Source organism: Enterococcus sp. AZ188, from assembly GCF_050544075.1.
Taxonomy (GTDB): domain Bacteria; phylum Bacillota; class Bacilli; order Lactobacillales; family Enterococcaceae; genus Enterococcus_D; species Enterococcus_D entomosocium.
This window is the reverse complement of the sequence record NZ_CP172943.1, coordinates 3,472,672-3,530,342: the sequence shown is the minus strand read 5'-3', so window position 1 is coordinate 3,530,342 and position 57,671 is coordinate 3,472,672. Positions and strand designations below refer to the sequence as shown.

Here is a 57,671-nt window from a genome sequence, read left to right as displayed (position 1 = left end):
CAATCATCATTGCTTCAGTAAGAAATGGGTATTTTGGTGCTCGGAAACTTTTCCATGTTTTGTATTCATAATGGTTGATGTTTGCACGATTTTTTAGCAAAAAGCGCCAGTTCTTTTTCAGTTTTTCTGCCTGGCTTTTCTGTCCGGCTTTACGAAGTTCATTCATTTCACGGATACGCAACTCATTGAACGCTTGATTCATGTGTTTGACAATATGAAACCGATCAATCACTACTTTCGCATTTGGCAGAACACGTTTGGTGAGCTGGAAGTAGGCGGCGTTCATGTCTGTCACCAAGAATTCTACTTCTTCTGGATTGGTACAACCTAAGAAATAGCTTGTTAATCGAGGTAATTTACGCGTAGGCAAAACATCTATTAATTTTCCTGTTTCGCCATCTGCGCAAATAAAGCTCATTTTATCTTCTATGGAAGCATGCGAACGAAATTCATCAACCATCAATACTCTGGGGAGAATCTTCTTAGATTGCTTTGGTAAATAGCTTTTAAACTCTTTCAATGTACGAATAACGGTGGTCAAAGATACCTGACAGCTTTTCGCAATAAAAGATAAAGATACTTTTTCAGTCAGTAAAGAAGCAATTTTATATCTAACATGATTTGCGATTGAATGTCTGGGTTGGACAAAATAACTTTGAGCAGTCCAATGGGTTCGGCAGTTTTTACAGGTATAGCGCTGCTTTTTTAGGCGCATAACCAAAGGCATATGATTGTATTGTTCAAAACGGACAATCGTTTCCTTCTTCCCATTTTTCACTATAATTGTTTTCCCGTTTCCATCTACCACAGTAGAACCACAACTTCTACAAGCACGAGGAGTAGGCGAGAGAACAGCATCGACGACCAACGTCTTTTTCTTCTGAAGGGTCTCGTAAGAGATCTCTGTAATCATCAAATCTTTCTCTGTTATTCTCAACATTTTTTTGATAGAATCATTCATATAGCATATCGTCCTCTCAGTTGTTTATTTTGTGGTGATTTAATCATACTAGAGAACGATATGTTTTTTAATACCTAAAATGAAAATGGGGCTGAAGAATCAATTCTGATTCATCAGTCCCATAAATTATAGAGCCAGAATTTTTTCTCTGTATTCTCCTGCTTTTTTGAGACAAGCTTATGCCATGCACTCATTTTCTAAGAGTGAGCAAAAAAGTAAACCAAGCCCATTATTGTTGTATATGCAACAATAATGGGCTATTCTAGTGCTAGATAGGGAGGGGATAGTTCGTGGAGGATATACTTCGTGAGATAGGTTCGATCAGTAGAATGTTGGAATCCATTGCTAATATTGAATTTAAAGAGGTTCAACTCAGTAAAGGACAATACATTTACTTAGTTCGTATATTTGAAAATGAAGGAATTATTCCTGAACGATTAGCCGAACGGATCAAAGTTGATCGCACGACTTTGTCCCGGGCGGTAAAAAAGTTAGAGGAAAATGGGTTTATTCTAAAAGAGTCAGACAAAGAAAATAAAAAAATCAAACACTTATACACAACCGCCAAAGGGAAACAAGCGGTTCAATTAATCATAAGAGAAAATAACTATTCAAATAAAGTAGCGATTCAACAGTTATCTGCTTTAGAAAGAAAAAATCTTGCGGAAATGCTGAAAAAAATAAAATCTTCGGTAGAAGTTGATTGGGTCAACGTCAAGAATGGGATCAAAAGAGACTATTAAACGAATAACGCCGCTGGGGAGATTGGATCTGATTGAATGTACATTCATGCTACCTAGGGTAGGAAGCACAGGTAGCTGATATTTTGTTAAAAAGGATATAGCTCGGCTGGCTGCTGAATAAACAGAGAGCCTGAAAAATAAAGGACATGAATTTGTTCAAATAAACTAAATAGGAGTGTAGAGAAAGTGAAGAAAATAATGATCGATCAAGAATTTTGGGCACTATTTCCAGAAGCACAAGTCAACTGCCTTGTTGTAAAAAATATAAACAATGTTGCCGATGCTGCACACGAAACGTTTTTTACTGACTTGCTAAAAAGTAGTAAAGAACAAGCGAAGCGCTACTTAACGACCGACACCTTCAGTGAAAACCAAGTGATCCAAGAATGGCGAAGTGCTTTTCAGCAATTTAAAACGAAAAAAGGGGTACGCGCTTCCATCGAAGCACTGTTGAAACGGGTGAATCAAGACAGAGAATTTTCTCCCATCAATCCTTTAGTAGATATTTATAATAGTATCTCCTTGAAATATGGTGTCCCTTTAGGCGGAGAAGACCTCGATACAATCGTTGGCGACCTTCATTTAGGCGTTGCAAAAGGTGGCGAATCTTTCTTTCCCTTAGGTGCAGATACTGATTCCCCAGCCTTGGAAAAGGAAGTCATTTACTATGATGAGAAAGGTGCAATCTGTCGATGCTTAAATTGGCGGGAAGCCCAACGTACGATGCTAACAGAAGCGACCACCAATGCTGTTTTATTCATTGAATCGATCAATGAAACGCAACGGGCTCGGGCGAATGAAGCAATCAAAGAGTTAAGTCAGTTGGTTCAAGAGTATTTTAAAGTAGCAGGTAATGATTATGTGCTAAGTAAAGAAAGTCCTGAAATCATTTTGTAAGGGCGAGCTTCTTGTCTATAGGATCAGAATGTACACGTACTTTTTCTCGATTTTGCATACCATTCTCTCATTTTGATTGATCGGTCATCGTGAAAATCTTGACCCAAATATTCGGATGTGCAATAATTAGGTGGAATTTAAATAATGACATTAGATTTGTTCGCCGGAATAAATCTTATTGAAGTCAGAAAAACTAACCTTAGGCTTTTATGGTTAGTTTGTCTGACTTCTTTTTTGTTTTAGGAGGTATAGGCAGATGTTAAAAGAACAATTGAAAGAAAAAGGAAAGAGCCCTAACCAGTCGGGACTTTCCAGTAAAGAAGCAGAAATGAAGCTAGAAAAATATGGGTTTAATTCCATAGAAAGCACAGACGAGAAGCATTTTTATGACTATTTGAAAGAGTCGATGAAGGATATTACCATCTTGATTTTAATCGTTGCAACGCTCTTATCTAGTTACGTTGCATTTCAAAACCATCCTGATGATTTTACGGAACCAATAGTCATCTTTTCAATTGTCATTCTTAATCTATATTTGTCGATTCGACAGCAAAAACATGCGGAAAAATCAATGAGTGAATTAAATAAAATGAGTGTTCCCGTGAGTAAAGTATTCAGAGATGGGGTGTTAAAAGAGATTGAAAGTTTGAACATTGTTCCTGGTGATATTGTTCAGTTGGCATTAGGGGACCGTATTCCAGCAGATGCTAAGCTTTTAACGAGTAGTAATTTCTTTGTTGATGAGTCGTTTCTAACTGGTGAAAGTGAACCAAGTGAAAAAGATCCCACCTATATTTCTTCTAAAGAAGATTCTTTAGGGGACAGAAAAGACTTGGTTTTTTCTGGCTCATTAGTAGTCACAGGAAAAGCAAACGTTCGAGTTGAAAAGACAGGAATGAATACGGAAATTGGTAAAATATCGAGCTTATTAAGCAAGGAAGAAACAACCATAGCACCTCTACAAATAAAAATGCAAAAACTGGGGAAAGTTCTAGGCCTAATCGCTATTCTCTCTGGCTTTCTAGCGATTGCTATAGGAATCAGCAAAGGATTGTCTTTAGAGACCAGTATCATGACTGCAATATCAATGGCTGTTGCTGCTATTCCAGAGGTTTTGCCAGTCGTAGTAACAATCTCTCTAGCTGTTGGGATGAGGAATATGGCACTGAAGAAAACCATCGTTAGGACTCCTTCAACAGTAGAAACCGTTGGGGGTGTTTCAATCATCTGCTCAGATAAAACTGGAACAATTACCGAAAATAAGATGATCGTGAAAGAAGTTATTATGATGAAGGATAGACTGACTTCCTGCTTAGAAATAACAGAAGAGAAGGAAAAAAATCTCTTGTTTCTCTTCTATCTTGCTAGTTCGATGGAAGAAAATGCAACAGTAACCAGTAATCCAACAGAGTTGGCGATCAGAAAAAAACTGGCATCGCTCTTCACTAAAGAGGAACTAGGTAAAGTCGCTTCAACCTTTGAACAGATTCATGAAGTTCCCTTTGATTCAAAACGAAAAAGGATGACTGTCTTATATAAAGTAAACGACCAATATGTTTCTGTCACAAAAGGGGCTTTTGATCGCTTGGATCTCATTGATGCGAACAACCCTGCCTACTTGAACAAGCATGATGAGTTGGCCAATCAAGCATACCGTGTTTTGGGCGTTGCTTATAAAAGATACGATGAAAAACCTACACGTCTTACTGAAGAAATTCTTGAAAGTCAGTTAGAGTTTGCAGGATTTGTTGGGATTATCGACCCAGCTCGGCCCGAAAGCTATATGGCTGTTTCTATTGCAAAACAAGCAGGGATTCAAACCGTAATGATCACAGGGGACCACTTACTAACAGCAAAAAAAATCGCAGAAGATGTAGGAATTCTCACCGATGGGAAAAAAGCAATGACCGGCGCGGATTTACATGAAATGAGCGATGAAAAATTAGCCCATGTGATTGATGACTATCGAGTCTTTGCCCGTACTTCCCCAGAAGATAAAATTCGAATCGTAAAAGCATTTCAAAAAAATGATGAGATTGTCGCTATGACTGGCGATGGTGTCAATGATGCACCTGCATTAAAAGCAGCTGATGTAGGGATCGCAATGGGAGGTGGCACAGAAGTAGCAAAGGAAGCTTCTGATATGGTTTTAGTAGACGATAATTTTGCGACGATTGTTCAGGCGGTTGAAGAAGGACGACGGGTATACAGCAATATCAGAAAATCATTATACGCGATGCTTGGTTGCAATATTTCTGCACTGACGATCGTTTTAATTTCCTTGCTCGTTGGGTGGGGAGCACCTGTTACAGCGGTTCAATTGTTAATCATAAAAGTAGTTGCAGATGGAATCCCAGGAATGAGTCTTAGCATTGAACCAGTCGATAAAAAAGCAATGATGGAAGCCCCGATCGCTAAATACACGAGCATTTTTGCGCAAGGATTATTGGTAAAAATTGTAGAAATTTCAATTGTTTTTACAGGCGTCACATTAGGCGCGATTCTAATTGGACGTCTAGAATCGATAGAGGTTTCGCAGACAATGACATTTATTGTATTGGGATTATCAACTATTGTGCATATGTTTAATTGTAGAAGTAAAGAATCTATCCTGAAGCTGCGTTTTTTGAGCAATCCGTTGTTAGTAATGACAACCTTCATAGGTGCATTGATCATTATCTTGTTAGTAACGATTCCATTCACGCAAACCATTTTTGGCTTTGTCTCTCTTCGTGCAGTTGACTGGCTATGGGTAATCGGCTTATCCATTTTTCCTTTAGTGTATATTGAAGTGAAAAAATACTTTGGCTTGTTTTAATGTGAATGATAGGAAGAGAATCTTCTATTAACATATTTTCTTGAGAAATGAGGGAGGGCAAAAACTGGGAAGTTTTTGCGTCTCCTTTAATTATTTACAGATGCTTATGATTTCTGGTTTGATAGTATTTAGAAGATATCAGAATGCACAACAACTATTGTTGTAAGGAAAGATTCGGTAGTATATTTCAGGTAAATCACCAGAAGTAGCTAAAAATCCCCTCTATTCTACTCTCTTTTTCAAGAATTCCTGTTAAATGGTAGGTTTTATGTCAAAATGAAAGGTAGAAATCGATGAGGAGTGGTCAATATGAAAGAAACGATATTAGCAATGAAGCTGAAAGAATATAGAGAAAAAAACAAGCTAACGCAAAGTATGCTAGCAGAATTATTAGAAGTAAGTGACAAGACAATCTCAAAATGGGAGTTAGGTGCTACCTACCCTAGCAAAAAAAATATGATCAAAATAGCCGAAGAATTGGATATCTCATTAGAAACATTACTTTTGGAAGAAACTAAGAAAGACAATGAGAATTTAAAAGTAAGTATCAAGTATGGGGTGATTAGTTTTTGCTTGCTCTTTTTTGTCACGATGATCGTTACTTCGTTCAATCAAGACTTCAGCACGATTATGAATCTTTCTATTCAAGAAAAATTTGGTGTGCTTTTAAACACTGCTTTAAAATTATTGAGCATCTCGGTGCCGCCAGCGATCATCATTGGCTCCGTGTTTTATTTTTATATCTTCCCTAAAAATAAAAAAGAGAACTAACCATTTCCTCGGTTTCGACAGAAATGGTAGATTAGAGTATAGGAATCAAGTCATGGACAGAAAAACGCATTTTAGATAAAAAGAATGCTCAGTCTGGCTAGTGTGAAAAGCGCATAAATTTTATAAGAAGGGGAGAACAGGATGGGGTTATTTGGTAAAAAGAAAGAAGTCAGAAATTTAACGAAGGAAGAAGAAGCAGAGATCAAAGAAGAAATGGCACGACAAATGCTTTCAAAAAACGAAAATGATATTGGCATGGTCAAGAAAATTAAAGTCCTGACAAACATGAGTACAGGACAAGCGAAAGACCTATTCCTGAAATTTAGGGATGAGTTAACCGAGAATTAATCGGATAGGGAGTCAGATAGCGATTGCCCTTCAAGAAGGCGATATTTTGCTTATTATGTTTCTTTCAAAATTGAGATGAATAGAAAGGGAGAATAGATATGAAGAAAAAAAACTCTGAAAAATGGTATTTTTGGGTACTTGTTGTCATAATGGTTGTTGTCTTTTTCTATCTTACTAAGTAAAGAGAATGAATTTTCTTGAAAATAAACACTTACTAAGAATGACTATTTTTTAAGTTATGAATGGATGATGATTTTATGAAAAACGAATATGGATTTACCTTGATTTCAGTTTTAACTATGTTATCCATTAGATTATTATATTGATGAATGAAGCATTCAGAGACCCATTGTTTTCTGAATGCTTTTTTCATCTACAAATCATTCTTTGAGAATCCGGCTGTTACGAAAAATCAGTGATAGTGTATTAGAATATATGATGAATTCTGTTGAAGTAAGCGTACGCTACGAATGAACCAAGAGTGATTGAAATGATCGAAGACAATCATGAGAATATTCATTTACGAGACAAAGAACCGTTTAAAAAGTACTGAGTCTTTCTACTACGGGCCACAAAACATGTGTTAGAAAAGAATGGCAATGCACCTTTACTACGTTAAAGAAAAGAAAGTTCTTTTTACAATAAAAACAGTGCCTGACTAAAAATATGAAGTGGATTTTTTAGAGAATCCAGGACAGAAGTCTTTAATAAAATGCCGTTGGTAAGGACGATGATTCGTTTGCTGCTAGCGGTATTTTTGTTAGCATCTCCTCTGATTTTTTCGGAGAAAAGGTCTACCATTTCGGCACTGTCTTAAAAAAGCACATCGATACTCTAAATACGGTGGATAGCGGTGATTTGGATACGTGTTTCTAGTCTTCATAGAGGCAGATTTCAAGTAAGTCGAATGAAGGAAATTAAACACTTCCTATGTTGTTTGATGGAAGGATTATTAGTGAGGAGACTCCTTTATCCAGCTAAGGAATGACTTCTATAGGATGGTTTCCTTGTTAATTGTTGCAAGTGTGATGTGTAAAAATATTTTAAGCTTCTTTTTTTAATGATTGATATGTATAATAAGATGATAAAGCAATAAAGTGTATGCTGAAAAGAGGTCTCTTATGAAAAAATTTGCACTCGGCGTTTTTTGTTTCAGTCTTTTTATCACGGTCGTTGGCTTTTTTTTACAAACGATTTTGATTCCTATTCAAGATTTTGACACAATAAGCCAAGAAGAGCTTAAGAATATCCAACTTGATCTTGCTATTAATTATCCATTAGGAACTGGTATGCTCTATGTCGGACTTCCTTTGTTAGTATGCTCGAGTGGTTATTTGGTTTATTGTTATTTTAAAAATAAATTACGTATGTGATGAATACTTTTGTAAAGAAAGCAGGTCTGAATAGCTATGAACAATCACGAAAAGAATAGAAAACAACGTTTGACTAATAATCTATCGAGTAATTCCTTTAACGTAATGAATACAAAATCAGATCTATCACAAAGCGGATCACCAATACCTTTTCAAAGTGGTGACTTTTCATCAGTTGATCGCAACGTTCATTCTTCAAAAACAGTAACTGAGTTGCTTTGTTTTTATTCAGTAGGGAGTATCATTGCGGCAATTGGGTGTTATTTGTATATTAAACTGCCCTTATTTGCGAATTTACTGGAGAACACGATTTTATCTTTTGCTATTACTTTTGGTATTATCGCCCTAAGCTTTATTATGTCTCATTTTATAACGAAGGTACTTACTGCTCATATAAGAAAAAATTGAAGTAAACAAACAACCAATATCAAACAAATTGTGAGGATAAATAGATGTATTCAAATTACCAGAAGTTGCCGCACTATTTAAAAAAGTGGTATGTATTGTCTTATATTCTACCATTGATTCTTCTTTTATTTATTAATGGCTGGACAGAGTGGTTAACGTTTCCTATAGCAGTAGGAATCCTATTTATTCTTTATGGAATAAGTTGTTTTTTTGCTACCAAGGCGTCTTATGGTAAAAAAGAATGGTTTTTTTTAGATGGTATCACTTTTGGGATTGCGTTGATCGGTCTTTTTATCATTTTCAATTAATAGATAGAAAAGATGGGTTTTTTATGCAGGAACAATTGGGGGAATCTCTTGCTTACATGTTGTCTATCCTTGTGCTGTGTTGGAAGCTGTTATGTTCATTTAAAGATTACTATTTCTTGACGATAGCCATAAGCGTAAAATAAATCTATGGTACCGTAGAAATGTGCGTAGAACTTCTAAAGTTTGATTGGCTGAAGCTAATTTGAGAGGCCAGATAAGCGTCTTAGGCATGTTGTTTTCTACAGTTCTTATCTACGAATGTCTGTCCTTCGTCATTTTTTAGGTCATCATTTAGGTTCCACTGCTAAATATGAAAAGCAACTCCTTGTTCAAAGATGACTCACTGGCCCTATTTCCAAGAACATTGTCATACTGACAAAGAAAAGTGACGACATACAATTCAGTAAGAACTAATACAAGTCCGCTTCCTTTTGCAATGTGAGCGGACTTGTATTGTTTTCCTTATTAGCTTTCAGTATCTAGCATCCGCTCCATAAACCATTCCACTTGTTGGGGGGCATCGTGGTCAAAGAATGCGGACTCTTTTTTATCTAAAGCGGCTATTTTTTCAATGTCTTCCTGGGAAAGCTCAAAGTCAAAAATAGCAATGTTTTCAGCCATCCTTTCTGGACGAACTGTTTTTGCTAAAGCGACAATCCCTCTTTGCATCAACCAGCGAAGAACAACTTGACCAACCGTTTTGCCATATTGCTTGCCAATTTCTGCTAATGTCGGATTGGTAAATAGGTCATGGCGTCCTTCTGCAAAGGGAGCCCAAGCTTCAACTTGGACGTCATATTTTTCATGCCATTCCTGATCTTCCGCTCGTTGATTCCAAGGGTTCACTTCGATTTGATTGATTTGAGGTTTCACCTCATTCAAGCCGACAAACTCGATCATCTTAGCTGATTTGAAATTTGAAACGCCAATTGCACGTAATTTTCCTGTTTTTTGAGCAGCAACCATTGAGCGCCAAGCACCATAAATATCTCCATATGGTTGGTGAATAAGGTAGAGATCAAGATAAGTTAATCCCATTGTTTCAAGCGAATGTTCAATCGTTTCTTTCGCTTTATCTTCGGAAGCTTGGAGAATAAATAATTTAGAGGTAACAAAAAGTTCTTCTCGAGTGACTAGACCTTCAGTGATGGCGCGCTTGATTCCCTCGCCTGTTTCTGTTTCATTTCCATAAATAGAAGCAGTGTCGATCAGTCGATACCCAGCTTTGATTGCTTGGTAAACAGCTTCTGCTGTTTCTTCCAAAGGAATTTGATAAACGCCAAATCCTAGTTGCGGCATGGTGACACCATTATTGAGTGTGATTGTTTGCATAATGTTTCCTCCTCTAATTTTCATTGCATGTTCTATCCTAAACCTTGGAGTTAAGTCCATAGCAAGTGAAAGATGTTACTTTTTTCGTTCCCATAATTTTTCCACTTTATCAGGGGTCATATTTCCTGCTTTAAATTTTGCGATATGCTCATCATACGTTTCTATCTTATAAATAAGTAGGTCTCTTACTTCCTGCATTGCTGCTAACTTTTTCTCTAATTCTTCGAGTTGATCGGCTAAAATCTGTTTCTGAGCTGTTTCGACGTTTTGACTTTCACGTACTTGTGCCAATTGAGCAAATTCAATTAGCGATTCGATCGACAATCCTGCATTTCGTAAATGTTTTGCTAAATAGATCCAGTTTAGATCATTTGTTGTGTACACCCGATAGCCACTCTCATTGCGTTGGACAGGTGGAATCACACCGACTCGTTCATAATAGCGCAATGTGTCTACGCTCAAATCAATCATTTCCGCTGCTTTTTTTATATTCATCGTTGGTTCTCCTTATCTTTTCTATAAGTAATCATAAACCCTGAAGTGGACTCTAGGGCAAGTGGTTTAAAATCGTTTATTGAAAAGAATATATTTTGTTCGTTATGGCGACTATTCGGGAAGAAAAAGCTACAAGCATTTTTATTTCAACAGAATGATTTGAGAAATCATCAGTATTGAAAGCTCCTTTCTTAGTGTGTTTCAAAGCAAGTCATACTCTCTTAGAATTGATTGTTTCGTTATCTATTTGAGCGAGGCAGTTTTTATCCATAGATTTTAAATAAATCCATCTCATGTTATGATGATGTTGAAAATTCTTAACTTGGATCAATGAAACAGCGATTCTTGTTATGAAAAACGAAAATAAGCTGATGAGAGTGTGACTATCCATGAATATAAAAGAAGTAAGTAGTATGAATCAAAAGTTAGAGCAACAATTAATTGAAGTATGGGAGAGTTCTGTTAAGGCGACGCACACCTTTTTGTCAGAGACCGAAATCCAAGCCATTAAGCAATACATTCCAGAGGCATTGCATCATGTGCCACATTTGATTATCGTAGAAAGTGAAAATGGAGAGCCAGCTGGCTTCATGGGGATCTCGGATCGAAATCTTGAAATGCTTTTTATAGCAAATGAACAAAGAGGCAAGGGACTAGGAAGAAAACTCTTGGCATACGGGATGGAAAACTATTCTGTAAATGAACTGGGAGTAAATGAACAGAATCCTCAGGCGAAAGGATTTTATGAGCATATGGGATTTGAGGTATACAAAAGAAGCGAGTTAGACGAACAAGGAAACCCTTATCCGATTCTTTATATGAAGAAAGTTGATAACAAGTAGCTGTTTTTTTAATTCTTTTTTTGGGGGGAAGTTGGCTGCCTATAAGTGTAAAGGAATTGAGGATTGCTTGGCTGTATGCCTAGAAGCTCTAAAATTAGGTTGATTGAAGACGATTTTAGAAACAAGATAAGCGTCACAAGCTTTTTATTTTCAGCAGTCGTTATATACGACTGTCTATCATTCATCATTTTATAGGTCGTCATCATTTAGATTATGCTGGTAATGTGAAAGGCTGCTACCCAATCAAGTCAGCTTCATTTGTAATGCCTCCAAAAAACTTTCCAATTTGAATAAAAAGATAACCCCAAGCAGCCCCCGAAAAATAGTTTCGGGGGCTGCTTGGGGTTTGGGGGCTTAGCTAGCTAAGTAATGAACGATCACTAAAAAATGATCAAAACAGAATAGGCAATTTTTTCTTTTCGATCAAAAAATTTTGATCATTTTATCAAGCAGAGGATGGCACAGGTAAGTGGAAAGTAGGTAGTGGCTATTTTTTTTGTTCAGGATGGGGAAGTAGATTTGTCTAGGATACGCCGGAGGATAAACGTTTTGAGGATCATTTGTTTTTGCCTTACCTATGTGCCATCACTGCGAAAACCCTGTGGATGAAGGCGTCATGTACGACACCAGATACTCGGATGAGAGCTAAAGACGGTTCATTGCCTGTGCCTGACACGCTTTTTCTAACCGCAAAGTCGTAAGGGCTGAAGAGCTGCAACGCTGAATAAGTTGGCTGCCCCGTGCGGTTTTTGGTGTTTTTTGAACCCTACAAGCTGCTATTGCTGCGCGTCTATTCGTCGCAAGCTTGGAAGGTTTTCTCAGAAAATGCCCGTCAGCTGTCAACAGGCTGTCTTTTGCATCAGGAAGCATCAGCGTTCCGACGAATCTTTGTGACACAGTAGGCGCCCACTCATTTTGGGCAACTTCTATCCGAGAAATCGTTGCGTTAGAAGTCTGTCTGTCCTTTCCAGATAAAAGTCAGCTGAAAGAGGGCTGATACCTAACAAAACGGTGGTTAGGACGACCACAAGCGCTCTCAAAAAAACTCAGTCCTTTCTTTTCAATGGTCATTGTTCTTATCTGCACTTCATGATAGCACCGAAACGCGAATTATTTTTCGCGTTTTTTTGTTTTTAAAATAAAAAATTAGATATTCGCTTTTTTGGGTTAAATGGTATACCTGAGATGGAATAAAAATAATAAAAGAAAGGACAGGATTTACAATGAAGAAAACATCATTAGTTGCAGGTTTCGTTTTAGGTGTAGGCGTTTTGTTTACTCTAGGTGCATGCTCAACAGTGGAAGAATCAGGGGAAGTGGTCTCTGGGTCTGGAACGGAAACGTTGATCAGCGATTCGTCAGATGAAGTAGTTGTGGGAAGTGAAAAATTGAGTGATGACGGGTATTTTGAAGAAATCGTAACTAAGGGAATCGATCCGAAAATCAAAGACGTCGTTTGGTATGAAACGAATTATGAAAATTCTGGTTGGGATCACATTCGCTTTTTAGTGAATCATGTAAAAATCGTGAATGTAGAAGAATTCAAAGACAAAGACAAAGAATACAAAACATTGCTTTCACTGAAATATCAATTGTTTAATGAAGATTCGAAAGACAAAAAAATCAAACCTGACAAAGCCTATTTGGTGTTGAATGATGGCAAAAAAGTAGAAGCGGAAGTGTTTGTGGACTACTTAGATGATGAGATTTTGACCCATGACAAACATAAAGATGGCTTTATTCATTTTAAAGTGGCGCAAGAACAAAGTTTGCCAGCGATCAAAGCGGTCGAAATCGAATTTAAAGCAGATGGAGATTTGACACATACGTACCATATTGATCTATCTTCCGCTGCTGAAAAATAGTATCTAACGATAGGAGGTAAAAAAAATGGATACTAGCAAGAAAAAACTATCATTGTTGAGTTTTTTTGCAATAACTGCTTCAATGGTGATGACGGTATATGAGTATCCAACCTTTGCGACATCGAAGATGAATTTAGTTTTTTATTTACTCGTCGGCGGTTTCCTCTGGTTTATCCCTGTAGCCCTTTGCTCTGCGGAGATGGCTACTGTAAAGGGATGGGAAAAAGGGGGACTCTATACCTGGGTCTCAAAAACATTAGGGAGAAAATGGGGCTTTGCTGCCATTTTCTTCCAATGGTTCCAAATCACGGTAGGCTTTATTACGATGATTTACTTTATTGTCGGGGCGCTTTCCTATGCCCTAAATTGGCCGGCTCTTAATACGAATGTTTGGCTGAAGCTGATTGCCACTTTAGTGATCTTTTGGCTGATCACGATCTCGCAATTTGGCGGAACAAAAAATACTGCGAAGATTGCCAAAGTAGGGTTCTTTGTGGGGATCGTCGCAACAGGGATCATTCTTTTTATCTTAGGAATTGTCTACATTGCTCAAGGGAATCCCGTCAAAGTTTCTTTTGGATCAGGCGCTTGGATTCCTGATTTCACGAAAATCAATACACTGGTCGTTTTTGTTTCCTTTATTTTAGCCTATGCAGGGGTTGAATCTTCTGCCAGTCACGTAAAAGATATGGACAATCCTGGAAAGAATTACCCGAAAGCTATTTTGATTTTAGTTGTAGCAACGATTCTTTTGGATACGTTAGGTGGGGCAACGGTGGCTGCCACGATTCCCCAAAATCAATTGTCTCTTGATACTGGCGTGATTCAAGCCTATTCTTATTTGATCCATCATTTTGGCGGCGGAGAATGGCTGGTTCGTTTGATTGCCGTGGTCATCTGTTTAGGTGTCATTGCAGAAATTGCTGCTTGGGTGGTCGGCCCATCGACTGCGATGCTTGAAGCAGCTGAAAATGGCTTGCTGCCAAAACAAATGGCCAAAGTCAATCAACACAATGTCCCAATCAATATCGTTTTGGTACAAGGCATCATTGTTTCCATTTGGGCGGTTGTCTTGACATTAGGCGGTGGAGGCGCCAATCTATCCTTCTTCGTTGCGATGGCGTTGACGGTCTGCATCTATCTGGTGGCTTATGTCCTCTTGTTTCTTTCCTATATTAAATTAGTCAAAGAAAAAGACGACTTAACAAGAACGTATCATATTCCTGGTGGGAAAAATGTGAAAATTGGTGTTGCGATGGTTGGTTTGCTTGTTTCTATTTTTTCTTTCTTTATTTCCTTCTTTCCACCGAGCGATATCGGCACCGGAAAGGGCGGAACCTATTTAGCCATCTTGATCATCAGTTGGCTGATTATTGTCGTGATACCGTTTGTCATCTATAAATATGTAGGTGAAAAAGCAAGCGATAAAAAATAAAAAGCACAACCTATGAGGAGGAGAGCTGCATGTTATTTAGTAAAAAAAATCGAAAAGAAGCCCAATATTTGGAGCCTATCTATGGGAATGAGGCAATGGATCAAGCGATCCCTATGTACAAATTACCAAAAGAGTCCTTGGTACCGCGGGATGCCTATGAATTAGTCAAAGATCAATTGATCGATGAAGGGGTCTCAAGACAAAATTTGGCGACGTTCTGTCAAACCTACATGGAACCAGAAGCAGTCAAAATTATGAGTGAAACCCTTGATAAAAACGCCATCGATAAAACCGAGTACCCACGGACAGCAGAAATTGAAAACCGCTGTGTCAATATGATCGCTGATTTATGGCATGCCCCAGAAGCGTCCGATTTTATCGGTACATCAACGGTAGGCTCAAGTGAAGCGTGTATGTTAGGTGGATTGGCCTTAAAATTTGCTTGGCGCAATCGGGCAAAAAAACTTGGCTTAGATATCAATAAACAAAAACCAAACTTAGTGATTTCTTCTGCCTATCAAGTCGTTTGGGAAAAATTCTGTGTATACTGGGACATTGAAATGCGAACGATCCCTATCGATGAAGAACATGGCAGCATTAATGTTGAAAAGGTCACGGACTATTTAGATGAATATACGATCGGGGTCGTTGGTATTTTAGGAATCACTTACACTGGACGATACGATGATATCAAAGCACTAGACAAGAAATTAGAGGAATACAACAAACACACCGACTACAAAGTCTACATCCACGTGGATGCGGCTAGTGGGGGATTGTACACGCCATTTATGGAACCAGAACTTGAATGGGATTTCCGTTTGAAAAACGTTCGTTCCATCAGTACGTCTGGACATAAATATGGGTTAGTCTACCCTGGTATCGGTTGGGTGCTTTGGAAAGAAAAAGATTTCTTACCAGAAGAGTTGGTCTTTAAAGTAAGTTATCTTGGCGGTGAAATGCCAACGATGGCCATCAACTTTTCAAGAAGCGCCAGCCAAATCATCGGACAATATTACACCTTTATCCGCAATGGGTTTGAAGGCTACCGCTTGATCCACAAAAAGACCAGCGATGTTGCCCAATATTTAGCAAAAGAGATTGAAAACATGGGTTACTTCGATATTTATAATGATGGTTCACGGTTGCCGATCGTCTGCTACAAATTAAAAGAAGATGCCGATATTTCTTGGAATCTGTATGATTTGACGGATGAATTTGCGATGAAAGGTTGGCAAGTCCCTACCTATCCATTACCTGATAATCTATCACATATCAATATCCAACGCTTTGTCTGTCGGGCAGATTTAAGTATGCAAATGGCAATGGATCTGGTGCAAGACATGAAAGAAGGAATCGAGCGCTTGAACAAGCGACCAAGCCGTCATGTTTCATCCGATCAAACCTATGGCTTTTCACATTAAGAAACGGTATCGCTAGAAACCCTTTCATTGCTTTTTTCAATGAATAAAAAGTCCCTTTATGAAACGTTTTTTGCAAGACTGAATGAACATTGGTTTATAGAAAAATCAAAGGCGGTTGCATCGACTGCCTTTGATTTTTTTGTTTGTAAGAACGGGTAAGCACTTGATAGTGTCGTTTTTTAAGAGAAAGTAAAAAAAAAGTGCTTGATAACTTCATTTATTGACATTTCTAGCTTGTGATAGTATTAATTATTAGGGTCTAAATATATTTTTTTAGAGAAGAACGTTTTACATAAACGAAAAGGAAATCTTAGAACGTTGTCGTGAGGGAATTCTTAGGGAAATTCGTCTTGCATCGAGGGTTTTTGTTTGTCAGTCATGGTTTGTTGGGGAGTAAGTGAAGGAAAAATATGTGTAGAAAGGGCCTGTTTTTACTGCGCTTGTTTGTTTCATAAGTAACGTACTGCTATCTTTTTCTGTAAATTGGTTGTAACTATTCTGAATGAATATAGATTTACACTGGAGGAAAAACAGTCATGTATAAAGAAGACTTACTGGATAAGGACTTAAAATTAGAGTATATCTTGCTCAAATTTTTGTATTTATCGACCGGTCATATCAAAAAAAGTGATGCGTGTCGGGAATTAGATATTACGATGCCGACCTTGACGAAATTATCAGAGAGCCTTCAACGGCAACTAAAAAATGAGAAGGTCTCATTTATCATCAATCGTTATACGTTGGAACTGCAAGTAACCGATAGTGTCTCACTGGATGATTTGACCGACACGCTATTGAAAAAATCTGCTAAATATCAAATCATCCATTATTTGTTTCAACATGCAGGCTATGATGCCTTCGTATTGGCTGATGAATTAAACATAAGTGTGGGGACCCTCAATCGATTGATTGCTGAGTGCAATCAGTTGTTGCAGCATTTTGAATTAAAGATCAGAAACAAAAAACTAGTTGGAACGATGACACAACGCATTTATTTTTACTATAATTTTTTCAAAATGGGTGCGACAACGATCGATTCTGTTTTGATCGATGACCTGGTTGCGGAGTTAGCGAAAAAAATAACCTTATCGATTGCCCAACAAAAGCAGCTGAAGATCTGGTTGTTTGTGATTATGAAAAAAGTCACGTCTCACACGACCTTGGGAAGTTTAAGTCCGGAAGAACAAACCAAAATTGAGCGTTGCCAAGAGATGCCCCTCTGTCACTTTATTCGACAGATCTATGCTTCTAAAAAATGTATCTGCTCAGTAGATGAAGCGAAGATCGTGCCATTCTTTATCTGTCTCTTCCTCATTACGGTGGGCGGGATTCCTTACGAGGAACTTCGCTTAGGACTGTACACTAATAAAAATCCCGTCTTTGAGATCACCGATGAAGTCATGGCAGCAATCCAGTCCATTTATCGTCTTGATGCCTCGCATACGACGATCGATATCAAAGCCAATGTCTTTTCCTTAATCGCACAAGTTTATTACTTTCATGGAGTGAATTATTCCATCGATCGAGTCACGCTAAATTATTACCACAAAATGTTTCACAATTCCTTGCGAGATCAAGTGATCTCAGACATTCTGGAACACATTATTGCACCGACCAACTTGTTTACGCCCACGAAACTCAACTATCTCAAGAAACGCCTAGTCTTTTTAATTTATATGTTATCGCCTAAAGAAGAATATCGGGTACGGATCGGGGTCTTAAATATGTGCTCCAGTCTTTTGGCGGATGCTTCGATTTACTTGTTAAAAAATGAACTAAAAGGCAAGCAAAATGTTGTTGTTTTACCCTATACTCCGGACGAGACATTTGACTTGTTGATTTCCAATGCCAATCTCCCCCAATTAGGGAACAATTATGACCAATTTTATCAAGTGACCGCCATTGGTGCCGATTTAGATGTCAATCAGGTTTCTGCGATCGTCGATCAAATTGCTTATTCTAAATATCATTCTTTTGTGGTGTGAGCCATCGCTTGTTAGTTAAAAAGCAGCGAGTCAACGGATAGGTGATTCGCTGCTTTTTCAATTATCTGCGAAGTAGGGAAAGGAAAAGGCGCTTGAATTGCTCTTGTCATTGATGCCGAGATGAAAACAGAGTCAGTCAAGCAGCTTTCTGCTAGATAAATGTGTCCAGTATCCTTGTATAACGTATCGCAACAGAGCAGAAGACATCAAGCGTGAAAATAACAGAAGGGATTCAAAATGCTGATTTTGGAAGGATGTAAAAAAGACCCACATAAAGATGTGAGTCTGCAATCGTTAGTTCTGATTTTCTAATTTCTCTAGAACATTTTTGGGAATTGCGTTTTTTTCAACGCTATTCGGGCCTTTTATTGTACGCTTTTCACTGATCACCGCTTTTACATAAGAATTTGGGGTTAAGGGTTTTGCGTTATCTTCTGATAATGAAACCTCGAGTGTTTGTGTGCTACCATCTTCTTTTACAAAGTTTAACGTGTAATCGTAAGAATACCAAGGCGACTGGTCGCCGATGCCGCTTTTACTTTCATGTTCTACCTTAGGGGGAATCTCAGATGGGACATACGCGTAAGCTGTTTGTCCTGAGTAAGTGGATTGATAATATTCATAGCCTTTGTATCCGGCAAACCCTAAAAGTACGACTAAGACGAATCCGATTATTTTTTTCATATAAACCATCCTTATCCTCAAATATGGAGCTATTATAACAGAATGGTTCTATAGATGACCTTTCATCAGACGAACAGTTTTGCAAGGAGAAACGTTACTAGCCAGTCTAGAAAAAGCCGGGAACGCCGCTAATAAAGGATCCTATCTATAAATCATCAGGGTGTTTTTGCTTAGAGCGCTAGAAATAAGGGGAAAAACAGACGGCAAGACCTTAATTAAAAAACACAGTAAGTGACATGTTTCTTTTTTGTATGCCCAGTAGTAGACTGTTTGATAAGACGTGTCGCTTTTTTTCACTATAGAAAGGTGAAAAACGGCGCACCAGTTTAATAAAAAACCAGCAAAGACGCTCCGTAAGAGCCCGTCTTTGCTGGTTTTTTTCTACCGAAAATGTTTGAGAGCAGGCCATGACAGCTGCTTACGGCTCGATTTTACTATACAAATCGAGGGCTCTTTTTCTGGCTTCGTTGTGATCAACTATAGGCAACGGATAGTTGGTGCCTAAAACTACCTTTAGGTCGGCTTGTTCTTCGTCAGTCATCAGGTAAGGTTCGTGGATGAATTTTAGCGGCAACTGGGCGAGTTCGGGAACAAATTGTTTGATAAACGTCCCCTCTTTGTCGAATTTTTTCCCCTGAGTGATGGGGTTGAAAATTCGAAAGTAAGGAACGGCATCGGTGCCGGTCGAAGCTGCCCACTGCCAGCCGCCGATATTGCTGGCAGCGTCGTAGTCGATCAATTGTCGAGCAAAATAGGCTTCTCCTTGCCGCCAGTCGATCAATAAATCTTTGGTTAGAAAGGAAGCGACGATCATCCGTAGACGGTTATGCATCCAACCGGTTTGATTCAGCTGCCGCATCGCGGCATCAATGATCGGATAGCCGGTTTGCCCTGCTTGCCATTTGTTTAGCGCCTCTTCATCCTTTTGCCAATCCATATTTCGATATTTCTCAATGAGTTCATAGTTTTTTTGCTCCGGATGAGTGAAGTAGATCATATGATAAAAATCTCGCCAAGCCAGTTCTTTTAAAAAGGTCGCTTTGCCAGTGCTGGGTGGCATTCCTTGGCAAGCGGCCCAAACCTTCCGAATAGAGATTTGTCCAAAAGACAAGAAAGGGGACAGGCGGCTGGTTCCTTTGATCGAAGGGAGATCACGGTCTTTTTCATAGGCGGCCAAACGCTTTTGCACAAAGGCCTGCAATTGTTTATGCGCATAGTCTTCCCCAACGATCGTTGAAAAATCGGTCTTTCTATTTTTTAGCAGCTCAGCAAGCAGCGCTGTCCCTGCTTTGAAGTGAGGGGCATCATTAAAATGAGCGGCTTTTTCAAAATCAAGGGCCTGCTTTTGATTGACCGGTTTGGGCAGCTGGATCCATTTCTTATAATAGGGCGTAAATTTTTTGTAATACGTCCCGTCCTCTTTGGTGATTTCCGTTGGTTGGTGCAGATGATGTTCTTCGAAGAAATGGACAGTGACGCCTTTTTTTTCGACCAATTCTTTTATATAGAGGTCGCGTTTACGACCAAATCCACGGTTATCAAAGTTGAAGTAAAGCTGGCTCCATTCTGGATAGCAAGCGAACAACTGATCAAAGGCTTCTGTCAACGTTCCCGTCAAGAGGTGGATCGTCAGATTTTGCTTTTTGGCAGCCTCGATAAAGTGAGCAACCGCGCTAAAAAAGTAATCATGGCTTGGTGCATCGGGGAGAAACTGCTTTTCATTGAGATGAAACACACACAACAATTGGTCGTTTGCTTGAAGAGACAAAAGCGCCTCAGTAAGCGCCGTATTGTCCTCTAAGCGCAGATCCTTTCTAAACCACATCACATGAATTGCCATAACAACCTCCTTGATAGTATAACCGTGCTAAAAAAACGATCGGATTTCGTTCATAGTAAAGGAAAGATGGGATTTATTCAAATTTGGCGATTGCGTAAGGAAAATTGCTGTTGCAACAAGTCGAGGGATGCTTACAGGGTTTGTTTTAATTGGTGCACCGATTTGAATAGGCGCTTGTCATTTACCGTTTCGTTTCTGCAAATCGTCTCTTCTTAATAAATAATAGGTAAAAAATGAGTAGTAGGGGATGAAATGAGTTACATTTGCGTAACGAGAACGTATATAATCATAATATATAGTGAGGCTTTTTACTTTAGCGTTTATTAATAAGCGCATATTTGGATGGAGTGAAGGATGATCAAAAACAAATTACAGCAATACAAAATTTTAACGCTTTTACTGATACTTGTGACGGTTGGATTAATTCTCTTTTTAAATCAGATGATTTATGCTTGGCAGGCCATTGAAATTTTGGCGATTCTTCTTTGTGGCTACTTAGTGGTTTTTGATCAAAGGGATGGAACTTCGAAGATTGCTTGGATCTTAGCTTTATTGTTTTTACCGATTGTAGGAGTCATGTTGTATTATTTAATTGGTCGTGAACCTCGATTAAGGAAGTTGCCCAAACAGCAGATACAAAATGAACGGGAAGTGCAGCGAACGGTTTCGGCTATTCTGCAAGAACATTCAGAGATCATTCATGGAAAACATGATCTCTCCACTGAGATTTTTCATCTTTCGGGCAAGTATCCCACAACTAATAATCATCTGACTGTATTAAACGAAGGCGCTGAGGCGTTCGCTTCTTTGCTGGAAGATATCAAGAAAGCCAAGCATCATGTGCATGTGTTTTTTTATATCGTTAAAGGGGATGAAACAGGGGAGGAGCTGACAAATGTTCTGGTCGAAAAGGCCAAACAAGGGGTAGAGGTTCGGTTTATGTATGATAGCGTGGGGTCGATCGCCTTTCCTAATCAATTATTATTATTGATGCGAAAGAATGGGGTAGAGGTGCGCACGTATGATTTGTTGAATTCGCCTTGGCTAAGTAATAAAGCGAACTGGCGCAATCACCGTAAAATGGTCGTTATTGATGGTGAGGTTGCACATACAGGAGGCATGAATATTGGAAATGAATATAGTGGGCGAGGCAGTAAGTTTTCTTATTGGCGAGACACAAACATCCGGATAGAAGGACCTGCTGTTCTAGAAGTACAAGAATGCTTTATTTATGATTGGCTCTTTCTTGATGAAACGGAAGAAACGGTCACTCATTTTTTGACACAGACAGCTACGTATTTTCCGTTGAAGACCGACGTTCAAAGCGGTTCGGAAATCGTTCAGGTAATCTACGGCGGACCCTATGATAGCGAGCGAATCATTAAGGATTCCTTTAATGACCTCATTGGAAAGGCAACGGATTCGATTAAGATCGCAATGCCTTACTTTATTCCTGATGAAGAAAGTTTAGGTGCGCTTAGAAGAGCAGCACGGTGTGGGATCAACGTACAATTGATTGTGCCGGGAAAAGGGGATCGAGGAATTTCTTTTCATGGCACGAATTCGTTTATTGATGAATTATTATCTGCCGGCGTCGAAGTCTACACCTATGATGAGACTGCTTTTATTCACTGTAAATATATGATCGTCGATGAGTTTGCTGCAACGATCGGGTCAACAAATTTTGATATTCGTAGTTTTTACCTTAACCATGAGTTATCTATGTTCATCTATGGGCCGTCTAAAATAATCACAGAGTTAAATCAGCAATTTATGGAAGACTTAGCTCATGCAAAATTAGTAGAAAAAGAAGAATGGCAAGCCAGAAGCCTTTTGACGAAAACAAAAGAAAAAATCAGCGGCTTGTTTGTTCCGATTCTTTGAAGGAAGATAGTGAACAAAAGAATGAAATATTTCTGATCCATCAGTCTCATATATGATTGCCCTATGATTCCTAGCTGATAGCATCTTCTCAGCTAGGGATCATTTTTTGCGTGCACCAATCCATTGATTGCATGGATGGAGAGTCTAGCGAGCAATTGGGGATTTGTAGTGATTAAGCGATCGGGGGTGAGTGAGACGATGCGTTCACCTGAATCTGTCCACGATCATTCGATTTTTGTGTGAAATGCCCCGTTTTTATGTGAGGGGGAATGCTAGGAGCTGCTCGTGTCTTCAGAAGATAGTTTTTGAAGAAGCGGGGAACAATGAGACCTCTTTTTCATGTTCCGCGCTATCTCATGACGAATCGTGAAACAAACGTCTCAGTTTCAGTCCTTCCTATTGAAATAAGCAATAAATTACGAGATATTGAAATCGGTTACAAGAGTTTTATCCGGAGAAACTTGATGTGATTGAAAGCCAATTTCTTTCAGGGAGGAAAAATATGAGTGAATCAAAATCTATCATCAATGATCGAATAATGCCTGTAATGGGGAAAATTAGTCAGATAAAAGCGATTCGAGCGATTCAATATGGGGCGATGTCTACCATGCCATTGACATTGGGGGTTAGTCTGATCGCTATTTTAGTCAATCTGCCCGTTGAGCCTTGGTTGGCTTGGTTAGCGCAAACTGGAATCGATGAACACATGCGTGCCACCATCAAAGTGACGATGGAAATCACTGCATTATATATGACGTTTATGATTGGCTATCATAATGCCAATGAAAGAAAATCAAGTCCTGTGACCGGTGGGATATTATCCTTGGCCTCGTTTTTCGTTTTGATGCCACAAGTGATTCCCTATGATGGGGGCGAAGTAGCCGGACTAAACTTTGACTATATCGGTAGTAATGGTATTTTCGGTGGGATGATCGTTGCGTTATTAGTATCGAGCTTGTATTCTGTATTGGACAAAAAAGGCTTGGTCGTTAAACTGCCAAACTCGGTGCCACCAATGGTTGCCCAGTCGCTTTCACCGACCTTTATTGCCATTATTATATTTGTACTTGTTTGCTTAACCCGCATTGGCTTTAGTCTAACTGCGTGGGGCGATTATTTTGATTTTATCAATGGCGTGGTCGGGGCACCGATTATGAACTTGGGGGCAACACCGATCTCGGCGATTATTTTTATGATCACTATTTCGATCTTCTGGTTTTTTGGGATCCATCCCAATACGATCCTCAGTATTTACTTGCCGGTTTTAATGGCTACAGGGGTTGCCAATTTAACGGCGTTTATGGAGGGAGAACCGATGCCGCATTTGGCATTTTCAGCGGTGATGGCTTTTTATGCACTTGGAGGTGCGGGCAATACCTTAGGAATCTCGTTGCTGATTCCCTTTATTTCGAAATCACAGCGCTATAAAACTCTTGGGAAACTCAGCTTGGCACCAGCGATCTTTAACATCAATGAGCCATTAGTGTTTGGTTTGCCACTGATGTTGAATCCGATCTTCTTTATTCCGATGGTCAGTACTTCTTTGGTGAATGGGATTATAGGGATCATCGGCTACAATCTTGGGGTGTATGACACACTGAATCCTTCGATCTCACTGCCTTGGATCATGCCAGCCTTCATTGGACCGATCTTGACCATCGGGATCAAAGGTGTGATTGCGGTAGTCATTGCGATTTGTATCAATGGGTTGATCTACTTGCCGTTTTTCTTAAAAGCCGACAAGCTGGCATTGGCGGAAGAGCAAGCGCTTGAAGATGAGGTTATGGCAGAGAAAGTCACAGAGGCGGTCTAAAGAAAGACAGGAGGATCAGTCAATAACATGAGTTTACCAGAAGGATTTTTATGGGGCGGCGCTACCGCCGCCAATCAATATGAGGGGGGCTTTGATCAAGGAGGCAGAGGACTATCTACATTGGATATTGTTACCAGCGGCAGTCAGGAACAGCCCCGTCAACTTACTGTGAAAGATGCGCAAGGCAAAATCCGCAACATTTCTATGTATGAAGGAATGCCAGCGGATTGCCAAGGATACTTAGACGAAAATCAGTATTATCCTAGCCATCGCGCCACAGATTTTTACCATCATTGGCAAGAAGACATTGCTTTATTTGCTGAACAAGGCTACAAGGCTTATCGGATGTCGATCAGCTGGACACGGATTTTTCCTGATGGAACGAAAGAATCGCTTAATGAAGAAGGAATTCTCTTCTATGAAAGGATCTTCAATGAACTGCTCAAATACGGCATTGAACCAATCGTTACCTTAAATCATTTTGATATGCCGCTGGCTTTAGCTGAAAGTCGTGAAGGATGGCTGGATCGGCGTACGATTGAAGATTTTCTGGACTATGCGGTTTTGCTGTTCGATCGTTTTAAAGAGCAAGTGAAGTACTGGATCACCTTCAATGAAATCAATTTTTTGAATGGCTATGTTTTTTTAGGGATCAAAGGAAAAGACTTAGGAAAAAGGGCGCAAGCATTGCATCATGTCTTTCTTGCTAGTGCCCGCTGCGTGATTGAAGGCAAAAAAATCAATCCCGATTTTCAAATTGGAATGATGCTTGCCAGTGCTGGTATGTACCCAGAAACCTGTAATCCAAACGACAGTATGCGGGAAATCGAAGTTTCTAGAATGTTCAAATATCTGTATAGTGATGTCCAATGCCGTGGGTATTACCCTGAATATGCCTTGAAGGAGTATGAACGAAACGGCTGGCAGCTGGTCATGGAATCAGATGATCTTGATCTTTTACGCGTAGGGACGGTCGATTTTCTTTCTTTTAGTTACTACAATTCAGCGGTCATCTCCACAAAAGAACAAGAAAAAACGAGCCGCGGCAATATGATGGAAGCGGTAAAGAATCCCTACTTAGAGGAATCGGAGTGGGGGTGGCCGATTGATCCGACAGGTTTGCGGATCGTATTGAACCAATTGTATGATCGCTACCAGCTGCCGTTGTTTATTGTAGAAAACGGCTTAGGCGCACTTGACACTTTTAACGAACAAAACGAGATCATCGATGATGCGCGTATCGCTTACCTCAGCGCCCATATTGAGCAGATGATCAAAGCGGTTGTACATGATGGCGTGAAACTACTGGGCTATACACCGTGGGGCTGTATTGATATCATATCTGCAGGAACAGGGGAAATGAAAAAACGTTATGGGTTCATTTATGTAGACTTGGATGATGCTGGAAAAGGGACTTTTGCCCGCAAAAAGAAAAAATCTTTTTACTGGTACAAAAAAGTGATTGAGTCTAATGGCACCTCGATCCAAGCAAAGTCTTGATTCAACCTGGAGGTTTTTTATGACAAAGACAGAGACTGATACACCTACCCAGATTACGTATTCCGTCCATTGCCAAGGATACGATTGGGGACCGGCAAACCATAAAATTGTGATTGATTTTGGACAAGTGATCGATGAGCAAGTAGATGCCTCGTTTTTTGAAGTACTAGGAGAAAAAGAAGGCTTTGATTGGTCGACGAAAATGCCAAAGCAGATAAAAGGCAAGATCGAACTCAAAGAGGCTTATTTATCTGATTCGACAGGACAAAAGCAACCCGTCGATCTGCCGACGACGTGCGTTACATTGGCGTTGCAGGTTCATCCCGATGCCCCGTTGACATCACCCTTTGTCTTTAATCCACAGCTGTTTTTGAATCAAAAGCGACAGACGATGTATACGATCACGCTAAAGAATCCTCTGTGTATTAATGGTTCTTCTTTGAACGAGCTCGTTTTGACGAACCAACAGTTTGAAGAAACCGTTTATGAAGGGACCGAGCAATTTCTGCAAAAAGAATTTTTTTATGAAGATGCTGAGTTTGGTGAGATCACTTTACACCATGCACTTTTTGAACCGAAGGATAAAGGGAAGCATCCCCTAATCATTCTTTTGCACGGCGCGGGCGAAGGCGGAACCGATCCTGAAATTGCGCTTTTGGGCAATAAAGTGGTTGCTTGGGCTGATCCCGAAGTACAAGCGATGTTTGGTGGCGCCTATGTTCTGGTTCCTCAAGTGCCAGATATGTGGATGAACGATGGAAGCGGCGGTTACACTCAAGATGGCACCAGCAAGTATACCCGAGCTGTCAGCCGTTTGATTGATGAAACAGTTCAGACCTTTGAAACGTTCGATCCAACGCGGATCTATTTAGGCGGCGGCTCCAATGGCGGCTTTATGACCATCAATCTGCTTTTAAGAAAGCCCAATTTTTTCGCGGCAGCTTTTCCTATTTGTCAGGCCTATAAGACACAATGGCTCGATCAAAGACAACTTGAAGGCCTCAAGAAGATCCCACTTTGGTTGACTCATGGCATTCACGATCAAGTCGTTTCCTTTAACGAGCATAGTCAGCCATTATATGAAACGCTACAAGCGATGAACCATCCTGAGCTTCACTTGACTGCTCTGGATGCAGTAACAGACGAAACAGGCGACTATCAGGACGATACGGGCGAACCATATCGATACAATGATCATTGGGCATGGATTCCAGTTTTTAATGGTGAGATTGCGAATGAAACCCAGTCGTTGTTTCACTGGTTAGCAAAGCAAAAACGATAATGGGTTATCACCTCGGAAGATATCATATATTCCGAGGTGAAATATTTTTTGAGAAAGTTGGGTAAACAATGAATTATCTTGTTTATGATATAGGAGGCAGTTACATCAAATACTGTTTAATGACGGGGGATCGTGAGATTTTCTTCAAAGGGAAAGTAAAAACACCTCTTGAAGAGAAAGCCTGCTTTTTAGTCGCTGTCGAAGAAATTTTTCGGCAATTCGAAGGGCAAGTCGATGGTATCGCCATCAGTATGCCGGGGAAAATTGATGTTTTCAACGGTTATGCCCATACCGCTGGTGTGCTGACCTTTTTAGAACAGACAAACATCGTTGATCTCTTTCATACATTCACTGATTTGCCAATCTCGGTAGAAAATGACGGCAAATGCGCGGCATTGGCAGAATCGTGGGTCGGAGCGCTGGCGCATACAGATCATGGCATCGTCTTGGTCTTTGGCACTGGTGTCGGCGGTGGACTGATCATCAATAATCGCCTACATCGCGGCAGCAGCGGGATCGCTGGCGAGTTTAGTTTTGTCCAGCAAACCGATGCGTACCATCAACCAGCCGCTTATTTCGGTGCTTCTGGCAGTGTTCTGTCGCTGGTTAGTGAAGGAGAACGAGTCAAAGGGATGGAAAAAGGCACGCTCAGTGGTGAGTTGCTGTTTCAACTGATTGAAGAAGGCGACAAAGAACTGCAAGGCGTTCTAGAAAAGTATTGTGATACGATCGCTCTTCATTTGTTCAACCTGCAGTATATTTTTGATCCCGAGACATTTGCTATCGGGGGCGGAATCAGTGAGCAAAAACGATTTATCCAAGAAATCGAAAAAAGCATTGATCGGTTGAAAGAGAAACACACATATCATCTTGCAGTGCCGAAGATCGTTCCGTGCAAGTTTCGAAATGACGCGAATTTGATCGGCGCCTTGATGAATCATCATTTAAATAAAGTGAAAAAAGTAAAACACAACCTTATATGAGCATGGGAGACACTCTGCGTTTAGAAAAAGACCAGAAATCGTTCGGTGCAAAATCGTTTGGGAGATATAGTCATGAATTTATTTGCAAAACTGAATTGTGTTAAATATTTGTCTGATACAGAACACAACATTATTGATTTGATTAATAAGGACCCAGTTGCTTTTACACAGATGACCATTCGTGAGATCAGTTCATTGGCATTTGTTTCTAAAGCTACCATCTATCGTTTTTGCAAAAAGTTGGGGTATTCCGGGTTGAATGAATTGAAATTAATGGTCACTGCCTCTTATGCCGATCAATTACAGCATGCAGATAAAAAAGTAGATTTGAATATTCCATTTGGAAAAACAGATTCTGCGTTTACCGTCATCTCAAATTTAAGAGATTTGTACGAGCGCTCGTTATTTTTGGCAACGACTTTTATCAGTGTCAAAGATCTGCAACAGATTGCCGTGGACTTGATCCATGCTGTCAATATTATTGTGTTTGTCGATGATGAACAGCTTCATGTAGCAAAAATTTTTAAAGATCGAATGGAAAGCTGTGGTGCCAGAGTCACAGTTCCTGCAAATCTCTATCAAAAAATTTCACTTGCACAATCGGCAGGCACCCAAGACATTGCGATATATGCTTCCTATCATCCTGTTCAAAAGCGTCACTTGGAGCTAGCAAAGATTTTAAAAGGCAATCAAGTGAAAATGGTGGTCATCAGCTCATCTGATGACCACTTACTCAATCATCATGGTGATCGCAACCTCGTAGTAGGCCCGATCGATCATGAAAAAGACAAGATCGCTGATTTTGCGATTACGATCATTTTTCAATTTTTGTTTGATTCCATCTACTCTGTATTCTTTAAAGAACGCTATGAAGAAAACATTGAGAACTTACGTGCCTCTTACTTGAAATATCGGAATATCTGAAAGGGGATCTTGTGCCTAGAAATTGTGTTTTTAAGCGGTGAATAGCTAACTGTGGGACTATTTTCGTTTAGGGGTGGATCATCTGTTAGAGTCTGGAAATGCTGCTTTGTTGAAGGCAGTGTTCATTGAAGGGACTATTCTTTATTAAACAAAAGTTAAAAACTCGATTCCATCATCTGGAATCGAGTTTTTTCGCGTCATTTTCTTCTAGCAGCTCGAAAATAATTGATCCCGGTTCCCGCAAATACTACGAAACTAGCCAATAGGAACAAAAATCCTACGGGGATTAGATAGAAATTTTCATGTAAAATGCCGGATTGATCGATGTATTCTACGGAGCTTGCTTTGATGAAGAAGCAGGCAAAGCCGAATAGTAGTAAAAATGTTCCGATCAAGGTCGTGATCAAATTGAGTTTGGCGCGTCGAGTCTCGCTGCCGTCTTTGATTAGTTTTTCAGTGATCTTGTTCACTTGAGTTCCTCCTAAAATCAATTCATCAAGCGAGAGTTGAAAAATCGTGGCGATGGCAATCAGCATTTCTAAATCTGGTAGATTGCGATTGTTTTCCCAGTTCGAAACGGCTTGTCTCGTCACGTGTAATTGAGTGGCAAATTGTTCTTGGGTCAAGTTATTTCTTGTGCGTACTTCTTTGATTTTTTCGCCAAATTCCATCTTTTTTTCCTTTCGCTGATGTGACTTAAGCATAGTCGAAACCCACGCTGATTCCAAGAAAGCAGGGCTTGCTGCTTGATAAATCAAGGGAAAGTGGTGCTTGCGTCGCTTTTTTTGTCCGCTCTTGGTTAGGGCGGGAGCCAATCATCTTTAATAACCGAAGCAATCAGCTGCTAAATAAACGATTTTATATGTGTTATTTTTACAGTGTATCTTTTCTTTTATTATAGCATTGTGATCGATGGGAGGGAAATGTGTGATACTGGTCTTTCGCTGCTTGATCGGTAGCTGTCTGACAGCTGTCGAGAGTATCGAGTGGGGAGCAACGCAACAGCAAGTTTCTTTTCTTAAAGAAAATCACTTAGTTGACAAATAGGGAAACATCTTGTTTAATATACCCCGAGGGGTATAAGAGAGGAGCAAGAAATGTTTTCATTATTTAAACGCATACCAAGTATGTCAACAGCAGATTTACAAAAAGAAGGAGCCAAAGAATGGACGGTTCTGGATGTTCGCACGCCGGCGGAGTACCGTAGCGGACACATTGCCTACGCCAAAAATGTACCGTTAAACAAGATTGCGGGCTTCACTCAAAAAGGTGACAAGAAACTGGCAGTCATTTGCCAATCAGGGATGCGAAGCAAACAAGCAGCCAAAATCCTAAATAAAAAGGGGTTTGATGTGGTCAATGTTCGCGGTGGCATGAATCAATGGCGGGGAACAACCAAAGGAGGAAAGTAACGATGGAAAAAATAGTTATTGTCGGTGGGGTAGCAGGAGGAATGTCTGCAGCAACGCGCTTACGTCGGCTTAAAGAAGTAGCGGAGATCATTATTTTTGAAAAAGGTCCTTTTGTCTCTTTTGCGAATTGTGGACTGCCGTATGCCATTTCTGGTGAGATCGAAGAGCGAGATGCCTTATTGGTCCAAACACCTGAGGCATTAAAAAAACGGTTTAACCTAGATGTGCGGCCTCTTCATGAAGTGCTGGCGATCGATCCGGAGGAGAAAACGGTCACGGTCAAACATGGCGAACAGGTCTTCACGGAATCTTATGATGCGTTGATTTTATCACCGGGGGCAAAACCGCTAGTACCAGCGATCAAAGGGCTAGAAGAAGCAACCAACGCCTTTTCTTTGCGCAATGTTCCTGACTTAGACCAAATCATGACACATCTTGAAGACAAAAAGCCTCAAAAAGCGACGATCATTGGCGCTGGGTTTATTGGGTTAGAAGTCGCTGAAAATTTACATAAAAAAGGCCTACAAGTAACGATCGTGGAAAAAGCACCCCACGTATTGCCACCTTTGGATGAAGAAATGGCGGCGTATGTCAAAAATGAATTGATCAAGCAAGGGGTCAATGTTTTGACCTCGCAGTCAGCGACCGCTTTTGAAAAAGCAGGGCAAGAAATCGTTCTGGAGGATGGAACGGTTCTGGCTTCAGACATCACGATTCTTTCGGTGGGTGTCCAACCAGAAACGGATTTGGCGAAACGTGCTGGTATCCAATTAGGACACCGGGGGGGTATCCTGGTAGATGAGCAATACCAAACCAGCAAGAAAGATATTTACGCGGTGGGAGATGCCATCGTTGTGAAACAACAAATCACTAACGAAGACACGCTGATCTCCTTGGCGTCACCAGCCAATCGCCAAGGTCGGCAAGTGGCTGATGTATTGGGAGGACTGACTCGCAAAAACAAAGGCAGTATTGGGACGGCGATCGTGCGCGTATTCGATCTTGCCGCAGCGTCCACTGGGTTGAGTGAGCGTAGTGCCAAACTGGCGGGGCTAAATCCTCAGGTGGTTCATCTTTCAGGCAAAGACCATGCTGGGTATTATCCTGATGCGACGGATATTTATTTAAAGCTGATTTTTGATGCTGACACTGGAAACATCTATGGTGCGCAAGGTATCGGTGCCAAAGGGGTCGATAAACGGATCGATATTTTGGCAACAGCGATCAAAGGCGGCTTAACGATCTTTGACTTGCCTGAACTGGAATTCACCTACGCGCCGCCTTTTGGCTCAGCGAAAGATCCAGTGAATATGATTGGCTATGCAGCGATCAATCTGGCAGAAGGAATCAGTGAGAATATCCAATGGCACGAATTGACGGAGGCCTTAGAAAACGGTAAGCAGTTGTTGGATGTTCGTTCAGAGATGGAATTAGCCAATAATGGGCGTTTTCAAGAGGCGCTCCACATTCCGTTAGATGAATTGAGAGATCGGTTGTCTGAATTGGATCCAAGTGTTTCGTATGTTGTTACGTGTCATAGCGGATTGAGAAGCTACATTGCCGAACGCATCTTAAAACAAGCGGGCATCAATTGTCAAAACCTCGATGGTGCCTTTTCGTTGTATAATACTATTAAGCCGGAGATGATTATTCATGATTAAAGCAATATCTATGGAGGAATTTACCCAAAAAGAAAAACGTGAGGCGCTTGAGATCCTTGATGTCAGAGAAGTTGATGAGTTTGCACAAGGACACATCAAAACAGCACAAAACCTACCGTTGAGCGAGCTGACGGAACAAATCAGCGACTTAGAGAAGAATAAAAATTACTATGTCATCTGTCATTCAGGGGCTCGTTCACAAATGGCATCTGAGTTTTTGAACCAGCAAGGGTTTCAAGTGACCAATGTCCTCGGCGGCATGTCAGCATGGAGAGGAGAAATCAAACGATGACCGCATGCAACAAAGATATTTTGAATCGGTTAAAACGAACCGAAGGCCAGTTGCGGGGGATTCAAAAAATGATCGAAGACGAGAAAGAATGCGTCGATGTCATCACGCAATTGTCCGCCGTCAGTTCCAGCGTCAACCGTATTATGGGGATCATTGTCGCTGAGAATTTGAAAAATTGTTTGGAAAATCCAGACAGCGACACGGAAACCCAAAAGCAGAAAATCGATCAAGCCGTTCAGCTGATCGTGAAGAAATAGCGGGATTTTTGAAAGGTTTGTCGCGTTTTTTATCATCCCATAGAAAAGGTTCAGAAGAGCAGTATGTTCTTCTGAACCTTTTTATTCTTCATCAGTGATTGCTTGTCGACACCAATGGAGGAAATAAGCGGAGCTTGTCGGGATGTTTTGTTTTTTAATTACGAAGGAATATACACCGAGAAGGCTGTATGGTTAAATGGAGGGAGAAACGTCAAAACGCCCGATGGGTCGTTGAGTATTTATAGCGACCAACGATCGCTTTTCTTGTGACTAAAATCACAATAAGCGAGTGGGTGTTGCGCAGTTATGACGAATGAGAGAGGAGAGCTTCTTGAACAAAAAAATACAGTCTTTTACATTGCCTTTGATTGCTTCCAATTTGTTTCAAATCATTATTGCACAAGTTTCCTTAGCGATTATTTCAAGAAGATCCACGGAAGCGCTGGCGGCGATCGCACTGATCGACGGGTTTCTCTATGCTTTTGCGGGTATCTTAGGTGCGATTGGGCTGGCTTTTAATATTTATGGCGCAAAGGCAGTCGGGCAAAGAGAAGAGACGCAGTTAAATGATTATCTGTCGTCGGTTCTTTTTCTAGTAGTCGCGATCGGTGTGAGCTTTTTGCTGATTTTCCTGCTTTTTGGACGAGACATTTTACAGCTTGTTTACGGATTTAGCGGGGAGCTGCTAGGAACTGCGACGTTGTATCTTGCAATCATGTCCCCCTATATTTTACTTACGTTAGTCACGTTTGTTTTTACTAGCCTTTTAAAAATTGAAAAGAAAACGAACTACATCCTCGGTGTTTCGATCATTAGTGCGTTGGTACAGGTGTTGCTTAGCTATTTATTGATCAACGGCAATCTCGGTTTTCCCGCCATGGGGGTCTTAGGCAGTGGCATCGCAAATATGCTTGCGACTTTGTGCTTGCTGGGGATTTATGGGGTTCTTTTAAGAGAAAGTCTAGCAAGAGGGCTAAAACAAAGACCACGAAAACGCGCCTTTTTATTGAAAAAATCGATCCCCTTAATGATTCAGGAATGCTTTGAAGGCTTAGTCTTTATTATTGCTTTTGAAGCTTTCGTCTCACGGTTGGGTGTTAGTACGCTGGCCGCCTATGCGATCGGCAGCCAAGGATTGATGATCGCACGGTTGCCTGCTTTGATGTATGGCAACGCAGTGACCGTCTTTGCGAGTGAGGCGAATGGTCAGAAAAATCGTCAGAAGATTTTAGCAGTGGGAAAAAGTGCCTTCGCTTCTTCTTTCGTGGCTTATGTTGGAATCGTCAGTCTGATCTGGGGCTTTCGTTCTGCTTTTTTCCAGTTGTTTACTACAGATGTCGCTGTTTTAGACTTGTTGCCAGCTATTTTGCCAATCATGCTGGGGATAATGCTCGTCAGTCCGTTATATGAAATCAAAAAATACTTATTACAAAGTTTGGAGTGCAGTCGCATGGTTTGTCTGTTGACAGGATGCGTCAACAGTCTGGTTTTAATGGGAATCACAGGCTTTTGGAGCAGTGGGCAGCTGAACTTTTTCTTCCTCTACTGTCTATACGGTTTGAATTTCCTGATTCTCGGCAGTTTCTTTGCAGGGCTGTTTTATTGGACGATCAAGCAGCGTTATCCTCAAGGCAAAGGACGCCTTTGAGGGGGATAGAAAAAAGCGAAGGTGCTGCTGATCCTTCGCTTTTTCGTCGCCTACAATTGGACAGGGGAGATTAATTGTGGCTGACTTCTTCGTAAAAGATAGCATTGCGTTCTGCAATCAGTTGGGTTTCCCTTCGCTCTAATTCGAGAAAGGTTTCGTCTGCCAGCAATTCGGCAGCAGAGTAGCCGGCCGCCAAGAAGTTTTCTGCATAGGTCAATTTCTGATTCGTGATGTTTCTTCGTTGCTCGGCAATGACGAGTAGCTGTTTCACATTCATACACTCACTCCATTCTTTTATAAAAAGCAAGTACTAAAAGAGGACAGCTAATAATACTTGCAAGTCAACGGTGAAGGCGGGATATCAATCATGCTCGGCTATTCATAAATAAGAGAAATACGGTAGGTTCGTTTCTGATTGGTCGTTTTATACGGAAGCTTTGTACTAAGTATAAAAAAATTTCCCCCGTAGTAACAGAACCTAGTCGTTTACATAAAGCAACGATTGGTTTACATTACTCGGACAAGCGGGTGTTACAAGAAAAACAAGTAATTTTTCCTAGGGGAACGGCGGGATTTGACGACAAAAAAACCTGCGATCGCCTCAGGCGGATAGCAGGTTTCACGGGCTAGTAGAAATAGCTTAAACGGTTTGTTTTGCTGGGCGCAGCAAGACTTCGCTGATCGCCACATGTTTGGGCTGTTGAATGGCATAAACCACTGCATTTGCTACATCTTCTGGCGTTAGGCTGTTGCCTTCTACGCGAGAGGTTTCTTTCAAGGCTGCTTCTAGTTGAGCATTACCTACGGTTTCAAACAATTCCGTGGAGACCATTCCCGGAGAGACGATGGTGGAACGAATGCCATGTTCACGTTCTTCTTGGCGCAAACCTTCCATGATTGCACGAACCGCAAACTTTGTCCCGTTGTACACGGCAGATCCCGGGTAAATGACATGTCCAGCAACTGAGTCAGTGGCGATGATCAAGCCGTCTTGTTGTTTTTGCATGATGGGCAGCACAGCGCCGATCCCGTTCAATACCCCCATGATATTGATATCCAGCATTTTTTGCCAGCTGTCATAGTTCAACTCTGCCAAGTTTCCTTGAGGCATGATGCCAGCATTATTGAAAAGGACATCAATCCGACCAAAGGAGGTCATGGCTAAATCAATGACTTGTTGGACTTGTTCGCGATTCGTGACATCGGCTGTTTGATACAAGACATTTTCTCCTAGTTTTTCAGCCAGTGCTTTGATGCGCTCTTCACGGCGGGCGGCGATTACTACTTTTGCCCCTTGTTCGGCTAGCTTAACGGCGGTTGCTTCCCCAATTCCTGAAGAGGCTCCCATAATTACGATAACTTTTTCTTTGATTTCTGTCATTTGTCTTTCCTCCAGTGAATGATTTTTTCATCGAATCCTGCTGCTGCCAAACCCAAACCTGCGAGATGACGGGTGATTGACAGTACAGTGCTTGCGGTGTATTTTTATTGTAGAACCTGAAGTTAGGTTTAGGTCAAGCGATAAACAAAACTTTTTTAGGAGCGATGCAAGTGAGTTACTCGATTGGTGAAGTATCAAAAACGACTAACATCCCCATCTCGACACTACGTTACTACGATCGAGAAGGAATGTTTCCGAATATGGCCCGTAGCAATGGCGGCATTCGGGTGTTTTCAGAAAAAGAAGTAGCGACGATCAAAGTGATCGATTGTTTGAAAAATACCGGCATGCCCATCAAAGACATCAAGAATTTCTTGGATTGGGGCGAGGAAGGCGATGCGTCTTTGCAGAAACGGCAGCAGCTGTTTCATGAACGCTTGGAAGAAGTCACAAAGCAAATGGCAGCCTTGCAAGAAACGATGAATACGATCAAATACAAATGCTGGTACTACGATACGGCGATGGAAGCAGGCACCGAAGCGGTAGTAAAAGAGCTACCGCTAGAAGAAATACCAGAAGAAGTCCGAGCATACAAACTGTAAGTCCATCGAAAAACCACCTGCTGTTTTTGCAGGTGGTTTTTCGATTCTACTGGTTTTGCTGGGAAAATCAACCTTGCCAGTTGCCGTTTTCTAATGAAAGACTGACAATCCTACGAAAATGGGCTCTGTTATTCAGTAGCGCTACTCAATAACCCCCACTGGAATCAAATAGCGGGGTTCATTTTCCGTCGGCAGTTGTAATAATTCTTTGAGTTCATGATCCGTGAAGGCGCCGATCGGCACAGCGCCTAAGCCTAACGCTTGGGCTTGTAAAAGGACGTTTTGGGCGGAATGACCGACTTCGATATAGGCATAGCGTTCGATTCCTCGGTCCCCATAGCGCTCAATCAGTCGTTCATAAACCACTGTATAAAGCAATGTGGCAGGTGCCTGTTGGATCGCTTGCTGATCCAATGAACCTTCCGCCAATGCGGTCCGAAAATCACCAGCAAGGATTTTTTCTAAGGCATGTTGCTCAGGTTGATACAGATAAAGCCCTGGCTCAAGCCCCGTTACCTGTGTGACCACGACATAGAGGTCTAAGGGATACAAGGCACCAGCCGAAGGCGCTGTCCGGCGACCATCTTCTGTAGTGACACCGGCAGCGGCCCATAAAAGCTGTGCCAGCTGTTCTTGTGTTAGCTCCGTGTCTTGAAAATCTCGTTGCGAGCGCCGCTCGAAGAGAGCTTCCGCCACACTGGTTTCCCCGTCTAAGATCGGTTGCGGCAGTGGAAAGGTTTCATAGGAAATCGCAGGTTCAGAAGAAGTGGCGGTGTTGGTAGTCGGTTGTTCTTCAATCGGTGCTGTATCCGCACTGCAGCCAGTGAGGAGTAAGCCCAGCATCCAAAGAGCGCCTAAATGAGCAAAGCGAAATCGTTGGTAACGGGTCATGAGGGTTCCTCCTTTTCCTAAGGACTTCGTGTTATTTATAAGTATAACAAGGATTGCTTTTTAATGCGCTTTTATTCACAAGTAGATAATTAGGGAGGTAAGCAGTCTCTCAGTCGTATCATAGGCTGATTGTGCTTTTTAATATTTTCTAAAGACCTAGATAATGAGTAGTATCGTATGAACTTGCTATGAATATTTTTTATGAAATCCAAACCGACTGCAATCAAACGTAAGAGAAAAAAAAGCCATACAAAAACCCTCCAGCAATTCGTTGCTGGAGGGGTTCATTTAATTGGCGGCTGCCAATGACGCTTGGTTTTGTTTGGCATGGTAGGCTTCTACGTCTAAGATTGCTTGTTTGAACATTTCTCGCGTGATCTCATAAGGCACGTGGACGATATCATTGGTGGTCATTGCTTTATCTAAGATTGCCTCAAGGTCGCTGGTGGCGTTAAGACCCATATCAGCTAAGCAAACCGGCAGTTTGTTTTCCTTCATAAAGGCGTAGATGCGCTGGAAGAGGGCCTCTTGCTGATCTAGCTGCAACAAGGCCAAAACACCGTAACTAACGGAAGCACCATGTAAATAGTCTTCCATTTTTTCCAAAACGGTCGTTCCGTAGTAAAAGGAATGGGCAAGGGCGGAGTTGTAATCATTGATGACTAAGACGGAAACTAAGCCGGTAGTCACGATGATATCCAAGACGACTTGCTCAATGGCATAAGATGGCTGATTGGCGGCACTGTCTTTCAAGGCTTGTGTGCCGTATTGCAATAAGCGTTCCGTGCACATTTTGCCGATTTGGATGCCTAACCCATCGGTGTAGTCTAACTCATCGCCCCGCGCTGAAAACGTTGACTCGATCTCTTTGGAGAGGGCATCGCCGATTCCTGCCCATAAGTACTTGTCGGGGGCTTGGGCGATGATTTCACTGTCGATAAAGGCATGGGTTGGCGGCTGCGAAGGGAAAAACAGCCCTTGCATCTCGCCGTTTTCTTTATAGATGACACAGACCGCGGTGACTGGTGAGCAGTTGGAGCCGATCGTTGGGAAGGTGAAGACTGGTTTGCCTGCTTTTTCTCCAACCACTTTGACGGTATCGCAAACGCGGCCGCCGCCAACGGCGAATAGAACATCGGCGGCTTGGACGCTTGGATTGGCTAACAGCTGATCGACGTTTTCATAGGTCGAGTTGCCGCCGTACCACAAGGTATCCGTCACTTTGACTGCTGACGTTAAACCGGCTTTGATCTTGTCTTCGGCTTTTTCAAGGGCGGTTTTTCCGCCGATGATCACGGCATTGGTGCCGTATGGTTTTACGATGTCATTTACTTTTTCGTAGGCGTCCGCCCCGATTGTGTAGTTTGGCAAAAAGATACTTTGACTCATACTGTTTTCCTTCTTTCTTGGCCACGAGATTGGCTAAAATTGGTCCGGTAATTTGATGGATCACCATGCCGACTGCGGCAGGGGTAACGGCTGCAGCAATGGCGGCAAAGTGGGCATTGGCTAACGAGATCGCTAGGCCGGTATTTTTCATCCCTAATTGAAACATGATGGATTTGGCTTGGGTGGCACTGACGCCCATCACACGGCTCAGACCATAGCCTGCGCCGTAGCCGATCAAGTTATGGAGCAAGACTAAGAAAATCACGATCAAGCCAGATTGGACGATCACGGCACCGTTGCGAGCGACAGTTCCGGCAACGATCAATAAGATACTAACGGAAGAAATCAACACAAATGATTGCAGAAATCGCTCGATGTGCTTGGCAATGAGTTTGTGGACGATCACCCCTAAAATGATCGGCAAAAGCACCATCTGCAAGACAGACAAGAGCATTTCCCAGAAGGAGATCTCAGTATACTGACCAGCCAAGATGTAAACCAAAAAGGGGGTAACGACGGTCGCTAACAAGGTCGATACCGTGGTCATGGAAACGGTGAGGGCGACATCGCCTTTGCCGATAAAGGTCATGACATTGCTGGCGGTTCCACCAGAAACGCAACCTAGTAGGACAAACCCGATGATCAAACCGGAAGAAAGACCAAACAGCTGCGCTAAGCCGTAAGCCACCAAAGGACTGATGGTGAACTGGAAAAGCACCCCTAAGATGAATGCTTTAGGCTGTAAGACGACCATTTTAAAAGCAGCAACGTTTAAAGTCATCCCCATACAAAACATGATGATGCTCAAAAGAATCGTTGTACGAGGCGGAATCCATAAGAAGGGTTGCGGGAAAAAATAAGAGACGATCATCAATAAAATCATGATATAGATCAAATACTTGTTTACAAAAGCAGCGATCGTGTTGACGGTTTTCATAAGAAAAATCATCCTTCCTTTTTCTGCTTGACCAATCAAGTGTTCAAACAGAAGGGGTCTTTAGAATAAGTGCAGTGCATAACCGCGGGGAATCGGCAGCAGTTGTTCAACGAGCGTTTTGGATCTATCTGACATCAATGTGTCAGTTTGCAAAAGGCCGCTTCCTTGAAAATGGGTATAAAAAAACACTCCATCTCAAGAAGTTGATCTTCTTTTTGGATGCAATGTGAATAGGGACTCTTTGAATGTATAAAATCAAACAGTCCCGACTATAATAATAAAAGAATTCGTTTGCTATCATTGGTGCAGGTCATATACGCCACCGTCCTTTTCTTTATTTGGAATTTTCTAAATATTTAAATTATTTCTACCTAGTCTACAAAAGAGTCAAGGCTTTGTCAATCGTTTGAGAAGATTTTTTTCATTTTTTTGGGTGTTTTTTTAAAAACATGGGTTTCTATGGGGAAAAATAGCAAGAATTGGTTTGTGCTGTGCCTTTTTCCCTTTCGTTTAGGAACAGAATAGTTGTTGGATCTTGGTTTTTGTCCTACGATGATACTAGCAAGAGTTGGAAAAAGAATCGAGAGGAGCAAAGAAAATGAAAATTTTTGTCGTTGGTGCTACTGGACGAGTAGGTCAAAAATTGATCGACTTTCTAGAAAAACAAGGACACATCGTTTATGCTGGTGCGCGCAGCAGTGAGAAAATCACAGAAACGGAGACGATCAAGCCCGTGTTCTTTGATTTACACACGGAACCGGAAGAGATGGCGGCGAAATTCGAAGATGCGGAAGCGGTATACTTCGTGGCGGGTTCCCGAGGCAAAGACTTGCTGCAATCCGATCTGTATGGTGCGGTCAAAGTGATGCAAGCCGCCGAATCAAAAGGAATTAAACGCTACATCCACCTTAGCTCAGCCTATGCCTTAGAACCTGAACAGTGGCAAAGGGAAGGCATGGCGTCATTGATGGATTACACGATCGCCAAATTTTTCTCTGATCGCTGGCTGATCGACAATACCGCACTAGACTATACGATTTTGCAGCCGGGTGCGTTGAAAGAAACTCCAGGATCTAGTTTGATTGAGATCAGTGAAACGACCTCTGGTGCGATCCCGATCGAGGATGTCGCCGTCTTGTTGGGTGAAATGCTGGAGCGTCCAGCAACTTATCAAAAAGTCATCAAAGTCCAAGCAGGAGAAACACCGATCAGCGAGGCACTGGATCAGCTTTAAGGCGTGCCTTTGGGCTTGAAGAGAATGTACTGAAGGAAGCTGCACGGCAATAAATCGTTGTCGTGCGGCTTTTTTTGTGAAGAAGCCAGTCACTTTTCATTTTTGAAAGCGATGACTCTTGACTTTGAAAAAATAGTTTGTTACGCTTATTGCTAACTTTAGAGGGGGTGGTAAACGAATGTCAAGCGACTCGAGTGACGGTGAGCAGAAACACTATTTTGACTTACCTTACTTTTTAATTGAATAGGAGACCAACAACAGCGCGTTATTTAGGAGCAGTTTCTAAATAAGGGGCTTATTTGTGTTATCCATCAATGAAAAAGAAAAGGAAGAAGAATAAATGAATAAAAAAGAGTTTCAATTATCAGTGTCAGAAACAATCGAACAGTATCAGGTGCCCTCTATCGATCAAGGATTGACTGAGGCACAAGTAACCGAGCGGTTAGAAACCTACGGATTGAATCAATTAGCGGTCAAAAAAACCGCCAAGTGGCGGTTGCTGCTGCGGCAATTCCATAACACGATCATCTACATTTTGATTTTCTCCGCCATCTTAACGCTGCTGATGGGGCATTTCTCTGATGCCGTGATCATTGGCATCGTCGTACTGGTCAATGCGTTGATCGGTTATTACCAAGAAGCCAATGCTTCCGATGCGTTAGAACGAATCAAAGAGATGCTATCAGCAGAAGCCACGGTCTATCGGAATGGGATTCGGCAAGATATTCCAGCTGCCGAAGTCGTTCCAGGGGATGTCGTATTCCTAGAAGCTGGTGACAATGTGCCCGCAGATCTGCGGATCATCGAAGCCGACAACTTGCGTATCCAAGAATCCGCCTTGACTGGTGAAGCCGATTCGGTGGAAAAAATAACAGATGCCTTAATGGATGAAGCAACTCCATTAGCGGAACAACGGAATTTGGCGTTTGCTTCGACTTCCGTGACGTCAGGAAGCGGGAAAGGGATCGTGATCGCTACCGGCGCCACGACTGAGATCGGGAAAATCTCCACAGAAGTCAATCAAACGGAAGAACGAAAAACGCCGTTGATGAAAGAAATCGATGGGCTGGGGAAAGGCATCACCTATGTGATCATGGGCGTGGCGGTCTTGCTGTTTATCGTCAGTTTGTTCCAGCAAACCTACGCGATCTCTGTCTTGTCCTTAGCCGTCGTCACCATGATCGTCGGCTCGATCCCAGAAGGATTGCCAGCAACGACATCGGTGGTTTTGGCGATGGGTGTCAGCGACATGGCAAAAAACAAGCACACCATCATCAAAACACTGCCGGCGGTTGAAACGCTAGGCTCAGTGGATGTGATCGCGACGGATAAGACCGGTACCCTGACCAAAAATGAAATGACGGTCAAAGACATCGTATTGGCTGAGCAGGAATATGAAGTGACGGGTGACGGCTATGCGCCGGTGGGCGTGATTCGTCCAAAGCAGGAGGACGTTCGCACGCAAGACATCTTGCAGTTGTTTTTGGAAGCTGGCTACGAAGCCAACGATACGGTACTGGTCCCAGAAGGAAATCACTGGACGATCAATGGGGAACCAACAGACGGCTCCTTTTTGACGCTGTATCATAAGCAATTTACCTATCCGCAAGCACCCGCTTACCAAGAACTGGATATGCTGCCCTTTGATTCGGACAACCGCTACATGGCGAAACTAGTGGCAAACCCTGCGGGGGAACGCTTGTTATTTGTTAAAGGCTCCCCAGATAAATTGTTTGAAATGGTGCAAAAACAAGCGGCGCCTTTTGATGAAGCCTATTGGATAGGCCATGTCCGCCGCTTGTCGGCAGAAGGCAAACGGGTGGTAGCGGTGGGCTATCAGAAAGTCTCGATTGATCACATTGATGAAACGATTTTTGAGCAAGGGCTGCAATTACTAGGGATCGCCGGGATCATCGATCCGCCGCGAGAAGAAGTGATCGCTTCCCTGAAGGAAATGAACCAAGCCGGTGTTCAAGTAAAAATGATCACGGGGGATCACCCTCTGACTGCCAAAGCGATTGGGGAAAAGCTTGGTTTAGCGGATGAGATTCACGTCGTGACTGGTGCCGAGTTGGATCAGATGAGTGAAGCCGAATTTCAGGATGCTGCCTTGACGAATCAAGTCTTTGCACGAACCACGCCGAAAAATAAATTGGACATTATCAGAGCGCTACAAGCCAAAGGTAAAGTCACGGCGATGACAGGGGACGGGGTCAACGATGCCCCTGCGTTGAAGCGGGCGGATATCGGTGTAGCGATGGGGATCAGCGGCACGGATGTAGCCAAAGACTCTGCTGATATGATCTTGACCGATGACAATTTCGGTACCATGTCCTTAGCGATTCGCGAAGGACGCAGGATCTATGACAACATCAAAAAGAGTATTCTGTTTCTGTTGCCGACATCTTTTGCCGAAGGGCTGATCATTGCCTTTACGATCATGATGCAAAAAGAATTGCCGCTGCAGGCGACACAACTGCTGTGGATCAACATGGTTTCTGCTATTACGATCCAGTTTGCGTTTATCTTTGAACCAGCAGAGTCTGGGATCATGAACCGCAAACCGCGAAAGACAGGCAATAAATTGTTGAATCGCCACGATATTTGGCAGATGGCGTATGTATCGATCTTGATGGCAGTCATCAGTTTGATCGCCCATGACTGGCTCTTGCTGCAAGGCGTCAGCGAAGCCGTTGCTAGTACCATGATGGTCAATATCGTGGTCTTGAGTAAGATTTTTTATTTGTTCAACATCCGTACCAGTGCACCAGCGTTTTCTAAAGCTTCCTTCACCAATCCAAAAGCGTTCGTGATCATTGGGGTGATGCTGGTTCTGCAACTGTTATTGACCTATGTTCCATTTATGCAAAGCGCCTTTCATACTGAGGACATGTCCTTGATTGGCTGGGTCATCTCAGCAGCTTCTGGGATGGTCGTCTTACTCGTGACGGAGTTCGATAAATGGCTTCGTTCGAGAAAAAATATTTAACCTAGGTTTTCTCGTGTTTTTTACAGGCAAAACCGCCTTGCTGCAGCTTAGGAAAATGGCGGAACGACAAGGGATTTCTGCTGTCGCTGCTTTGGGGTTGCCAAAAGAAAAAGCCAAGAGGAATTCCTATTGGCTTGTAATCAGGCCTATTGACAAACAAAAATGGTCGGGCTAAAATGCACATGAATTGAATAGTATTCTTCGGGGCAGGGTGTAATTCCCGACCGACGGTGACAAGCGCAATGCTTGAAGTCCGTGACCCGCATAGCTATGCGGTGGAGCCAGTGTGAATCTGGCACCGACAGTGAAAGTCTGGATGGGAGAAGAAAAACCACAAAATTTCAAGGGGCGCAGTGCGTCTAAAATTGATTTTTTGCCGGTCTTGTTTGTCTATGCCTCGTGAGATTCTCACGAGGCATTTTTTTATTGAAAGGAGGAAGGAAGATGCATAACGAATACATGCGTTTGGCGATCGCAGAAGCCAAAAAAGGGCGTTACCAAACCATTACCAATCCGCTAGTGGGCGCTGTGATCGTCAAAGAGCAACGGGTCATTGCCAAAGGGGCTCACTTAGTCTATGGGCAGCCCCATGCGGAACGAAACGCCATCGAACAATGCGATTCCTCCGAAGACCTAATCAATTCGACTTTATACGTGACGTTAGAACCTTGCAACCATCAAGGAAAACAGCCGCCTTGCACTCAGCTGATCATCGACAGCGGCATCAAAAAAGTAGTCGTCGGCCAGTTAGACCCTAACCCGATCGTGGCTGGACAAGGCAAGCGCTTTTTAGAAGAACAGGGCATCGAAGTGTTGGTGGGCATCGAAGAAACAGAAGTGCGCCGTTTGAATCCACACTATAATTTTTACCATCAGCATCAGCTACCTTACGTGGCATTGAAGCAAGCGATCACTTTAGATGGTCGGATCGCTCATGATGCGCAGACCCGCAGTGCCATCACTGGTTCAGCGGTTTGGCAAAAGGTCCATCAAGAACGTGGGGACTATCAAGGAATCTTAGTGGGCAGTCAGACGGTGTTGACGGATGATCCCACCTTATTGACCACGGTTGAAACCAGCTTTCCGCCGATTCGCATCGTGGTAGACCGTCGGGGGCGAACGCTGTCGCAACCCGATTTGGCACTGTTTGCCGATGATTCAGCACCCGTGTGGATTTTTACGCAGCAGGCAGCTGTCAGTGATTTGCCAGCGCATGTCTCAGTGATCCAACTGGAAGAATTGACGATCGCTGCATTGTTGAAGGAGCTTGCCGCACGACAGGTCCAATCGCTTTACGTGGAGGGAGGCGCTGCGATCCATGATGCCTTTTTAGCCAGCGGACTGTGGCAAGAAAGCATTACCTATGTGGCGCCAAAGTTTCTTGGGGGCAATAGTCTCGCTAGTTTTGCCAGTGAGCGTACCCCGAATCAGCTGCAACGGCTAACAGAGGTGACGGTGACGGCAGTTGGGGAAGATGTTTGCATCCGAGGAAGGAGACCAGAGGAATGTTCACAGGATTGATTCAGGAAAAAGGCCGCATCAAAGAGATCCGCAAGCAAAGCCGCACGATCCAGCTAACCTGCAGTGCGTCCGAAGGATTACTGGCGGATTACCAGATCGGAGACAGTATGGCGATCAACGGGACGTGTTTGACGGCGATCGCCAAACAAGCGACGACGTTTACGGTGGATATCATGCCAGAAACCTTTCAACGAACGACCTTTAAACAACTCTCGGTGGGTGCCGAAGTCAATTTGGAGCGAGCGATGGCAGCGACGCAGCGTTTTGAAGGCCACTTTGTCGCAGGCCACATTGATGTAACGACCCGTTTGATCCAGAAAAAGCAGTTGGAAAATGCCTTGATCTTGACGTTTGCTTACCCTGTCAGTGTGCAAGGGGAAATCATTCCGCAAGGGTCGATTGCGATCAATGGCGTCAGTTTGACGGTCACCCAGACGACGGCACAGGCCTTTTCCGTTAGCTTGATTCCCCATTCCAAAGACCAGACGACGCTGGGGCAGTTGAAACAAGGGGAGTGGGTCAATATCGAGACGGATATGATTGGGAAATATGTCAAATACCAACGAAAATGAAAGAAGGCAGACGATGCATAAAGTAGAACAAGCAGTGGAATGGTTAAAAAAAGGCGGCTTAGTGATTGTCGCCGATGATGAAAATCGGGAATCAGAAGGAGATTTGATTGGGATCGCTGAATACGCAACGCCAGAAGCCGTCAACTTTATGGCGACTTATGGCCGTGGCTTGATCTGTGCACCCATCTCACAAGCGATCGCTAAAAAGCTGGCATTGCCTGAGATGACCGCCAATAATACGGATGCCTTTGGTACCGCGTTTACCATCAGTGTCGATCACGTGATGACGAGTACAGGAATTTCTGCGAAAGACCGGGCAGTGACGATTGAAAAGTTGGCTGATCCTGCGTCACAGGCTGCGGATTTTTATCGCCCTGGACATATCTTCCCATTGACCGCTCAACCTGGCGGCGTGTTGGAACGCAGAGGACATACAGAAGCGGCTGTGGATTTAGCGAAGCTTGCTGGCAGCGTGGAAGCAGCCTACATTTGTGAGATTTTAAATGAAGATGGCACGATGGCTCGGGTCCCAGAATTGAAAAAATTAGCAGAAAAATGGCAGCTGCCGTTTTTGACCATTGACGAGTTGGCGGAATATCTACGAGGAACTGCGCCTATCACGGTGGATTTGCCAACGGCTTATGGGGCGTTCCAATTGACCTTATTTGAAGATGAATTCGGCAATGAACACCTTTTACTAGCCAAAGGCGAGATTCAACATACTACTGAGCCGCTTTTACTACGGATCCATTCAGAGTGTTTAACTGGCGACGTCTTCGGCTCTCATCGCTGTGATTGTGGCGAACAGCTGCAAGAAGCGATGCGGCAGATCGAGGCAAAAGGCCGTGGTGCGATTTTGTATCTACGCCAAGAAGGCCGCGGTATTGGCTTGCGGAACAAGCTCCGTGCCTACCAGCTGCAGGAACAAGGAATGGATACTTATGAAGCAAATATTGCATTGGGGTTTGCAGCAGATGCCCGTCATTACACGTTTGCTGCCGATGTTTTACGTTCCTTAGAAGTGCAGGAGATTCAACTGATGACCAACAACCCTGACAAGGTGAAGGAATTAGAAAGCTTAGGGATCAAGGTAGTAGCACGGGTACCGCTGGAGATGCCTGTGCATAAAGAAAACAGTAGCTATTTGAAAACGAAGAAAGAAAAGTTTCACCATTACCTATCTATTTAATCAACCAAAGGAGAATGAGCGATGACAGTATTTGAAGGAACGTTTCAGGGAGAGGCAGTCAAAGTAGGGATCGTGGTTTCACGATTCAACGAGTTTATCACTTCCAAGTTAGTGGAAGGCGCCAAAGACAATTTGGTGCGTCATGGAGTCAAAGCAGAAAACATCGATGTGTATTGGGTACCAGGGGCTTATGAGATTCCGTATATTACCAAAAAAATCGTTGACCACAAACAATACGATGGGATCGTGACATTAGGTGCCTTGATTCGCGGAGCAACGACCCACTATGAATTGATCTCAAATGAAGTGGCGAAAGGCGTAGCCCAAATTGGTCTGAATGCCGACATTCCGATCATGTTTGGTGTATTGACGACTGAAACGATTGAACAAGCCGTTGAACGAGCGGGAACCAAAGCCGGCAACAAAGGCAGTGAAGCCGCTCAAGGTCTTTTGGAGATGATTTCGTTGAATCAGCAAATCCTTGGCAACGCATAGGTTTCACGTGCTAACAAAGGGAAGCTAGCAAGAAAAAGCCTGCCTAAGCATAGGCTTCAGACTGGAGACAGACTTCGTACGAAATGAAGTCTGTCTTTTTTCATCATTAAAAAAACTGGATTATTTTGCCGAAGAATTTGCTTCTTCACGGGTACCGTGTTTTCGATAGGTCAATGGAAAGGAAAATGCCCAATCAATCACGAACATTAGAATAACTCTTATTTAAGGAAATTTTCAGAAAATTATTTACATTTCACAAAAGGTTCCTTATAATGACTCTATTCATTGAGAGTGATTCTCATTTGCAAATAGATGTCAAAGCAGAACCTGGCTATGGCGCTTTTCATGAGAAGAACTTTTATAAGCGAAAAAACGCACAGATGCTTCTTTTATGATGGCGGCGAGGCAACGGTCAAGGTTGTTTTTGCTGTGAAATCAGAGGAGTTCGTGCTGAATAAAGGAGAATCACATGTCGGTAGGGTTGATTAAATCAAATCGTTGGATGGTGTCGACAATCATTTGCTGTGTTTTAGTTGTCGCCATTCTCTTATCTGCAGGAGTTGCTTTGGCAAACGGCCAAGCCAATATCACCCTTGGCGAAGTTTACCAAATTCTCTTCTATAAAATCAGCCACGGGTTGGTTGGTGATCTTTCAGGCATTTCAGACGCAAACATCAATATCGTCTGGTTTGTTCGGGCACCGCGGGTCTTGCTTTCTATTTTTGTGGGGATGGGGTTAGCGATCAGCGGGGCAGTGATGCAGGCAGTGGTCCAAAATCCGCTGGCAGATCCATATATCCTAGGGATCTCTTCCGGCGCATCCTTAGGGGCGACCTTTGCCATCTTAGTCGGTTTTGGCGGCTCGGCGCTAGTCTTGCAGCTGGGCTTATCGTTTGGCGCCTTTGCAGGAGCGGGGATTGCGACTATTTTGGTGCTGCTGCTTGCCAGTATCGGTGGGAAAATGACTTCCACAAAACTTGTGCTGTCGGGGACGATCGTCAGTGCCTTATGCAGCTCTGTTTCAAACTTGATCATCTATCTGGCTAGCAATGCAGAAGGGATGAAGACCGTAGCGTTTTGGTCGATGGGCAGCCTAGCCTCGGCTTCTTGGAATAAATTGGGCTTTATCGTGGTTCTGGTTTCTTTGATCACGCTGTTCTTCCTGACGCAATACCGTGTTTTGAATACGCTTTTGCTGGGGGATGAAGTTGCTTCCACCTTAGGGGTCAAGCTGACCTTCTATCGGCGTTTTTACATGCTGCTAGCAGCGCTATTAACTAGTATCATCGTTGCGAATTCTGGGATGATCGGCTTTGTCGGCTTGATCATTCCTCATATCGTACGTGGAGTCAGCGGCTCGGATCATCGCCTGTTGATGCCTTTGACCGCTTTGACAGGCGCGTTGTTTTTGATTTGGGCGGATGTGATCGCCCGCTCGACCCTGCAAGGAGTCGAACTGCCGATCGGGATCATTACAGCGCTGATTGGCGCACCGATCTTTATCTATATCATTGTCAAACGACAATACAACTTTGGGGGGTGACGAGATGAAATTGGCAGTTGAAAAGCTCAATCTGACGATCGGGGATCAGCAGATTCTAAAAGACATCTCCGTCCAAACCGCACAAGGGCAATTTGTCGGTTTGATTGGGTCTAATGGCAGTGGTAAGTCCACGTTGTTAAAAGCCATCTACAAAACGTTGAAACCAGACAGCGGCGAAATTTATCTGGGTGAGATGAATATTTTGAAAAGTTCCGAAAAAAAAGTCGCCCAGCAAGTCAGCGTCGTCAGTCAATTCAATGAGTTGAGCTTTGATTTAACAGTAGAACAGATGGTGCTTTTAGGCCGCACGCCCCACAAGGGGTTGTTGGAACAAGACACCAAAGCCGACCATGAGCTGGTCACCGAAGCCTTAGCCAAAACAGGGTTAAGTGCCTACAGAAAACGCAGCTACCTCTCATTATCAGGAGGCGAAAAACAGCGGGTCGTCCTTGCTCGTGCCATCACCCAAGAACCGAAATTTATGATTCTCGATGAGCCGACCAATCATTTGGATATCCGTTACCAGCTGGAAATCTTAGAGACCGTCAAGCATCTGAAGATTGGCTTGTTGGCGGCGCTGCATAATTTGGAACAAGCAGCCAACTATTGCGACATTATCTATGCCTTAAAAGATGGTCGGGTCGTAGGGTATGGCGAACCAGAAACGCTGCTGACAGAAGAACTGATCGAAGAAATCTATGGCGTGAAATGCAGTATTTACCATCATCCGATCACAAGCGGATTAGGGTTTCATTATTATTTTGAAAAGGAGCAAACAGATGAATAAATGGGGAAAAATGATTGGGGTAGGATTGGCAGTCTTTACATTAAGCGCTTGCGGCAATACGAAGGATGAAGGAACTTCGGCTTCTTCCTCACAGGCAGAAAGTACGTATCCCTTAACCATCAGCAACTACACCAAAGCAGAAGGCGGCACGCAATGGACCGCCAAGGATCAAACCTTTAATGAGGCACCAAAAAAAGTCGTTGCCAACACACGACCAGCAGCGGAATTGCTGCTGCATCTCGGCCTCAAGGATCAGATTGCGGGTGTCGGTGCAACCTTTGGTGCCGCTGATGAGGAAGTTGCTGCTGATTACGCAGAACTCAACGACCTGGGCAGCGACTATATCAGTAAAGAAACAGCCTTAAGTGTGGATCCAGATTTGATTTTTGGCCGCGGGGGACTTTTCGATAACCAAGATTGGGGCGTCGGCACCGTTGATTCCTTGAACGAGATGGGCATTCCGACTTATGTCCAAGAAACCTCTGTCACTGGGGCGACGTTTGATTCTGTTTATCAAGACATTGAAAACCTTGGTAAGCTCTTCAATGTCCCTGAGGCAGCCGCTGCTTTTGAAAAAGAATTAAAGGATCGTCAGAGTGCCTTGGAAGAAAAAGTAGCAGACAAAGAAGAGCAAACCTTTGCCCATCTCTTTATGTCTGATCCAAGTGTGGTCAGTGTCTATGCCGCTCAAGACGAGTCTTTTTTCAATAGCAACTTTGACATGATCAAACTGAAGAATGTGTTTCAAGACTATTCAGGAGAAGTCAGTGTTGAAACCTTGATCGAAACGGATCCCGATGTCTTGATCGTCGGCGACTGGTCAACGATCGAAGGCAGTGTTTCTGGTCAAGAAATCATTGAAGGCTTGTACAAAAATGACAAACTCTCCAGCATGAAAGCCATCAAAAACAAACAAGTCTACAGCATGGACTACAATTATCTCTTTGGCTACGGCTACCAAGCCTTGACTGGTTTGGAAGAACTGGTAGAGCAAATGGCACAATAAACACCTCCTATTCCCATAAAAAGGAGAACCAACTTTTTATATAATAGAAGAAAATCAACGTTTCACTGGCCGATTGACCACAGAAACGTTGGTTTTTTGTATTTGGGAAAAGCAACCTTTGCCGCTGCCCGTTACGCAACAAGTAGCCCGTTAGCTGTTTTTTTCTGTCTCTTGGTTCATTTGATAGCGAGACAAAAGCTTTTCTTTGTGTTTTTGCATGATTGTTTCCAGAGAAATATCGTATTTATCGGCGAGAATAAATAAGTTATCCAGTACATCGCCCAATTCTTCCGTCAGATTTGCCAGTTTTTCTTCCGGCAAGCCTTCTTGTTCATCGGGACGGTCACGGCCAATCTCCAATGTCCGAATGGCACGGCTCACTTCCCCGACTTCTTCTGCTAAAAAATTCGCCCGAATAAACGGATCATATTGATACCAGTTGCGGGCTTTGTAGAAGTCACTGATAAATCGTTGATATTCCTCAATGTTCATAATTTTTTTTCCATCCTTTCCCAGAACCTTTATCAGAATCATGATATACTATTTCAAAATGATTGAGAAGGATGATGGAGAGTTTTATGAAAATTGCAGTCTATTGTGGTGCCAGTGTCGGTAATGAACCTAGTTTTGCAACAGCCGCCCAAGAATTGGGGCAGTGGATCGCTTCACGGCAAAATACGCTGGTCTATGGCGGCGGAAAAGCGGGCTTGATGGGCGTGCTGGCAGATGCTGTCTTAGAAAATGGCGGTCAGGTGATCGGGGTGATCCCAACCTTTTTAAAAGATCGGGAACTAGCACATCCTGGATTGACCGAACTCCATGTCGTCGAGACGATGTCAGAAAGAAAACGAAAAATGTTCGAATTGTCGCAGGCGTTTGTCGCACTGCCAGGTGGTCACGGGACGCTGGAAGAAATCACGGAGATGATCTCGTGGTCAAGAATCGGTCAAAACCCGAATCCTTGTGCTTTTTATGATGTGAACAACTTTTACCACGCAACGAGAGCCTTATATGACAACATGGTGGAAAATGAGTTCTTGACGCAGGCCGATCGCGAAAAAATCGGCTTTGCGCAAACAACGAATGAACTTGAAGCCTTTATTCAAGCCTACGAACCGCCAGTTATTCGGCAGTATTAAGCGTCTGTTGCAAAAGAGCAAGGCGAAGCACCGGCGGGTGTCGTCTTGCTCTTTTGCTTCTTTGACGCATTCTTAGTATAATGGGGTTTGTTTTGCAAGTGGGGTCATAAAATAAGATCCTTGGACAAAGAAATGGAGCGTAAATCATGACAACAAATTTTTGGGCTGAATTGCCGAAGCCTTTTTTTATTCTAGCACCAATGGAAGATGTCACCGATGTCGTTTTTCGGCATGTCGTTCAAGCTGCCGGCGCACCAGATGTTTTCTTTACGGAATTTACCAACTCCGATAGTTACAGTCATCCAGAAGGACGCGACAGTGTGCGGGGACGTTTAGTCTTCACCGAAGATGAGCAACCGATGGTAGCCCACATTTGGGGAGACAAGCCAGAGTATTTCCGTGAAATGAGTATCGGATTAGCCGAGATGGGCTTTAAAGGGATTGACTTAAATATGGGCTGTCCAGTGCCAAACGTTGCCGGACGAGGCAAAGGCAGTGGCTTAATCTTGCGACCAGAAGTTGCTGCTGAGCTGATCCAAGCAGCCAAAGCTGGCGGCTTGCCGGTCAGCGTCAAGACGCGTTTGGGCTATACCGAACTAGGGGAAATGGAAGCCTGGTTGACCCATGTCCTGCAACAAGATATCGCTAACCTTTCGATCCATTTACGAACCCGCAAAGAAATGAGCAAGGTCGATGCCCATTGGGAATTGATTCCTGAAGTGGTGGCCTTGCGGGACCGAATCGCCCCACAAACGAAGCTGACGATCAACGGCGATATCCCTGATCGTACCAAAGGTTTAGAGCTAGCAGAAAAATATGGCGTAGACGGAATCATGATCGGTCGGGGTATTTTCAAGAATCCCTATGCCTTTGAAAAAGAACCGAAAGAGCATACCTCAGAAGAGCTATTAGGCTTGCTACAGCTGCAATTAGACTTGCAGGATCATTACGCCAAAATGGTGCCACGCTCGATCGCAGGATTGCATCGTTTCTTTAAAATCTATGTCAAAGGCTTCCCTGGTGCCAGTGATTTGCGAGCAAAGTTGATGAATACCAAATCAACCGATGAAGTTCGGCAACTGCTGGCAGAGTTTGCGGAGGGAAAGACAGAATAACTTAGGTTGCTCCTCAAAGAAAGACGAGTGAAATAGATCGAAAGTAAGATGATCGTTTGCTGAACGAGTGATTATTAATAAATGTAAACATAATAAAGCAGTTACCTTTTTCTTTTATTCGAAAAATGGGGCTGCTTTTTTGCTTTTGCATTGATCGATAGTGAAGCAACTATGTTTCTTATCTGTAGATAGTTCAATTAATATCGGTGAAAAGTGAATTGTATCCGTTTTCTATCTTGCTTAAAATAAGAAAAAAAGGAGGAATTCCATGAAGATTAGGAAGATAATAATCAATCACTTAGAAGCACCAATTGGTGTTGGCGGAGAACAAGTAAGTTTTTCGTGGCAAATCGATTCGGAAGATAGGAATATTAAGCAAAAACGGTATGATTTGCAGCTATCATTAGACAATGAGTTTAAAACGGTTATCTGGCATCACAATGAGTGGAGCGAGCAATCAACGAATATCCCATATAAAGGTCCCAAGTTGGCTTCTCGACAAACCTATCATGTACGGGTAAAAAGTTTGGCGAGCACTGGACAAGAAAGTGATTGGGGAGTAACTCATTTTGAGACAGGCTTGCTTGAAGTAGGCGATTGGCAAGCCGATTGGGTGACAACAAAATGTCCCATTATTGAGCATGGGAAAATAAAACCGTTTACAGGTACTTACAAGTTTACGATTCAACAAGAAGTTGTGAAAGCCAGAATTTATCTCAGTGCACTGGGTATCTATTTTGCAGAATTAAATCAAATGAAAATTGGGAATGATTATTTTACTCCAGGCTGGACAGACTATAACGATCGCATTCAATATCAAGTTTATGACATCACTTCGCAGTTGCAGCGCCAAAACGAAGTGCAAATAACCGTTGCGGAAGGATGGTATAGCGGCTATCTTGGTTGGGAGAAAAAGAAAGATACTTATGGAAACTTTAATGCATTTATTGCTCAGATCGAACTGACTTATGCAGATGGATCCACCGAAATAATCGGTAGTGATGAAACGTGGCAGGAGTATAGCAATCAATGGCTTTGTGCTGATTTATACAATGGCGAGGAGCAAAATCTTCTTTTAGAAAGAAAGTATAACGGTCATTTGAAAGCGATATCTTATTCGAAAAAACAATTAACCAATCAAGAAAATGAGCCAGTACGTAAGCAAGAGAAATTGACCCCGATTGATTTGTTTCGTGATCCTTCAGGGCGTCTGGTTTTAGACATGGGACAAAATATGGTGGGATGGGTGCGTTTTACGATTAAAGGAGAAAAGAACCAAGTTGTTCGTTTGATACACGGAGAGGTGTTAGATCGAGACGGCAATTTTTATCGTGGCAATATTCGGGATGCTCAACAAACAGATACGTATACGTTAGACGGTTCTGTTCAAACGATCGAGCCGATGTTCACCTTTCACGGCTTCCGTTATGTTCATTTAGAAAACTTTCCTGAAGGCATCAAAAAAGAAGATTTTTCAGGTGTGGTTTTACATTCTGACATGCCAAAGACTGGTCTTTTTGAGACATCTGATGCAGCAATTAACCAACTACAGCACAATATTCTTTGGGGACAAAAAGGAAATTTTTTAGATGTCCCTACCGATTGCCCGCAAAGAGATGAACGGCTAGGCTGGACTGCTGATGCACAAATTTTCTTTCCTACGGCTAGCTTTAATATGGATACGTATCAATTCTTTTATAAGTGGTTGAAAGATTTACGCTTTTCTCAAATGAAAGATGGCTCAGTTCCCTTTGTTGTTCCGGATGTCTTAAAAGGGGTCTTTGCAGATAATGCGGCAAGAACAACCGCAGCTTGGGGGGATGCTGCAACGATCGTACCATGGGAAATGTACCAACGATACGGGGATCGCCAAATCTTAGAAGAAAGCTTTGACAGTATGAAAGCTTGGGTGGATTACATCCGAGGACAAGGGCCCGAAGAAGCGCTGTGGAATACGGGATTGCAGCTTGGGGACTGGTTAGCGCTGGATGCAGAAGAAGGCAGTTTTTTTGGCGCAACGGATGAAACACTCGTTGCTACTTGCTATTTTGCTTATTCTACTAGAATTGTTGCAAATACTGCCCGCATATTAGGGAAGTATCAAGAATACAAGATTTATGATGAGTTGTACCTCACAGTCAAAACGAAAATAGGAGAAACCTATGTTACAGATGATGGGCTAACTAGCGATACTCAAACAGCCCATATTCTTATCCTGATGTTCGAACTTTATCCAGAAGGGCAAAAGCGTTCTATAGTCAATAGACTAGTAGAATTGATTGAACAAAAAGATCGGCACCTCGATACAGGCTTTATTGGGAGTCCCTATATCTGCCACGTTCTTTCGGAAAATGGTCATTTAGATTTAGCCTACCAGTTACTTTTTAACAAAGATCTTCCCTCATGGTTGTACCAAGTAGAAAAAGGAGCGACAACGGTTTGGGAGCATTGGGATGGGATCAAAAATGACGGAACGTTTTGGGATGATGGGATGAATTCGTTTAACCATTATGCATATGGATCGATTGGTAATTGGATGTATGAAACAATCGCCGGCATTAAGGTAAAAGCTCCAGGTTATCAGCAATCAATTATTGCTCCTAAATTATCTCAGCACTTAACACATTGCAATGCTTCATTAGAAACGATGTTTGGTTCCTTGTGCAGTAGTTGGAAACGAAACGAAGAGACTTATGAACTAACGGTTGTAGTACCTGCTAATACAGAAGCAGAGATCGTTTTACCATCAGTAGCTGATCAAGAGAACGTGCGAAGAGAAATCAGTGAAACCTGGCAGCCAAAACGATTTGGTCACAGATCAGGGCGCACAGTCGTTGATATCGGCATTGCGAAATATGTGGAGCATGAAGCAGAGTATCCAACGGTACAAGAAGGACCAAATGATCTCACAGTCTTCGTGGGATCAGGCACCTATCATATACGCTATGAATTAGAAAGGAAAGAAAATAAATGACGAAAAAACGAGGTTTCCTATTTAAGTTAACGCTTTTGTCAATCTCTTTATTACTAACATCGGCGAATGCTATTTCCATGACGATCCCTATGATTCAAGCTAATTTTCCTGATATCAGCCAAACGACAATTGAATCTTTAGTGACAGTTCCCTCTTTTACCATGATGATTTTTGTCTTGTTAAGCGGTTTTATTTCATCAAAAATTGGAAGCAAGAAAACTGTTATGCTAGGCTTGTTGCTCTCGTTGGTTGGTGGTGTGTTTCCCCTATTTACCCAGAATTTTACGTTGATTTATCTGTCTCGCTTTATTTTTGGGGCAGGTCTAGGCTGTTACAACTCTTTGGCTGTAAGTTTGATCAACGATTTTTATGAAGGTGATGAAAAGCAAGCGCTGATCGGGTTTCAAAGCGCTGCCCAAAGTTTAGGATCAAGTTTTGCAACGTTTTTAGCAGGGATCCTTGCAACTGTCAATTGGCATTATGCTTTTGCCGTCTACTTATTGGCATTGCCTCTCTTGATCTTATTTCAGTTTGTTGTACCAGAGACTCAAGGAGCTTCTCAACAGACGGAAAAGGCAAAACAACAGATCAATCTGCCAACGTTTTTTTATGCAGCTGGCCTCTTTGCGCTCTTGGCAATGGTAATGGTCGTCTTTACAAAAGTAGGCTCTTTGGTCAGCGAACAGCAGATGGCGCATGCTAATTTTCTAGGGACAGCACTCTCCTTAATGACGTTAGCAGGGTTTATTAGTGGCTTAGTGTACGGAAAGTTCTTTCAGATTTTTCGCCAATTTACCCCTGTGGTTGGTGGGGTAGTGGCAACGATCAGTTTCTTTTTGCTTTCGATGGCTACTAACATCTATGCAGTGACTAGTTATCTTGTATTGATTGGATTTTGTTTATCTTTGTTCATTCCTTACATCTTTGGTGCTTTGCTGGGCGCTGCACCAAAAGGATCAGAAACATTAGCCGTTTCGGTGGGAATGGTCGGCTCGAATCTAGGGTCTTTTTCTTCCCCTTACATTAGCTCTTTTTTCGCTCGTATTTTTGGAAACACCACAGCAAGTTTTGCTTTAGGAATTGCCGGTGCTGGCTTTCTTATGTTAACGGTGATTTTCTTTGTGGATATTTTACGCAAAAGAAAGCAGGTAGCCAATAACTAAATGACTTCGCTGAACATACCCTAATGAGTTTTTCCATGGCTCCGCATACTTTTGGGAGTCATGTGAAACACTCGTTTAAATTGCCGATAAAAATAGCTTGTGGAGTGAAAGCCTGCAGTAGCAGCAATTTCTTCTATTGAATAAGTCGAATGCAACAGTAGATCTTTCGCAACTAATAGCCTTTTTTGGAGGAGCGTCTCTTGGAAATTTTTCCCAGTTCCTTTTTTTAACGCGTTGCTGATATAGTTCGCATTGAAGTTGAAGACTTGACTAAGCTCGTTTAAGGACACACTTTGATAGTGTTCATCAATATATTCAAGAACATCAAGCGCATTAAACTGACTGGTCTGATTTCTACTAACTTCGATCGTATAAAGCCGCATCAATTCTGAGAGGATCAGTTGTAAATATTGGCTAATAAAACGAAAATCAATGACTTCTGATCGCCAGTACTCTTGCAACAGTAATTGAACTTGGGTATGTAAGTGCGGCGTAGAGCTGGTATGAAAAAGTAGGAACTGATCATGTTGGGCTTGTTCATCAAATGCAGTAGCCAAAA

At 42.4% G+C, this 57,671-nt stretch carries 49 protein-coding genes and 1 riboswitch (2 of these 50 only partly in view); of the genes, 36 read left to right on the top strand and 13 right to left on the bottom strand.

Annotated elements, in window-relative coordinates; genetic code table 11:
- Nucleotides 1–961, bottom strand: the 5' portion of a protein-coding gene (locus IGI86_RS16310) for an ISL3-like element ISEfa11 family transposase (protein WP_086332755.1). It extends 335 nt beyond the left edge of the window; only the first 961 of its 1,296 coding nucleotides appear in the window; it begins with the start codon at nt 959–961; its stop codon lies beyond the left edge, outside the window.
- Nucleotides 962–1,251: 290 nt separating this feature from the next.
- Here IGI86_RS16310 and IGI86_RS16305 point away from each other — a divergent pair, with 290 nt between their 5' ends.
- From IGI86_RS16305 to IGI86_RS16280, 6 genes are all read left to right on the top strand, one after another.
- A complete protein-coding gene (locus IGI86_RS16305) occupies nt 1,252–1,704 on the top strand; it encodes a MarR family winged helix-turn-helix transcriptional regulator (RefSeq protein ID WP_086332754.1) in 453 nt (150 codons plus the stop codon).
- Between the two features lie 198 nt (nt 1,705–1,902).
- A complete protein-coding gene (locus tag IGI86_RS16300) occupies nt 1,903–2,601 on the top strand; it encodes a B3/B4 domain-containing protein (RefSeq protein WP_430617959.1) in 699 nt (232 codons plus the stop codon).
- A gap of 256 nt (nt 2,602–2,857) precedes the next feature.
- A complete protein-coding gene (locus IGI86_RS16295; protein ID WP_430617549.1) occupies nt 2,858–5,419 on the top strand; it encodes a cation-translocating P-type ATPase in 2,562 nt (853 codons plus the stop codon).
- 309 nt (nt 5,420–5,728) lie between these two features.
- A complete protein-coding gene (locus IGI86_RS16290) occupies nt 5,729–6,190 on the top strand; it encodes a helix-turn-helix domain-containing protein (RefSeq protein WP_096741904.1) in 462 nt (153 codons plus the stop codon).
- A 141-nt stretch (nt 6,191–6,331) separates the two neighbouring features.
- Nucleotides 6,332–6,538, top strand: coding sequence for a hypothetical protein (locus IGI86_RS16285; protein WP_077454083.1), 207 nt, complete (start codon nt 6,332–6,334; stop codon nt 6,536–6,538).
- A gap of 1,121 nt (nt 6,539–7,659) precedes the next feature.
- Nucleotides 7,660–7,911 carry a hypothetical protein gene (locus IGI86_RS16280; protein ID WP_140966159.1) on the top strand — a complete coding sequence of 84 codons (252 nt, stop codon included), beginning with the start codon at nt 7,660–7,662 and terminating at the stop codon, nt 7,909–7,911.
- A gap of 1,181 nt (nt 7,912–9,092) precedes the next feature.
- Here IGI86_RS16280 and IGI86_RS16275 read toward each other — a convergent pair.
- Nucleotides 9,093–9,959 carry an aldo/keto reductase gene (locus tag IGI86_RS16275; RefSeq protein WP_016612537.1) on the bottom strand — a complete coding sequence of 289 codons (867 nt, stop codon included), beginning with the start codon at nt 9,957–9,959 and terminating at the stop codon, nt 9,093–9,095.
- A 75-nt stretch (nt 9,960–10,034) separates the two neighbouring features.
- Nucleotides 10,035–10,454 (bottom strand): MerR family transcriptional regulator, encoded by a 420-nt coding sequence (locus IGI86_RS16270; protein WP_430617548.1) that lies wholly within the window; start codon nt 10,452–10,454, stop codon nt 10,035–10,037.
- 389 nt (nt 10,455–10,843) lie between these two features.
- On the opposite strand from IGI86_RS16270, the gene IGI86_RS16265 reads away from it, so the two are divergent.
- The 5 genes from IGI86_RS16265 (at nt 10,844) to IGI86_RS16245 (ending at nt 18,005) form a co-directional block, all read left to right on the top strand.
- Nucleotides 10,844–11,296: a GNAT family N-acetyltransferase gene (locus IGI86_RS16265; RefSeq protein WP_005230546.1), complete on the top strand. Its 453-nt coding sequence runs from the start codon at nt 10,844–10,846 to the stop codon at nt 11,294–11,296.
- Between the two features lie 1,223 nt (nt 11,297–12,519).
- A complete protein-coding gene (locus IGI86_RS16260; RefSeq protein WP_430617547.1) occupies nt 12,520–13,161 on the top strand; it encodes a hypothetical protein in 642 nt (213 codons plus the stop codon).
- A gap of 25 nt (nt 13,162–13,186) precedes the next feature.
- A complete protein-coding gene (locus IGI86_RS16255; protein WP_005230559.1) occupies nt 13,187–14,596 on the top strand; it encodes an amino acid permease in 1,410 nt (469 codons plus the stop codon).
- Nucleotides 14,597–14,625: 29 nt separating this feature from the next.
- Entirely contained in the window at nt 14,626–16,020 is a 1,395-nt protein-coding gene (locus tag IGI86_RS16250; RefSeq protein ID WP_005233215.1) for a glutamate decarboxylase, read from the top strand.
- 536 nt (nt 16,021–16,556) lie between these two features.
- Nucleotides 16,557–18,005, top strand: coding sequence for a helix-turn-helix domain-containing protein (locus tag IGI86_RS16245; RefSeq protein WP_101699455.1), 1,449 nt, complete (start codon nt 16,557–16,559; stop codon nt 18,003–18,005).
- A gap of 294 nt (nt 18,006–18,299) precedes the next feature.
- Here the strand turns inward: IGI86_RS16245 and IGI86_RS16240 are convergent, their stop codons facing one another.
- The gene (locus IGI86_RS16240; protein ID WP_430617546.1) at nt 18,300–18,689 is read right to left on the bottom strand and encodes a DUF1093 domain-containing protein; all 390 of its coding nucleotides are present in this window, start codon (nt 18,687–18,689) and stop codon (nt 18,300–18,302) included.
- 418 nt (nt 18,690–19,107) lie between these two features.
- Nucleotides 19,108–20,529: a cryptochrome/photolyase family protein gene (locus IGI86_RS16235; RefSeq protein ID WP_086298820.1), complete on the bottom strand. Its 1,422-nt coding sequence runs from the start codon at nt 20,527–20,529 to the stop codon at nt 19,108–19,110.
- A gap of 354 nt (nt 20,530–20,883) precedes the next feature.
- Between IGI86_RS16235 and cls the strand changes: the two genes are divergently transcribed.
- The 6 genes from cls (at nt 20,884) to IGI86_RS16205 (ending at nt 28,915) form a co-directional block, all read left to right on the top strand.
- Nucleotides 20,884–22,413 (top strand): cardiolipin synthase, encoded by a 1,530-nt coding sequence (gene cls / locus IGI86_RS16230; protein WP_429947871.1) that lies wholly within the window; start codon nt 20,884–20,886, stop codon nt 22,411–22,413.
- A 502-nt stretch (nt 22,414–22,915) separates the two neighbouring features.
- The gene (locus tag IGI86_RS16225) at nt 22,916–24,226 is read left to right on the top strand and encodes a PTS sugar transporter subunit IIC (protein ID WP_086298816.1); all 1,311 of its coding nucleotides are present in this window, start codon (nt 22,916–22,918) and stop codon (nt 24,224–24,226) included.
- Between the two features lie 27 nt (nt 24,227–24,253).
- A complete protein-coding gene (locus tag IGI86_RS16220; protein ID WP_144330802.1) occupies nt 24,254–25,726 on the top strand; it encodes a glycoside hydrolase family 1 protein in 1,473 nt (490 codons plus the stop codon).
- A 19-nt stretch (nt 25,727–25,745) separates the two neighbouring features.
- Nucleotides 25,746–27,008, top strand: a complete 1,263-nt coding sequence (locus IGI86_RS16215) for a prolyl oligopeptidase family serine peptidase (protein WP_430617545.1) — start codon at nt 25,746–25,748, stop codon at nt 27,006–27,008.
- Between the two features lie 68 nt (nt 27,009–27,076).
- Entirely contained in the window at nt 27,077–27,991 is a 915-nt protein-coding gene (locus IGI86_RS16210) for an ROK family protein (RefSeq protein WP_016620279.1), read from the top strand.
- Between the two features lie 72 nt (nt 27,992–28,063).
- The gene (locus tag IGI86_RS16205; RefSeq protein ID WP_086372426.1) at nt 28,064–28,915 is read left to right on the top strand and encodes a MurR/RpiR family transcriptional regulator; all 852 of its coding nucleotides are present in this window, start codon (nt 28,064–28,066) and stop codon (nt 28,913–28,915) included.
- A gap of 197 nt (nt 28,916–29,112) precedes the next feature.
- On the opposite strand, the gene IGI86_RS16200 is transcribed toward IGI86_RS16205, so the two are convergent.
- Nucleotides 29,113–29,586 carry a DUF3955 domain-containing protein gene (locus tag IGI86_RS16200; RefSeq protein ID WP_052533231.1) on the bottom strand — a complete coding sequence of 158 codons (474 nt, stop codon included), beginning with the start codon at nt 29,584–29,586 and terminating at the stop codon, nt 29,113–29,115.
- A 426-nt stretch (nt 29,587–30,012) separates the two neighbouring features.
- Here IGI86_RS16200 and IGI86_RS16195 point away from each other — a divergent pair, with 426 nt between their 5' ends.
- The 5 genes from IGI86_RS16195 to IGI86_RS16175 all read left to right on the top strand — a co-directional run bounded on the left by IGI86_RS16195 (nt 30,013) and on the right by IGI86_RS16175 (nt 34,185).
- Nucleotides 30,013–30,327, top strand: coding sequence for a rhodanese-like domain-containing protein (locus IGI86_RS16195; RefSeq protein ID WP_008380263.1), 315 nt, complete (start codon nt 30,013–30,015; stop codon nt 30,325–30,327).
- A gap of 2 nt (nt 30,328–30,329) precedes the next feature.
- The gene (locus IGI86_RS16190) at nt 30,330–31,988 is read left to right on the top strand and encodes an FAD-dependent oxidoreductase (RefSeq protein ID WP_005233231.1); all 1,659 of its coding nucleotides are present in this window, start codon (nt 30,330–30,332) and stop codon (nt 31,986–31,988) included.
- A complete protein-coding gene (locus tag IGI86_RS16185) occupies nt 31,981–32,280 on the top strand; it encodes a rhodanese-like domain-containing protein (protein ID WP_430617544.1) in 300 nt (99 codons plus the stop codon). The genes IGI86_RS16190 and IGI86_RS16185 overlap by 8 nt, the downstream gene beginning before the upstream one ends.
- Nucleotides 32,277–32,537, top strand: a complete 261-nt coding sequence (locus IGI86_RS16180) for a metal-sensitive transcriptional regulator (RefSeq protein ID WP_005230585.1) — start codon at nt 32,277–32,279, stop codon at nt 32,535–32,537. Before IGI86_RS16185 ends, IGI86_RS16180 begins: the two co-directional genes overlap by 4 nt.
- Nucleotides 32,538–32,868: 331 nt before the next feature.
- The gene (locus IGI86_RS16175; RefSeq protein ID WP_430617543.1) at nt 32,869–34,185 is read left to right on the top strand and encodes an MATE family efflux transporter; all 1,317 of its coding nucleotides are present in this window, start codon (nt 32,869–32,871) and stop codon (nt 34,183–34,185) included.
- 70 nt (nt 34,186–34,255) lie between these two features.
- Here the strand turns inward: IGI86_RS16175 and IGI86_RS16170 are convergent, their stop codons facing one another.
- Together IGI86_RS16170 and IGI86_RS16165 are read right to left on the bottom strand one after the other, a co-directional pair.
- Nucleotides 34,256–34,462 (bottom strand): hypothetical protein, encoded by a 207-nt coding sequence (locus IGI86_RS16170; RefSeq protein WP_008380254.1) that lies wholly within the window; start codon nt 34,460–34,462, stop codon nt 34,256–34,258.
- 363 nt (nt 34,463–34,825) lie between these two features.
- A complete protein-coding gene (locus IGI86_RS16165; RefSeq protein ID WP_008380252.1) occupies nt 34,826–35,566 on the bottom strand; it encodes an SDR family oxidoreductase in 741 nt (246 codons plus the stop codon).
- Nucleotides 35,567–35,730: 164 nt separating this feature from the next.
- Between IGI86_RS16165 and IGI86_RS16160 the strand changes: the two genes are divergently transcribed.
- Nucleotides 35,731–36,168: a MerR family transcriptional regulator gene (locus tag IGI86_RS16160; protein WP_016620288.1), complete on the top strand. Its 438-nt coding sequence runs from the start codon at nt 35,731–35,733 to the stop codon at nt 36,166–36,168.
- A 141-nt stretch (nt 36,169–36,309) separates the two neighbouring features.
- On the opposite strand, the gene IGI86_RS16155 is transcribed toward IGI86_RS16160, so the two are convergent.
- From IGI86_RS16155 to IGI86_RS16145, 3 genes are all read right to left on the bottom strand, one after another.
- The gene (locus IGI86_RS16155) at nt 36,310–37,059 is read right to left on the bottom strand and encodes a SagB/ThcOx family dehydrogenase (protein ID WP_430617542.1); all 750 of its coding nucleotides are present in this window, start codon (nt 37,057–37,059) and stop codon (nt 36,310–36,312) included.
- Between the two features lie 288 nt (nt 37,060–37,347).
- Nucleotides 37,348–38,448 (bottom strand): iron-containing alcohol dehydrogenase family protein, encoded by a 1,101-nt coding sequence (locus tag IGI86_RS16150; RefSeq protein ID WP_086298798.1) that lies wholly within the window; start codon nt 38,446–38,448, stop codon nt 37,348–37,350.
- Nucleotides 38,384–39,385, bottom strand: coding sequence for a bile acid:sodium symporter family protein (locus IGI86_RS16145; protein ID WP_005233246.1), 1,002 nt, complete (start codon nt 39,383–39,385; stop codon nt 38,384–38,386). Before IGI86_RS16145 ends, IGI86_RS16150 begins: the two co-directional genes overlap by 65 nt.
- Before the next feature lie 598 nt (nt 39,386–39,983).
- Between IGI86_RS16145 and IGI86_RS16140 the strand changes: the two genes are divergently transcribed.
- From IGI86_RS16140 to IGI86_RS16100, 9 genes are all read left to right on the top strand, one after another.
- Nucleotides 39,984–40,619 (top strand): NAD(P)H-binding protein, encoded by a 636-nt coding sequence (locus IGI86_RS16140; protein ID WP_142437237.1) that lies wholly within the window; start codon nt 39,984–39,986, stop codon nt 40,617–40,619.
- Between the two features lie 340 nt (nt 40,620–40,959).
- On the top strand, nt 40,960–43,608 hold the full coding sequence (locus IGI86_RS16135; protein ID WP_430617541.1) for an HAD-IC family P-type ATPase: 2,649 nt from the start codon (nt 40,960–40,962) through the stop codon (nt 43,606–43,608).
- Between the two features lie 193 nt (nt 43,609–43,801).
- Nucleotides 43,802–43,940: riboswitch (FMN riboswitch) on the top strand.
- Nucleotides 43,941–44,052: 112 nt separating this feature from the next.
- Nucleotides 44,053–45,129 (top strand): bifunctional diaminohydroxyphosphoribosylaminopyrimidine deaminase/5-amino-6-(5-phosphoribosylamino)uracil reductase RibD, encoded by a 1,077-nt coding sequence (gene ribD, locus IGI86_RS16130; RefSeq protein WP_430617540.1) that lies wholly within the window; start codon nt 44,053–44,055, stop codon nt 45,127–45,129.
- On the top strand, nt 45,114–45,701 hold the full coding sequence (locus IGI86_RS16125; RefSeq protein ID WP_005230617.1) for a riboflavin synthase: 588 nt from the start codon (nt 45,114–45,116) through the stop codon (nt 45,699–45,701). The genes ribD and IGI86_RS16125 overlap by 16 nt, the downstream gene beginning before the upstream one ends.
- Nucleotides 45,679–46,890, top strand: a complete 1,212-nt coding sequence (gene ribB / locus IGI86_RS16120; protein WP_430617539.1) for a 3,4-dihydroxy-2-butanone-4-phosphate synthase — start codon at nt 45,679–45,681, stop codon at nt 46,888–46,890. The genes IGI86_RS16125 and ribB overlap by 23 nt, the downstream gene beginning before the upstream one ends.
- Nucleotides 46,891–46,911: 21 nt before the next feature.
- Nucleotides 46,912–47,385 (top strand): 6,7-dimethyl-8-ribityllumazine synthase, encoded by a 474-nt coding sequence (ribH, locus tag IGI86_RS16115; protein ID WP_005233264.1) that lies wholly within the window; start codon nt 46,912–46,914, stop codon nt 47,383–47,385.
- Between the two features lie 469 nt (nt 47,386–47,854).
- Nucleotides 47,855–48,928: a FecCD family ABC transporter permease gene (locus tag IGI86_RS16110; RefSeq protein WP_005233272.1), complete on the top strand. Its 1,074-nt coding sequence runs from the start codon at nt 47,855–47,857 to the stop codon at nt 48,926–48,928.
- Between the two features lie 4 nt (nt 48,929–48,932).
- Nucleotides 48,933–49,715 carry an ABC transporter ATP-binding protein gene (locus tag IGI86_RS16105; RefSeq protein WP_008380226.1) on the top strand — a complete coding sequence of 261 codons (783 nt, stop codon included), beginning with the start codon at nt 48,933–48,935 and terminating at the stop codon, nt 49,713–49,715.
- On the top strand, nt 49,708–50,721 hold the full coding sequence (locus IGI86_RS16100; protein WP_430617538.1) for an ABC transporter substrate-binding protein: 1,014 nt from the start codon (nt 49,708–49,710) through the stop codon (nt 50,719–50,721). Before IGI86_RS16105 ends, IGI86_RS16100 begins: the two co-directional genes overlap by 8 nt.
- A gap of 150 nt (nt 50,722–50,871) precedes the next feature.
- Here the strand turns inward: IGI86_RS16100 and IGI86_RS16095 are convergent, their stop codons facing one another.
- Complete coding sequence (locus IGI86_RS16095) at nt 50,872–51,213, bottom strand: MazG nucleotide pyrophosphohydrolase domain-containing protein (RefSeq protein WP_034872892.1); 342 nt, start codon at nt 51,211–51,213, stop codon at nt 50,872–50,874.
- Between the two features lie 86 nt (nt 51,214–51,299).
- Between IGI86_RS16095 and IGI86_RS16090 the strand changes: the two genes are divergently transcribed.
- The 4 genes from IGI86_RS16090 (at nt 51,300) to IGI86_RS16075 (ending at nt 57,112) form a co-directional block, all read left to right on the top strand.
- On the top strand, nt 51,300–51,860 hold the full coding sequence (locus IGI86_RS16090) for a TIGR00730 family Rossman fold protein (RefSeq protein ID WP_430617537.1): 561 nt from the start codon (nt 51,300–51,302) through the stop codon (nt 51,858–51,860).
- Nucleotides 51,861–52,006: 146 nt separating this feature from the next.
- Nucleotides 52,007–52,975: a tRNA dihydrouridine synthase gene (locus tag IGI86_RS16085; protein ID WP_430617536.1), complete on the top strand. Its 969-nt coding sequence runs from the start codon at nt 52,007–52,009 to the stop codon at nt 52,973–52,975.
- Nucleotides 52,976–53,243: 268 nt separating this feature from the next.
- Nucleotides 53,244–55,949, top strand: coding sequence for an alpha-L-rhamnosidase (locus tag IGI86_RS16080; protein WP_016620304.1), 2,706 nt, complete (start codon nt 53,244–53,246; stop codon nt 55,947–55,949).
- Nucleotides 55,946–57,112, top strand: a complete 1,167-nt coding sequence (locus tag IGI86_RS16075; RefSeq protein WP_016620305.1) for an MFS transporter — start codon at nt 55,946–55,948, stop codon at nt 57,110–57,112. Before IGI86_RS16080 ends, IGI86_RS16075 begins: the two co-directional genes overlap by 4 nt.
- Before the next feature lie 20 nt (nt 57,113–57,132).
- On the opposite strand, the gene IGI86_RS16070 is transcribed toward IGI86_RS16075, so the two are convergent.
- Nucleotides 57,133–57,671: the 3' portion of an AraC family transcriptional regulator gene (locus IGI86_RS16070; RefSeq protein ID WP_016620306.1), read on the bottom strand. The gene runs 460 nt beyond the window's last position; the window shows 539 of its 999 coding nt (coding positions 461–999); its start codon lies beyond the right edge, outside the window — the gene reads right to left on this strand; it ends in the stop codon at nt 57,133–57,135.

What these genes read in the sequence shown, in the direction of transcription:
- IGI86_RS16300 (WP_430617959.1), top strand. Translation starts at nt 1,903, where the DNA reads ATGATCGATCAAGAATTTTGGGCACTATTTCCAGAAGCACAAGTCAAC.
- IGI86_RS16295 (WP_430617549.1), top strand. Translation starts at nt 2,858, where the DNA reads ATGTTAAAAGAACAATTGAAAGAAAAAGGAAAGAGCCCTAACCAGTCG.
- IGI86_RS16290 (WP_096741904.1), top strand. Translation starts at nt 5,729, where the DNA reads ATGAAAGAAACGATATTAGCAATGAAGCTGAAAGAATATAGAGAAAAA.
- IGI86_RS16285 (WP_077454083.1), top strand. Translation starts at nt 6,332, where the DNA reads ATGGGGTTATTTGGTAAAAAGAAAGAAGTCAGAAATTTAACGAAGGAA.
- IGI86_RS16280 (WP_140966159.1), top strand. Translation starts at nt 7,660, where the DNA reads ATGAAAAAATTTGCACTCGGCGTTTTTTGTTTCAGTCTTTTTATCACG.
- IGI86_RS16275 (WP_016612537.1), bottom strand. Translation starts at nt 9,959, where the DNA reads ATGCAAACAATCACACTCAATAATGGTGTCACCATGCCGCAACTAGGA.
- IGI86_RS16270 (WP_430617548.1), bottom strand. Translation starts at nt 10,454, where the DNA reads ATGAATATAAAAAAAGCAGCGGAAATGATTGATTTGAGCGTAGACACA.
- IGI86_RS16265 (WP_005230546.1), top strand. Translation starts at nt 10,844, where the DNA reads ATGAATATAAAAGAAGTAAGTAGTATGAATCAAAAGTTAGAGCAACAA.
- IGI86_RS16260 (WP_430617547.1), top strand. Translation starts at nt 12,520, where the DNA reads ATGAAGAAAACATCATTAGTTGCAGGTTTCGTTTTAGGTGTAGGCGTT.
- IGI86_RS16255 (WP_005230559.1), top strand. Translation starts at nt 13,187, where the DNA reads ATGGATACTAGCAAGAAAAAACTATCATTGTTGAGTTTTTTTGCAATA.
- IGI86_RS16250 (WP_005233215.1), top strand. Translation starts at nt 14,626, where the DNA reads ATGTTATTTAGTAAAAAAAATCGAAAAGAAGCCCAATATTTGGAGCCT.
- IGI86_RS16245 (WP_101699455.1), top strand. Translation starts at nt 16,557, where the DNA reads ATGTATAAAGAAGACTTACTGGATAAGGACTTAAAATTAGAGTATATC.
- IGI86_RS16240 (WP_430617546.1), bottom strand. Translation starts at nt 18,689, where the DNA reads ATGAAAAAAATAATCGGATTCGTCTTAGTCGTACTTTTAGGGTTTGCC.
- IGI86_RS16235 (WP_086298820.1), bottom strand. Translation starts at nt 20,529, where the DNA reads ATGGCAATTCATGTGATGTGGTTTAGAAAGGATCTGCGCTTAGAGGAC.
- cls (WP_429947871.1), top strand. Translation starts at nt 20,884, where the DNA reads ATGATCAAAAACAAATTACAGCAATACAAAATTTTAACGCTTTTACTG.
- IGI86_RS16225 (WP_086298816.1), top strand. Translation starts at nt 22,916, where the DNA reads ATGAGTGAATCAAAATCTATCATCAATGATCGAATAATGCCTGTAATG.
- IGI86_RS16220 (WP_144330802.1), top strand. Translation starts at nt 24,254, where the DNA reads ATGAGTTTACCAGAAGGATTTTTATGGGGCGGCGCTACCGCCGCCAAT.
- IGI86_RS16215 (WP_430617545.1), top strand. Translation starts at nt 25,746, where the DNA reads ATGACAAAGACAGAGACTGATACACCTACCCAGATTACGTATTCCGTC.
- IGI86_RS16210 (WP_016620279.1), top strand. Translation starts at nt 27,077, where the DNA reads ATGAATTATCTTGTTTATGATATAGGAGGCAGTTACATCAAATACTGT.
- IGI86_RS16205 (WP_086372426.1), top strand. Translation starts at nt 28,064, where the DNA reads ATGAATTTATTTGCAAAACTGAATTGTGTTAAATATTTGTCTGATACA.
- IGI86_RS16200 (WP_052533231.1), bottom strand. Translation starts at nt 29,586, where the DNA reads ATGGAATTTGGCGAAAAAATCAAAGAAGTACGCACAAGAAATAACTTG.
- IGI86_RS16195 (WP_008380263.1), top strand. Translation starts at nt 30,013, where the DNA reads ATGTTTTCATTATTTAAACGCATACCAAGTATGTCAACAGCAGATTTA.
- IGI86_RS16190 (WP_005233231.1), top strand. Translation starts at nt 30,330, where the DNA reads ATGGAAAAAATAGTTATTGTCGGTGGGGTAGCAGGAGGAATGTCTGCA.
- IGI86_RS16185 (WP_430617544.1), top strand. Translation starts at nt 31,981, where the DNA reads ATGATTAAAGCAATATCTATGGAGGAATTTACCCAAAAAGAAAAACGT.
- IGI86_RS16180 (WP_005230585.1), top strand. Translation starts at nt 32,277, where the DNA reads ATGACCGCATGCAACAAAGATATTTTGAATCGGTTAAAACGAACCGAA.
- IGI86_RS16170 (WP_008380254.1), bottom strand. Translation starts at nt 34,462, where the DNA reads ATGAATGTGAAACAGCTACTCGTCATTGCCGAGCAACGAAGAAACATC.
- IGI86_RS16165 (WP_008380252.1), bottom strand. Translation starts at nt 35,566, where the DNA reads ATGACAGAAATCAAAGAAAAAGTTATCGTAATTATGGGAGCCTCTTCA.
- IGI86_RS16160 (WP_016620288.1), top strand. Translation starts at nt 35,731, where the DNA reads ATGCAAGTGAGTTACTCGATTGGTGAAGTATCAAAAACGACTAACATC.
- IGI86_RS16155 (WP_430617542.1), bottom strand. Translation starts at nt 37,059, where the DNA reads ATGACCCGTTACCAACGATTTCGCTTTGCTCATTTAGGCGCTCTTTGG.
- IGI86_RS16150 (WP_086298798.1), bottom strand. Translation starts at nt 38,448, where the DNA reads ATGAGTCAAAGTATCTTTTTGCCAAACTACACAATCGGGGCGGACGCC.
- IGI86_RS16145 (WP_005233246.1), bottom strand. Translation starts at nt 39,385, where the DNA reads ATGAAAACCGTCAACACGATCGCTGCTTTTGTAAACAAGTATTTGATC.
- IGI86_RS16140 (WP_142437237.1), top strand. Translation starts at nt 39,984, where the DNA reads ATGAAAATTTTTGTCGTTGGTGCTACTGGACGAGTAGGTCAAAAATTG.
- IGI86_RS16135 (WP_430617541.1), top strand. Translation starts at nt 40,960, where the DNA reads ATGAATAAAAAAGAGTTTCAATTATCAGTGTCAGAAACAATCGAACAG.
- ribD (WP_430617540.1), top strand. Translation starts at nt 44,053, where the DNA reads ATGCATAACGAATACATGCGTTTGGCGATCGCAGAAGCCAAAAAAGGG.
- IGI86_RS16125 (WP_005230617.1), top strand. Translation starts at nt 45,114, where the DNA reads ATGTTCACAGGATTGATTCAGGAAAAAGGCCGCATCAAAGAGATCCGC.
- ribB (WP_430617539.1), top strand. Translation starts at nt 45,679, where the DNA reads ATGTCAAATACCAACGAAAATGAAAGAAGGCAGACGATGCATAAAGTA.
- ribH (WP_005233264.1), top strand. Translation starts at nt 46,912, where the DNA reads ATGACAGTATTTGAAGGAACGTTTCAGGGAGAGGCAGTCAAAGTAGGG.
- IGI86_RS16110 (WP_005233272.1), top strand. Translation starts at nt 47,855, where the DNA reads ATGTCGGTAGGGTTGATTAAATCAAATCGTTGGATGGTGTCGACAATC.
- IGI86_RS16105 (WP_008380226.1), top strand. Translation starts at nt 48,933, where the DNA reads ATGAAATTGGCAGTTGAAAAGCTCAATCTGACGATCGGGGATCAGCAG.
- IGI86_RS16100 (WP_430617538.1), top strand. Translation starts at nt 49,708, where the DNA reads ATGAATAAATGGGGAAAAATGATTGGGGTAGGATTGGCAGTCTTTACA.
- IGI86_RS16095 (WP_034872892.1), bottom strand. Translation starts at nt 51,213, where the DNA reads ATGAACATTGAGGAATATCAACGATTTATCAGTGACTTCTACAAAGCC.
- IGI86_RS16090 (WP_430617537.1), top strand. Translation starts at nt 51,300, where the DNA reads ATGAAAATTGCAGTCTATTGTGGTGCCAGTGTCGGTAATGAACCTAGT.
- IGI86_RS16085 (WP_430617536.1), top strand. Translation starts at nt 52,007, where the DNA reads ATGACAACAAATTTTTGGGCTGAATTGCCGAAGCCTTTTTTTATTCTA.
- IGI86_RS16080 (WP_016620304.1), top strand. Translation starts at nt 53,244, where the DNA reads ATGAAGATTAGGAAGATAATAATCAATCACTTAGAAGCACCAATTGGT.
- IGI86_RS16075 (WP_016620305.1), top strand. Translation starts at nt 55,946, where the DNA reads ATGACGAAAAAACGAGGTTTCCTATTTAAGTTAACGCTTTTGTCAATC.